Below are 56490 nucleotides of genomic sequence, written 5' to 3'. Positions count from 1 at the left end.
ACTCGTAGAGGGCCTCGGCCGAGGACAGCCCCTCGTAGCACTGCAGCCGGATCAGCGGGGTGTCCAGTACGGCGGCGAGCGCGCGGGCCGCCTCGGTCTTGCCGACGCCGGGCTCGCCCTCCAGCAGGATCGGCTGCCGCATGCGCACGGCCAGCAGCAACGCCGTGGCCAGGGCGTCGTCGGCCAGGTAGCCGACGGCGTCCAGACGTGAGCGCAGGGCGGGGACATCGGGCACGAGCAGGTCGGGGTCAGTCATGCGCGTAACGGGAGGGGTCGTCGGCGAAGGCGTGCTGGCATCCCGGCCCGCAGAAGTACACCCTGCTGCCGGCCCGGTCCAGTGAGAGGGTGGCGGGTGTGATCGCCACGGTCATGCCGCACACGGGATCCACGGCCTCGGTCACGGCCTGCGGGACGGCGGAACCGGCTCCGGGGCGCACGGTTCGCGCCGTCTCCGGCCGCAGCGCGATGATCTCGGCGTACACCGACAGCGCGATCTCCCCGGGGGTCCGTGCGCCGATGTCCAGGCCGGCCGGGGTGTGGACGTGAGCGCCTTGCTCCTCGGTGAGGTCCAGCCCGGCGAGGACCGCCGCGCCGCGCTTCGGGCTGGCCACCAGCCCGATGTACGGGATCCCGGCGCGTGCGGCCTCGGTCAGCACAGTCTCCTCGTCGCGGCCGTGCGTGGCGATGACGACGACGTCCAGATCGGGCGGCAGCGGCTGGCCGGGCGAGGCCGGCCGGGTGTCGAGGCCGAGCGCACGCCCGATGTCGAGCAGGGCGCGGGCGATGGGGGCGTGTCCGTAGACGTACGCCAGCGCCGGAGGGAGGTTGGCCTCCAGGAAGATGTCGAGCGTGCCGCCCGACAGACAGGGATTGGCCACCGTGAGCAGGCCTTCGCCCGCCTCCCGCGGGCCTTCGGTCTCGGTGCCCGCGGTGGGCGTGATCCTCAGCAGCAGCGACTCGCCGGTCTCCAGCACCCGAAGGCCCTGCAGTTGCACCGTGGTCTCGGCGCAGGTGCCGCCCACGAAGCCCTCGACGGTGCCGTCGGGCAGCACCAGCGCGCTGTCCCCGGGCTTGGCGCTCGTGGGCCGCTCCGCGTGGACGACGGTGGCCAGGACGAACGGCGTCCGGCCGTGCCGGAGCACATCCGCGCGGGTCAGCAGGTCGGTGTTCGTCATCGCCATGGCCTCAGGTGATCGCCAGGTCGGTGCGCAGCGGCCGGCCCTGGGCGGCCCGCCACACCGCGGCCGGCGTCAGCGGCATGTCGACATGGCGTACGCCGAGCGGTTTGAGCGCGTCGACGACGGCGTTGACCACCGCCGGGGGCGAGCCCACCGTGGCGGACTCGCCGACGCCCTTGGCGCCGATGGGGTGGTGCGGGGAGGGAGTGACGGTCTCGCCGAGCTCCCAGGAGGGGCATTCCATCGAGGTGGGCAGCAGATAGTCCATGAACGATCCGCCGAGACAGTTGCCGTCCTCGTCGAACGCGATCACCTGCATGAGCGCCATGCCGACGCCGTCGGCGAGTCCGCCGTGCACCTGACCCTCGACGATCGTGGGATTGATCCGGTTACCGCAGTCATCCACCGCGATGAACCGGCGGACCTTCACCTGACCGGTGTCGGCGTCCACGTCGGTGACGCAGATGTACGCGCCGAAGGGGAAGGTCAGATTGGGCGGGTTGTAGACGCAGCTCGCGTCCAGATGGCCCTCGACGCCCTCGGGGAGCTCCAGGGTGGAGTGCGCGGCGAGCGCGATCTCGGCCATGGTCCGGCCCTGGTCGGGGTCGCCGGTGACGAACCAGCGGCCCTTCTCCCACTCGAGGTCGTCCGGGCTCACTTCGAGCATCGCGGAGGCGACGATCTTCGCGCGTTCGCGCACCTTGCGGGCGACCATCGCGGCCGCCGCGCCGGACACGGGCGTCGAGCGCGACCCGTACGTGCCGAGCCCGAACGGCGTCTGGTCGGTGTCGCCGTGCACCACCTCGACGTCCTCGGGCGGAATGCCCAGCTCCTCGGCGACGATCTGCGCGAAGGTCGTCTCATGACCCTGCCCCTGGGACTGCACGGAGATCCGCAGGACGGCTTTGCCGGTCGGGTGGACGCGCAGTTCGGCACCGTCGGCCATGCCCAGTCCGAGGATGTCCATGTGCTTGCGGGGGCCCGCGCCGACCGCCTCGGTGAAGAAGCTGACCCCGATGCCCATCAGCTCGCCGCGCTCACGCTTCTCGGCCTGCTCCCGGCGCAGGTCCTCATAGTGGGCGATGTCCATCGCCAGTTGCAGGGCGCGCGGGTAGTCACCGGAGTCGTACTCCCAACCGGTCTGCGTCTGGTACGGGAACTGTCCGGGCCGCAGCAGATTGCGCATCCGCAACTCGGCCGGATCCAGGCCGAGTTCGGCGGCGAGCACGTCGACCATGCGCTCGACCAGATACACGGCCTCGGTGACGCGGAACGAACAGGCGTAGGCGACACCGCCGGGCGCCTTGTTGGTGTAGACGCCGGTCACGGTGCAGTGCGCGGCGGCCAGGTCGTACGAGCCGGTGAACACACCGAAGAAGCCGGCCGGGAACTGCGTGGGCTGCGCGGTCGCGTTGAACGCGCCGTGGTCGGCGATCACATGGACCCGCAGGCCCCGGATCCTGCCGTCCCGCGTCGCCGCGATCTCGCCGTGCATGTGGTAGTCGCGGGCGAAGGACGTGCTCATCAGGTTCTCCGAGCGGTCCTCCGTCCACTTGACCGGCTTTCCGGTGACGATCGAGCCGACGACCGCGCACACATAACCGGGGTAGATGCCGACCTTGTTGCCGAAGCCTCCGCCGATGTCGGGGGAGATGATCCGTATCTTGTGCTCCGGGATGCCGGCCACCATCGCGTAGAGGGTGCGGTGGGCGTGCGGGGCCTGGGTGGTGGACCACACCGTCAGCTTCCCGGTGATGGCGTCCATGTCCGCGACCGTGCCGCAGGTCTCCAGCGGCGCCGGGTGCACCCGCGGATACAGCATGTCCTGTGCCACCACGACGTCGGCGCCCGCGAAGACCTCGTCGGTGCGGTCCTTGTCACCGGCGGACCAGTCGAAGATGTGGTTGTCGCTCTGGTGCTCCTTGTCGTCGCGGATCACCGGGGCGTCCGGGTCGAGCGCCCGGCGGGCGTCGGGGACCGGCGGCAGCGGTTCGTATTCCACGTCGATCAGTTCGAGGGCGTCCCGCGCGGCGTAGCGGTCCTCGGCGACGACGAAGGCGACCTCCTGGCCCTGGAAGCGCACCTTGTCGGTGGCCAGCACCGCCTGGGTGTCGTACGAGATGGTGGGCATCCAGGCCAGCCCCAGACCGGCGAGGGTCTCACCGGTGATCACGGCCTTGACCTTCGGGTGCGCCTCGGCGGCGCTGGTGTCGATCGACACGATCCGGGCGTGCGCCAGCGGGCTGCGCAGCACGGCCCCGTGCAGCATCCCGGGCAGCCGTACGTCGTCGACGTAGGTCCCGTGCCCGCGGACGAACCGTGCGTCCTCCTTGCGGGTCATCCGTCCGAAGCCGACCGGCGGACCCTCGGCGGTGGTGGTCATGCCCGCACCTCCTCGCGGCCGGGCGCCGGCTCGGTGCCCGCGTCGGCGGTCCGCGCCCCGCCGCCGTGCTCGGCGGCCCAGCGGATGGCGCGGACGATGTTCTCGTATCCGGTGCACCGGCACACCTGGCCGGAGATGGCCTTGCGGATGTCCTCCTCGGACGGGTCCGCGTTGCGGTCGAGCAGCCAGCGGGCGGTCATCATCATCCCCGGCGTGCAGAAGCCGCACTGCAGCCCGTGGCAGGCGACGAAGCCCTGCTGCACCGGGTCGAGCTCGGCCCCCTGCGCCAAGCCCTCGACGGTCCGCACCTCATGGCCGTCGGCCATCGCCGCGAGCACGGTGCAGGACTTCACCGGCGTGCCGTCCAACCAGACCGCGCACACACCGCAGTTGGAGGTGTCGCAGCCCCAGTGGGTGCCGGTGAGTCCGAGCTCGTCGCGCAGGAAGTGCACGAGCAACAGCCTGGGCTCCACGTCCCTGGTGTACTGCTCGCCGTTCACGGTCACGGTGATCCGCATGTCACGCCTCCTGGCCCTCGGCGCGCGCGGCGGCGGCGCGCAGCGCCCGCGTGGTGAGCTCCGCGGCCAGATGCCGCTTGTAGTCGACCGGGCCGCGCTGGTCGGCCGTCGGCCGGCACTCCTGCGAGGCGATCCGGCCCGCCTCGGCGAAGCCCTCGTCGTCCGGCCGTCCGCCGCGCAGGAAGTCCTCGGCCCGCTCGGCCACGAACCGCCGGGCACCCACCGCGGTCAGCCCGATCCCGGCCTCGGTGACGACCCCGTCGGAGATCTCCAGCACCGCGCCCGCTGCCACGACCGCCCAGTCGCCGACCCGGCGCTCGACCTTGCGGTAGGCGCTGGCGTGGGACCGGATGGGCACCCGGATCTCCACCAGAAGCTCCGCCTCGTCCAGCACCGTCTCGTACGGCCCGAGGAAGAAATCCCTGATCCCGATGGTGCGCCTGCCGCCGGGGCCCTGGGCCACCAGAGTCGCCCGCAGTGCCGAGAACGCCGCGGACAGGTCCTCCGACGGATCGGCCTGGCACAGCGAGCCGCCCACCGTGCCGCGGTTGCGCACAAGCGGATCGGCGATGACCCGCTCCGCGTCCCGCAGGATGGGGAAGTGCTCGCCGACCACCGCCGAAGCGAGCAGGTCCGCGTGGCGGACCATCGCGCCGATGGCCAGTTCGTGCCCGTCCACCCTGATCAACGCCAGCTCACCGAGGCCGTTGATGTCGATCAACGCTTCGGGCTGCGCCAGCCGCAGCTTCATCATCGGCAGCAGGCTGTGCCCGCCCGCCACCACCCGCGCTTCGGGGCCGTACCGGGTGAGCAGCTCGATCGCCTGCTCGACGCTGGTGGCCCTCTCGTACTGGAATGCAGCCGGAACCTGCATCGGGCCCTCCTGAAACGCTCTGCGCCCGTCGTGCAGCGATGCTGCGCTCCTGCGCACCGGCCGGGCAATGGGTCGATAAGCATTCACTTATCTTGCTAAAAGGGGGAAAATCGGATAGTGACCGTCACGCAGCTCAGCACCTTCGTCCTGGTGGCCCGGCTCGGTTCGGTCGGCGCCGCGGCGCGGACCCTGGACGTGAGCGAATCCGCGGTGTCGCAGGCGCTCACCGCGCTGCGCACCCACTTCGGCGATCCACTGATCCGGCGCACCGGCGGGGGCGGGATGCGTCTGACGCCCGCGGGGGCTCGGCTGCTGCCGGTCGCGTCACGGATGGTCGCGCTGAGCGGGGATGCCGAGGCGGCGGTGCGGGCGGCGTGGGGCGCGCCCGACGAGCTGCGGGTCGTCGCCACGAGCACGCTGGCCGAGTTCGTGCTCCCCTCCCTCGTAGAAGCCTTCGCCCACCGCTCGGGACGCAGGACCGAGACCTCCTTCGGGGTGGCCGCCGGGAACGAGATCCGCGTGCTCGTGGAGAACCGGCTGGCCGACGTCGCCCTCGGGCCGTGTCTCGGCGCCGCCCGCGGGGGCGAACTGGTCAGCGAGCCGCTGTTCCGCACCCAGCTGGTCGTGGTGACCGGCGCCAGGGTGCCGCGGCCGCCCGGTCCGCCGCGGCGGTGGTCGTGGCTGGTCGACGCCTCCGGGACCGACCCGGACGCGGACTCCGGCCGGCTGCTGCGGCGGCTCGGAGTGGCCGAGGGGCACGTCTGGGTGTTCCCCAACCAGGCCGCGACCTGGGAGGCCGCGGCCGAGGGGGCCGGGGTGGCACCGGCGCCGGCCCATCTGGTGTCCCCCCGCATACGGCGTGACGAGCTGCGCGTACTGGAGACCCCGGCCACACCGTCGGACGCCACCTGGCACGCCACCGTCCTGCAACCCGAGCACCGCTCCCCGGCCACCGACGCGTTCCTTCACTTCCTGCGCACTCCCGCGGCGACCCGCATCATGCGCGAGCCCGGCGCGGGGGTTCCGCCCTCCCAGTTCCGGCCGCCGGTGTATGTGACGCTCTGGGGCGGGTGAGGGCGCCGGTTCCCTCGACCTCTGGATCTCGGTCTTTGGGTCTCGGGCTTGGATTCCGCCCGCCTGCGTGTGCGCGGCGCAGTCATGATCGGGCGTTTTACAGTGGATTGATGCGACTTGTGCCCAGGTGGGCCCTGTTCTCGTCGGGATGTGCACCCGTCCTGTTGGCCGGAGGCTGGGCGATCGCGGCGCGTTTCGAAGGACCCGCCTATGACCCTGCGACGCAGACGATCAGCGTCCTGGCAGCCTATGGATCTCCGGGATTCTGGGTGATGACCGGAGCACTGCTCGCGCTCGGTGCCTGCCACATACTCACCGCCTGGGGGCTGCGCCCGGCCGCACTCGCCGGACGCGTGGCGCTGGCCGGTGGGGGAGTGGCGGCGCTGGTGGTGGCGCTGCTGCCGGCGCCGAGCAGCGGGGGCTCCCTGCGTCACGGTTCCGTTGTCGTGGTCGGATTCACGCTCCTGGCGGTGTGGCCGGTTCTGGCCGCCGATCGCAGCGCCGCCGCGCCATGGGGACTGCGGCCCGCCCCCTCGATCATCGTGACCGCTCTGATAGGCCTCGGCGCGGCGTGGTTCGTGTTCGAAATGCAGCGTCATGGTTCGACTGGTGTCGCAGAACGCGTCCTGACATCCATTCAGTCGCTGTGGCCCTTTGTGGTCGTTGTCTCGTGCATCCGTCGCCTGGAGAAGGACGAGCGGGTGACTTGAGCAGGGCCGGGCTGCCGGCAAGGGATGTGATCGGGACGGTCGGGATCCTGCTGCTGCGAACGTGAAGGGGGCATGGACCGAGCCGGTCCATGCCCCCTCCTCAGGGCGACTACGACGCGTCCACCACCGTGCCCGTCACCACCGCGTGGTCGGGGAGCGGCCCGGCCTCGAAGTCGGTCAGCGCGAGACGTACCGACTCGGTCGGCTCGGCCAACTGGTCCTTCACCGTCGGTATGACGAAATCAGCGGTGGTGGACCCGGCCGGGATGTCCGTCCACACCCACAGCTCAGCCTTGGACAGCGTGCGCTCCGGGTCGGGGAGTTCACCGGCGTAATTCATCAGCCACTCCCGGTCCACGTCCTTTGTGGACAGTTCGGCGCCCTCAGTGACCGGAAGCACCCGGATCGGCTGCGAGATGTCCGCGTCGGCGGGCTCGGAGAGGGTGATCCGCCAGGTCAGCTTCTTTCCCTCGGTCACCCGGTCCGCGACCGGTGTCAGGGTGACCTTCGGCGCGGGGTCGTCGTTCTGCGCGGTGACCCCACCCCGGTACGAGCCGACGACGGCGCCCTCCACGGCCTTGGCGAGAAGGTCCTGCTGCTGGTCGTTGCCGAAGCGTGTGTTGCCCTTCACCTCCACGGGCACGTCGATGGGAGTGCTGCCGGGCCGCACGGTGACCAGCTTGTCCTTGGCCCGGCCGGTGTCCGGGTCGAGGATTGAGAAGCGGACCTTGCCGCGGCCCCGTCCGGAGACCTGGACCGGGATGTGGTATGTACGGGTGCCGGAGTCGCCCTCCTTGACCTTGAGCCGGCCGATGTCGACGCGCGGCAGCGCCGCCGCCCTGACCGCCGGGGTACCGGGGGCCCAGCCCCAGGCGTCCATCAGCCAGGCCTTGCCGGACCGCGAACGCGGAGTCAGCTGAAGGGACTTGACATGCTTGAGGTCGAGCCCGGCACGGGTGGCCGCGGTCAGCGGGACACGCACCTCACGAGCCCAGTACGAGGCCGTGCGCTCGCTGCCCGGCAGCCCGTCCACCTTCACCTGGCCGAGCCTGGCCCGGCGGCCGGCGGAGTCGGTGACGGCCACGTCCAGCTTGGCGCCGGTCGTGTTCGGCGGCACCATCACGCGCAGGGCCAGCTTCATGGCACCGGACAGAGACAGCGGCGCGTCAGGGCGGACCTTCGTCGCGGTGCCCGGTGCCGACCACTTCAGCGCGACCGCCCTGCGGCCCCTCTCCTGCGTCTCCCACAACGCGAAGTGCGGGGACGACCCCTTGGCACGGCCCAGACAGGCCACGGCCGGGTCGGGGGCGACCCCCGAGCACAGCCTGCCGCCGGTCACCTTGACCGGGGCGTCGGGCAGCAAACCGCCCGTGCGGCGGGCGCCGACCGCGTGGGTCAGCACACGGGCCGGATCGGCCGACGGGGCGCGCCTGCCCGAGCCGTCCAGCAGCGGGCGTACACGGTCGTCGCCGCCGACGAACAGCCGGGCCGCGGCGGCGATGTAGGTGGCGCCCGCCTTGTGCTGCTGGTCGGCGGTCAGCCGGGTGCGGGTCCCCGGAGAGCACACTCGGTCGCGTCGTTCAGGGTCGTCCCCGAAGTCGTCGAAGGAGGGCGCCTCGGACTTGCCCGGCGTCCACTCGGTGTTGAAGAAGTTGTGGTTGGCGCCGACCACATAGACGGCGCTGTGCAGAGCGGCGCCCCGACTGATCCCGCGCGTTCCGTCGACGTACACCTCGCCCTGCAGGTCGGAGACGTCTCCGTCGCAGCCCGGGAGGATCGTCGTGGACGGTACGTCGGCGACCGGATTCTGGCCGAAGATCGTCGGTCCGATGAGGACGGTTCCACGGATCTTCCAGCGGACCGCGCCGCCGTAGCCGTCCTGGGCGGCGGGCGGGGGATAGACGCTGTCCATGGCGGCCCGGTTGACACCCTCGCCGCCGCGCGAGTGGCCGACGAGCAGGACGCGGGACAGATCGGTCTTCGCCGCGCCGGGCACGGCCGCGGGGGCGGTGCCCGGGTGGGCGGCCCAGTCGGCCCACTTGGCGAGGTGCTGCCGTACCAGCGAGGAGCGCGCCTGCGCACCGCCGTCCTCGGCCTCCCAGTCCTGGCCGTTGATGCCGTTCGCCGAGATCGACACCGTCACATACCCCTGGGAGGCCAGCAGTTTCTGGTCCTGCAGATAGCCCTTGTGGCTCGGGATCGACTTCATGCCGGACGGGCAGGGCCACTCACCGGACGCGTCCTCCTCGGACCCACCCGGCTTGAAGCATGTGCCGTGACGGCCGTGCAGGAACAGGGCGAGCGGACGCTTGCCGGTGGCGCCGCCGGGTGCCACGACGACGGCCTGCATCTCGACCGGCTGGGCGAAGCCGGGCAGCTTCACCGGGTCGAGGTCGTACTCACCGGTGACGGTGCGGTACGACCCCGGCTTTCCGGGATCCACGGAATGCGCCGGGAGTTGGGCGGGAGGCTGAGCGGCCGCAAGGGAATTGTTCGCATCCTTGCCGGAGTTGCCGGTGCGCACATCCAACCGGCGCCCCGCTGCGAGAACTTGAAGGTCCTTGAGCGAGGTGGCTTCGTCGAGAGGGAGCCGGAACGTGCGACCGTCCTCGGCCGCCTTCGGCACGCCGAGCAGCCGTCCTTCCGCGTGGAACTCGACGCGGGCGTCGCCCATGGGCACGGCCCGGTCCGACCGCCAGACCAGCTCACGTGCGGCACCCTCTCCGGTGACGCGCCAGCCCGGCGGCAGCGCGCCGTCGGCTCTCTCCGTCAACGGCTTCGCATGGGGCGGCCGTTGAGCCTGGGCCAATCCCGGTGAGCCCGCCAGCGCCGCAAGTACGGCCACAGCGGCGACACTTATTCGCCGGGCATGGATCAAGGGTCCTCCTTGCACTTCGAGTGCGGGGGCGCCCCTTCCGTACCGGGCGCCCCTCACGACTCGAAGGAAGTGAATGAGGGCCTGTGGGTTGCCTGTGCCGGGGGAGTGTGGTCGTGCAGGGCACGAATCAAGTCACCAGGGCGGTCCGTCGAATCGGGCCGAGAGTTACGCCGTGCTGCGCAGGCGAGGCAGGACGCGTGGCTGACTCGCGCCGGCCCAGTGAGTAGCTGATCGTCGCCGCGCAGCGCGGTGACATCGATACGGCCGCAACGAAGTCCCGACTGCACCGAGCCCGAGCCGCGGTGCAGCACACGCTGCGGGAGTGCCCCGGCACCTGGCACGCGGCGCAGTGGGATTCGGCGCGCTGACCCCTTCGATCGCGCTCCTGCCTGCCTACGGTCCGGTCACCCTGCTTCTCGCACCGCTCGGGGTCCTCGCGCTGCGCGGCTGCCCGATGTGCTGGACGATCGGGCTGGTGCAGACGATCTCAGGGGCCGGCTTCAGCGCTCCTGCGTCGACGGCCTCTTGCCCCCGAAATCAGATGAGCGAACACGCGCCGTCTCATCTCACCGGTTCCACCAAGAATCGTTGGACTTACTTGGAATGCGGGTCCGTAATCGCAGGTCAAGCACGTACGGGCAAGGTTGCGGGAATGCAGGCGAGAGTTAATGTGGTCTCGTGGCTTCCGATCCATCCGCGGCAGCCGCCGCCGCAATCGATTCCGTGAGCGTCCTGGGCGAGGACTCGCGTCGCCGGATGTTCGCGTTCATACGGCGCGCCCGTCGCGCGGTCACCCGTGACGAGGCCGCAGCCAGTGTCGGAATCTCCCGCAAGCTTGCCGCCTTCCACCTCGACAAACTTGTCGAAGCCGGCCTCCTGCGCGCCCACTACGAAACGTCCGGCGGCATGCGCAGGGTCGGTCGCCGTCCCAAGGTCTACGAGCCCACCGACGCCCAGATCACCGTCAGCATCCCCGATCGGCACCACGCATTGCTGGCAGATCTGCTGCTGGACGCCATCCTCGATGAACGTGCCGGCGAACGCGCCGTCCAGGCGGCGGTGCGGATCGCCGGGCAGCGCGGCCGGCAGATGGGGGAGACCGAACGGGACCGGACACGTCCCGGTCGGCTCGGCGCCGAAAGGGGGCTCACCGCCTGCGAGCGCATGCTCGACCAGCACGGCTACGAACCCGTCCGGGAAACCCCCACCTGCGTACGGCTTCACAACTGCCCGTTCCACCCCCTGGCCGCCAAGGCCCCGGACCTCGTCTGCAGCATGAATCACACCTTCCTCACCGGCTATCTCGACGGACTGCAGGTCAGTGGTGTCGAGGCCGTCCTGGCGCCGAGCCCCGGCGAGTGCTGCGTCAAGCTCCGCCCCACCACGGAACGTGGGTGAAAGACGTGTCCGACGGCACCGACAGCCCACCCCAGCCTGGGCTCCCCACCAGGAGGGCGCCAGAGCAACCCCAGGTCACGAAGCGGCGAAGGGTCTTCCGATGAGCTATCCCCGTAGAAGCGTCGCCGCGCGTGACTGGTTCACGCGTGCGCGCGTCCGCATCCTGGAAGAGCACCGGTCCACCTCCGTGGAGCCCCTGGCCATCAGAATTTTCCGGCCCGGGGAGGAAGTGCAGATGGTGCAGTGGGGACCGGCCGGCCTCGAACCCGAGACGGACATGTGGCTGACGAGCACGGACATCAGCGCCGCTCACATCATCCCCGCGGACAAGGTGGACGTCCTGGAAGTCCTCGAAGCACAGTCACCCGAAGACGACGCTTGACCGACCGAGCCGGCGGCCCCGCCCCCTTGCGGCCACCCGGGTTCAGCGCTTCCACACCTCTGGCCCGCCTTCATGCCACTCGATCAGGCCGGAGTCGGCGACATCCAGTTCGTCCCAGCCGGTGAGGCCGGCGCCCTCCAGGAACACGGCGACATCGTGAAGGCTGTACGCGGTGCCGAGGATCCGGTCGTCGACCCCCACCTTGCGGCCACCGGCCTCCAAGGGCGGGTAGACGATCACGCGGCGCTCGGGCATGGCACCAGCGTCACCCGCGACGGGCAGTCACGCATCCCGGCGGCGCCGCGATGGCCGGCTCAGGGAAGCGCCGTGACGGAACCCGCGCCTGCCGCAGGGGTCACCCGTCTTCGCGTTCCAGGACACGGCGGGCCGCCTCGTGTTCTGCCGCCGGTGGGGACAACTCGTCCAGGGTGTCGAGTTCGGTGTCGGCCTCCAGCTCCCGTTCCCAGGCTGCCGCGAGCCGTTCCTGTTCCTCGCGTGGTGCGGCGCTGATGGCCTCCCGGTGTTCAGGGTCCAATGCTGCAAGGAATCGTCCGACCGGGTCTGTGGGCATGCCGTGCTCCTTGTCGCTGGGAAGAGGGCCGCTCCGGCTCAGCATGGCCACAGGGGCCTGGGACGGTCACCCGACACGGCCTGTGACCACCCTGATGGCCCCGCCACGCGGAGGGATCAGTTGGTCGCTAGGCCCGGGCGGCGCCCTGCCTCGTCGGCCCCGGACGTCAGGTCCTGGGTGCCGATGACCGACAGGAGCTCCAGCTGCGCGGCGCCTTCGGTGCCGGGAGCCGAGGTGAACCAGAGCAGGCGCTGGCGTCCGTCCTCGCTGAGCAGGTTGTGGCAGTCCAGTTCGATGACGCCTAGGGCAGGATGCACGATGCGTTTGTGATCGGTGCGCCGTACCGCGACGTCCCGGGTCTCCCACAGGGAGACGAACTCCTCGCTGCGGCGGCGCAGTGCCGCCACCATCCGGGTCACCTCCGGGTCCTGGCCGCGCCGGGCGGCGACCGCCTGCAGGTCGGCGACGAACACCCGGGAGTGGTGGGGGTGGTCCTCCACCGGGTAGAGGGCGCGGGAGCCGGGGTCGGTGAACCAGCGGTACACGAAGCTCGCCTCCGGTCCGTGCACCGCGGGCGGCAGGCCGATGAGCGCGGCGGCCAGAGGGTTCTGGACCAGGGTCTCGTGCAGGTCGGTGATGACCTGGGCGGGCGTCGTGGTGAGCCGGTCCAGCAGGCCGAGCAGGGCGGGCTGGACATGGGCGGTCGGCCCGTGTGCCGCAGGGGGCAACGGGCGGTCGGCGAGGCGGAAGAGGTGGTCGCGTTCATCGCCGTTGAGGCGCAGCGCGCGGGCGAGGGAGGCCAGGACCTGGGCCGAGGGCTGGGCGCCGCGGCCACGCTCCAACTCGGTGTAGTAGTCAGCGGACAGTCCGGCCAGCTGGGCGACCTCCTCGCGGCGCAGCCCGGGCACACGGCGCCGGGGACCCACGGGCAGGCCGACGTCGGCGGGGCGGATTCTGTTGCGCCGGGACTTCAGGAAGGCGGCGAGCTCCGAGTGGTTCACCCACCCATCGTCACTCGTGCCGGGCCGCCGAACCAGGGGGACGGCAACCCCAGGGTACGCAGAGCCATGGCTGCGCCGGTGACGGCGGCCCAGGCTGGAGGCGCAAGCAGGGCACCGCGGCCGTACCGCGGCACCCGGCGCCACGTCCACGAGCGGTGGCGCTCCTCGCACCGCACCTTCAGCAGGAGTCTTCATGTCCATCCAGGAATCCGCCCCGGCCGGCTCCGCCCGCCCCGACGGCCGGCCCCGCGTCGCCGTGGTGACCGGCGGTTCGCGCGGCATCGGCCGCGAGACGGTCGTCCGGCTCGCCGCCGACGGGCACGCCGTGGTCGTCGGGTACGCGGGCAACCGTGCCGCCGCCGAGGCCGTCGTCAAGGAGGTCACCGCCGCCGGCGGCCGTGCGGTCGCGGTGCAGGCCGATGTCGCGGAAGAGAATCAGGTGGCCGGGCTGTTCGCCACGGCAGAGTCCGAGTTCGGTGGGATCGACGTCGTCGTCCACGCGGCCGGCCGCCTGTACCTGGCCCCGGTCGCCGAACTGGACCTCACGGAGCTGGACGCGATGCACCGCACCAACATCCGCGGGACCTTCGTCGTCGCCCAGCAGGCGGCCCGGAGGCTGCGCAGCGGCGGCGCCTTCGTGGCCTTCTCCACGTCCGTGGTGGGGCTGTCCTTCCCCGGTTACGGCGCCTACAGCGCGAGCAAGGGCGCGGTCGAGGCGCTGACCATGATCCTGGCGCGCGAGCTGCGCGGGCGGGACATCAACGTCAACGCCGTCGCCCCCGGGCCCACCGCCACCGATCTGTTCCTCGAGGGCAAGGACGAGGAGACCATCGCGCGGCTGGCGGCGCAGCCGCCGCTGGAGCGCCTGGGCACGCCGGCCGACATCGCCGAGGTGGTGGCCTTCCTCGCCTCCCCGGCCGGGCACTGGGTCAATGGCCAGGTGGTCCGTGCGAACGGCGGCATCGTCTGACGGCCGTGGTCCCTCTTTTCCGCCTCAGCCCACCCACATGAGGTCCCGTATGCCTTCCGACACACCCCAAGTCGTCCTGGTCACCGGCGCGTCCAGCGGCTTCGGCGCGCTGACCGTCCGCGCACTCGCCCGTGCCGGGCACACCGTCCACGCCGGCATCCGGCAGACGACCACCCGCAACGCGCCCGCGGTGGCCGAACTGAACCGCCACGCCGCCGAGCACTCCGTGTCCCTGCACGCGGTCGAACTCGACGTCACCTCCCAGGAGTCCGCCGACGCCGCCGTCGACCGCGTCCTTGCCGCCGAGGGACGGCTGGACATGGTCGTCCACAACGCGGGCCACATGGTCACCGGCCCGGCCGAGGCCTTCACCCCGGAACAGCTGGCGCAGCTGTACGACGTGAACGTGCTCGGCGCCCAGCGGGTCAACCGTGCCGCCCTGCCGCATCTGCGGGCCCGGGGCGAGGGACTGCTCGTGTGGATCGGCAGCTCCAGCACCCGCGGCGGCTGCCCACCGTTCCTGGCGCCGTACTTCGCCGCGAAGGCCGCCATGGACGCCCTGGCCGTCAGCTACGCCGCCGAGGTGATCCGGTTCGGCATCGACACGGCGATCGTCGTCCCGGGCGCGTTCACCTCCGGCACGAACCACTTCCTGAACGCGGGCACGCCCGCCGACACCGAGCGGGCCGCCGCGTACGACGAGCGGTACGGCGCGCTGCTGGGCGGCCTCGACAAGAGGCTGGCGGCGCTCATACCGCCGGACGTCGACGCGGCGCAGGTCGCCGAGGCCGTCGTACGCCTTGCGGCCCTGCCGTCCGGCACCCGGCCGCTGCGCACCCATGTGGACCCCGCCCGGGACGGCAGCGAGGTCGTCTCCGCGGTCGCCGACCGCGTCCGGGCCGAGTTCTTCCACCGCGTCGGACTGGACGACCTGCTCACCGCGGGCAGCTCGCTCTGACCCCTCGATCCCCCACTCCCTCCCCCCTCCCTCCCCCCACGTCCCCTGTCTCGGATATCTCAGAAGGAGAACCACCATGCCGTTCGCGAACTTCAAGGTTCCCGCGGGAAGCCTCGACGAGAAGCAGAAGGAGAAGATCGTCACCCGCACCACCGAGCTGTACGTCGAGATCTACGGCGAGCGCGCCCGCGCCAATACGATGGTCCTCGTCGAGGAAGTCACCGACGGCGGCTGGGGCATCGGCGGCAACGTCCTGACCCTCGCCATGCTCCAGGGGCCGCCCGAGTAACCGTGAGTCGGCCCTTCCGCGCGGCAGCGGGCCGCATCGCGGTGCAATTGGCCGTCGCCCATGGCATCACCTGAGCGGAAACGGCCGGCGAGCATGACCTCGAGCGCGTCAACGGGCTCGGAGCCGGTGCGGTCCGCTACGGCGACGGATGGGTGGAGCGGGTGAAGGCAGCGGCTTCCCAGGGAGTGGACTTCGTCTTCTGGGGCAGGCGTGCTCGCCGATTCCGTAGTCCTGAGCGGTGACCGTGCACGCGTCATCACGATCGCCGACATGTCCGCCGCGCAGCACGGCGTCCGCATCAGCGCCGGTATGGGCGACCGGGTCGGAGAATCCTTGCCGCAGCTGGTGCAGTTGGCCGCCGCCGGCAGGCTCACGGTTCCGGTCTGGCGTGCCTTCCTCCTGGCGGAGGCGGCGCAGGCTCACACCGACCTGGAGGCCCACCGCAAACACGGCAAGGTCGTCCTGCTGCCCTGACCCCACTCCGCAACAGGCCAGCGTTGCCGCACGGCGGTGCGCGTCGGTTGGTCGGCGCGCCTGACACGTGAATCGGCCCGGACCGCACGGTTCATCTGGACTCCTCCGTGTCTGTGCTCTACACCGGCATGCTGTGGGGTTCCTGCACTAGGAGCTGGGCTTCGGGCGTGTGCGGGAGCTTCAGCGATCCACTCGCCGACCGCCGACAGCGAGGTCGCTCCGGCCAATACGGCGCATGCGGTGAGGGTGAGTACGGCGAGAGCGTGGCGCACACCGCGAGGGTCACGCGGGTCCGGGACCTTGGCCAGGCGTTCCAGCAGGCCCGGGACCTCCCCAGGGGCGACCGCGGGCTGCTGCCGGAGTTGGTCAAGGGCAGGCGGGATCAGGGATGATGCGTCGGCAGGCACGGTCTTCCACTAGGAGCACAGGGCGGAGAGTCGCAGGGTTGGCGGTCGTCGCGAGTCTGGTGACGACATTGCTCTCCCTGCGCGCACAGCGGGAGAACACGCGCGACACGCTCGACACGCAAAAGCGACTGTTCGCCGCCCAAGAACGCGCGCTTCACGAGCGATCACATGCGCAGGACCTGCGCGACAAGCGAGCCGAGCCGTATCTCGCCTTGATCAAGTGGGCCGACCAACTGCTCGAAGCGCTCGACGAACTGGACGAAGTCGCCAAGCCCTATTTGTCAGTCGAGGAATGGAACATCAGCCCAGACGTCGACAACCTCCTCGACCTCTTGCGTCCGACGTCATCCACGTGCGGTACGCGGCGCTCCGCGGCAAGCTCATCGGGCTCGTCGCCACAGACGGCCCGCGGCTTCCACAGCTGGTGACCTGGACGGAGTCGGAAGGCGAGGTCGACAACGTCGATATCGAAACCGGGTCGCCAGGGAGCGCCTGGCCCGAACGGCGGCAGCCCGTGCCCAGCTGACGGACGATGCCATAGATCTCATCGCGCAAGTCCGGGCCGAAGAAGACAGACCGAGAGCCAACGTAGGTCACGGACTGACGCGCTCGGCGTGCTCCGATGAAGCCCAGAACCGGGGGCTGAGCGACTCCATGACCCTCGCCGCACGCCCGCGGTCAGTAGGAGTCCTTAGCGGTCCCGATCCGCGACTGTTCACGCACGGCAACCATGCACAAATACGCCGACCCGGAAAAGTATTGCCAATTCCATTCTTTCGCCGACAAGGTGCATATGTGTGCAGGTGTACGCCGTATGCATGGTCCAACAACCGTTCCGTGCAGGAGAGTTGTGGCCTATGTCGGGGAAGACGGTCGGGCTGATCACGGCAATCGTGATTCCGCCTTCGGTCGCAGCCGGGCTGTGGCGGACGTTGGTGGTGGAGCACCCTGTGGTGGCTGTGCTGCTTCTCCTGACGTACGAGGCCGCGGTTGCGTTGATGGCGTTCGCCGGGAAGATCATCGAACAACTGGCGAAGCGTTGGCAGCAACGGATTGTCGATCATATCGATCAGACACTGGGGCTGCGGTTCTCGCGCTTCCCCGGGCGCTACCGTGCCGCCCTGCTCGGAAATCTGCGGTATATCGATCTCAAAGGGCTTGAGACGATCGGCTTCTACACGCCTGAGTTGGACGAGGTGTTCATCCAGGTGAGTCTTGCCTACCACGCGCCGGACGACGCCGAGACGAGCCTGCTCGCCCACCTTCCCCGTGACGTGACCGACCGCCATGTGCTGGGCGACATCCTCGATCGTCGCCAACCCGTGGTGCTTGCGATCGTCGGCGCTCCTGGAAGTGGCAAGACGACGCTGCTACGGCGTACCGCACGGCAGATCTGCCAGGAGCACCGGGGCCGTCGCCGAGCCATCCCCGTTCTGCTGTTCTTCCGCGATCACGTGGGCACCGTACTCGATGCGCCCGATGTGACCCTGGCCGATCTGGTGCGGGAGACCCTGGAACGCGGCATCAGCGAACCGGCGGGCTGGTTCGAGCAGAAACTGCGGGGCGGTGACTGTGTGGTCATGCTCGATGGACTTGACGAAGTGGCGAGACAGGACGACCGGAAGGCGCTGGCTGCTTGGGTGGAGCGCCAGATCGCGTTGTACCCCTTGAATGACTATGTCCTTACCTCTCGTCCCCAGGGATATCTGTCGGCGCGCGTCAATGGCGCGGCCGTACTCCAGGTTCGAAGCCTCACCGACGAGCAGGTGGTTTCCTTCGTGCACGGCTGGTATCTCGCGGTCGAGAGACACATCGCGGGCACGGAGAACGCGGAAGTCCGCCACAAGGCCGAGACGGCCACCGGCGATCTCCTGGAGCGGCTCAACCACGCTCCGGCGCTGCTCGACCTGACGTTCAACCCCATGCTGCTCACAATGATCGCGAACGTCCATCGCCATCGCGGTGCGCTGCCCGGCAGCCGGACACGACTGTACGGCGAGATCTGTCAGGTCATCCTCTGGCGAAGGCAGGAGGAGAAGGGAATCCCCAGCCAACTGGGGGGTGACGGGAAGGAGATTCTGCTGCGCGGTTTGGCCTTCTCCATGATGGAACAGCGGGTCAGGGATCTGTCGCGGTCGGCGGTTCTGTCCGTGATCGAGCCGATGCTGCGGCGGATGCCCACGATCTTGACCGCCGAGGAATTCCTGGCCGACGTGGGCTCGAACGGACTGCTCATCGAACGTGAAAGCGGCCTGTACTCCTTCGCCCATCACACCTTTCAGGAGTATCTGGCCGCCGCACACATCCGCGACACTGGGCAGTCCCAGCTGCTCGCTGCCGGCGTCGACGACGTCTGGTGGCGCGAGTCCACTCTGCTGTACGTGGTCGGCTCCGACGCCGACACCATCGTCGAGGCCGGTCTCGACTCAGGAACCGTCACTGCGTTGTCGCTGGCCTTCGACTGCGCCGAACAAGGCAGCCACCTCGCCCCGGAGTTGCGCACCCGAATGGACAACTTACTCGGTTCGGCATTTGGTTCGGACACGGATCGGGACCGGCTGCGGCTGATGGCCAGTGTCATGGCCACTCGCCAGCTGCGCCACCTCGTTCGGACCGAAGGTGGTGGCCGTGTCTGCACACGCCCGGTTACCAGGGGCCTCTACTGGCTGTTCCGGCAGGACACCGGAGCGCTGCCCCCCGACTGCCCTGACACACCCGATGGCAGAGCCGAGTCCGCCCCTGACAGATCCGATGCGGAACTACCGGTCACCGGTGTCCGTGCACCGGCCGCGGCAGCCTTCGTCCGGTGGGCCAACGGCATCACGGGCAACAGCCCCGGCTACCGGCTGCCCAACTGCTCGGAGATCGAGGACCCGGCCGTCCAGCGCGTCAGGAGGTTCACCCGGAGCGACACCCCGTCCGAGAGCCTGTGGCTCGCACCGGACAGCGAACCGGGCCGGCCTCAGCTGTGGACTCCTCCAGAGGGCCCTCATCCGTACGCGATGAATTCCGCCGACCTGGGCCAGCTCGTCACATGGGACCTGCGGCTCGCCGAGCCGACCCTCCTACGCCTGCTGTTGCTCCGGGCGCTCGTTTCCGTACGACTCCTGCCGCGAACCCTGGCCTTGACACCTACCCTGGACGTGGGTGTCGGCGATGTCCTCGACCACCTCCACGATCTTGCCCAGACGCTTCGGCACGTGATCGCGCTCGATGTCGCCGATGGGAGTCAGTACGCCGGCCCGCTCGCCATGGTCGACCTGCTCACCGTCGAGGTCCGCCGAGGCCAGCGATTCGTGCATACAGACCAGATCGACTCCGAGCTGCTGGGTCCGCTGATTGACGGTCTGGAGGACCGGCGCAGCAGCGAACCGGCCGATGCGGTCGACTTGGTGCTCCCCACGAGCACGGTCATGACCCAGGAGCTGGCCTCCGAGTACACCTTCGAGCGCGCGCTCGAACGGGCCCTGGGGACCGCACTGTCGTCCACGGTGACGCACATGCTTCGCGTCAACGCCCAGCCAGGTTCCTGGCTCACCGATTTCTCGCGTAAATTCATTGACGGAACGTTGGGTGAATGCGTCCATTCCAGTTTGTCGCCGGACGACCTGGCAGACCTGACAGGGGAAACGAGCAGGGCTTTTAGCGAGTTGTTCGAGCCGCCGAGTGGGGCCGTGTCGCCTTCCTGGGCAAACAAAACGATCCAGGAGTTTCACCGGGCCGCGATTCCCCTGTTCGAGGGCAAGCGCAGGATCACTTCCCGGGTCGCGAGTGAGCTACGGCTTTCGGCCCTGTGTCTGGCCGTCGAGGCCGAAGCCTGTCGGGCACCAGATCTTGGTGCGTCCTTTCGTCGCATCGTGAGCGGCGTGACTCTGCTGCAGGAACGGGCAGCCGGGCACCGGGTTCCGGACGAAGTGATAGTACTCGCAACTCTGTGACCAAGTTGAAACAGCTGAAGAAGATGAGCGAAGCGATCCGGGGCCAGGAGGTCGCGTGTCACGCAGCAACGGCTCGGTCGGACTTAACGTTCCGTATGACGGCCGGTATCGCCCATTGTCGCGTCGCGGTCTTGCTGCCGCATCCATCGGGCATGCCATGGAATGGTTCGACTGGAACTCGTACGTGATTTTCTCTGTATTCTTTGCTCCTCATTTCTTTCCCGCGGGGAACTCAGACACCGCGCAGCTCAAGACGTTGATGATTTTCGCGATCGGCTTCCTCTTCAGACCGCTCGGCGGGATCGTGCTGGGTGGCTTCGCCGACCGGCATGGTCGCCGGAGCGGGCTCACCCTGTCCATGTGGCTCATGGCGGGCGGCAGCATGCTCATCGCGATCTGTCCGACGTACGACCAGATCGGGCTGCTGGCTCCGATGACGCTGCTCGTCGCGCGTATGGCCCAGGGGCTGTCCACCGGCGGCGAGATGGCAGCCTCCGCGGCCTATCTCGCCGAGGTCGCTCCACCAGGCCGCCGCGGCTTCTACTCCAGTTTTTCCTATGTGACCGGAACGCTCGGCAGTCTGGCCGCGACGCTCCTCGGCCAGTCGATTCTCATATGGCTCGGCGAGACGGGCATGAGTGACTGGGGCTGGCGTATTCCATTCGCCTTGGGAAGCGTGATCGGTCTCTGCGCGCTGTATCTGCGCCGCACACTGGAAGAATCCGGACCTTATCTCATGGGTCAGGATCTGCGAGTGCGTCGCCCCACCTGGGAAGTGCTCCGCAGGCACCCGGCAAGCGGATTGCGAGTGATCGGCTTCACCGTCGGCGCGACAACGGTCTACTACACGTTCCTTGCTTATCTTCCCGGATACGCGCAGCACACGTATGGTGTGTCCGCCAGGTCCGCCCTGTGGGCCTCGATCGTCGCCCAGACCGCGATGGTCGTGACACTTCCACTCCTGGGAATTCTCTCGGACAGGATCGGCCGCAAGCCGCTGCTCAGCGTCTTCGCCGGCGGTTATCTGGTACTGATCGTGCCGCTGTTCTCCCTACTCTCTTCCTCCGTGTGGTCGCTTCTCGCGGTCATGACCACAGGGCTGCTGTTGTTCGGGTGCTACGCCGCGATCGCACCCACCGCGATGGCGGAACTCTTTCCCACGCAAGTGCGTTCGGTCGGACTGGGTATGCCCTATTCACTCGTGGTTGCGATCTTCGGCGGAACCGCTCCCTACGTGGTCCAGGGATTGACCGAGCGTGGGCATGCCCACTGGTTTCCCTGGTACGTAGCCGCGCTGTGCCTGGTGTCTCTGCTGGTCTATGTGACCACACCGGAGACCAAAGATGTGGACCTGGACCGATGAACCCTGGATCACCGAGCTGCGAAGGCGAGCGCCCCGCCGCTGTCCGAACAGTTGCCCCAACCGTCAGGCCGCTTGGGGTGACCTGTACGGCGGTCGCCATCGACGTCGGCCTTGACGACCTGCTCACGCTCTCGACCGGAGAGAAGATCGCCAATCCCGGCACGAGCGACGCGACCGCGGTCGCGGATGTTCGTGGGCGCAGTTCCGGAACCTGCTGGAGTACAAGGCCACCTGGCACGGGCGGGAAGTGATCGCGGTAGACCGCTTCTTCCCCTCTTCCCAGTTGTGTCTGCAGCACGGCCGATGCCGGATCGGCGACGGAGCAGCATCAGACCGGTGACCGACCGTTTCGCGGGACTGCCCGGCTGCCTCGCGGGTGTTGGGGCCGCCAGGCAGCCGGGCGTAGGGGGGTCAGCGTCGGACGACGAAGGCCTCTGCCTTATGGGCGCTGCTGGAGCACGACCGCTTCTCCTCGGCCGTCATCTTCCGGGACTTGACGACCACCGCGTTGCTCTGGCCGTCCGTTCCGTTCGGGGCGGGGCCCGTGACGACGTCCGGGACGAACCAGTAGTAGTGGCCCCACTTCGGGTCGTCGTAGTGGGTCTGCCAGGTGCCGGAGACGGTCTGCATCACCTGCGCACGGGAGATCCAGCCCACTTCACCGGGCTGCACCGTCATGTTCACGGAGCTGGTCTCCGAGTGTGTGCTCGACCACGTGTGGCTGTACGTCGCCGTCACGCTGAGATCGATGATGCCCGCGATCTTGCCGCCGGCCGTCACGGAAACGCCCGCCGAGTCGGTGGAACCGACCGTGTCGGCCCAGGTCATCGACTGCGTGGCAGGTGAAGTGCTGCAGTTGTAGAGCGAGTCGGAGACCGGGTGGAAGGATCCGAGATACGCCTTGCCCAACTGGGGTTCGTTGAACGTGCACTTCCCTTCACCCGAGTCGCAGTCGGCTATGAGCTGTGCCCGGGTGGGCTCGTCCGCGGCCATCGCCGGTGCGGCCGTGGCCGCGACCGTGCCGAGGACGACCGCTGAGAGCGCCAGCACCCGTCCGCCGTACCGCATCCTGCGGTTGTTCGCCATTCATGTGCCTTTCGCTGTGCGTGAGGGGATCGGCGATCGTGGTGGAGCGACTCAGGAGTCACCGCGATCACCGCCTGTTGCGATCAAGCGATGCAACAACTGACACATCTACACCAGGAGTTGGCGAAGTGACAGCCGTCAGGCTGGACTTGGTGCTGACGGATGGTCAAAGGCGTGGCGGTACGGGCCATGTCCGCAGCAGAAGTGCGAGGTCACCCCAGGGGCGGGCCGACGAACTGACCGCTGGTCAGCGTTTACCTCTTGAGGAGCTCCTCGGCCGTGTGCAGTGCCGTCGTGCGGTCCTCGGGGACGAGTCCGATGCGGGTGCGGCGGTCGAGGAGGTCGGACGTGTCGAGGGCGCCCTCGTGCTGGATGGCCCACAGGAGTTCGGCGCGTGTGACGGGATGGCCGTCCAGGACTGGTTCGGCCAGCTGGGGGTCCTGTTGGCTGAGGGCATGGACGGCCGGCGCTTCCGTGCCGTAGCGGTGGATCAGGTGGCGGGGGGCGCGCAGGGAGGTGAGGGCGTGCGGTGCCGCGGCACCGACCAGGGGGAGGGCCGCGGTGGGCGAGGGCGTCGCGGACAGGCCGTGGGTGGCGGCGGCGGTGTCGACGGCGTCCTCGGCCATCCGCCGGTACGTGGTCAGCTTGCCGCCGACCACGGTGATCACGCCTTCCGGTGAGGTGAGAACCGCGTGCTTGCGGGAGATGTCCGCGGTGCGGGCCTCCGCTCCGGACCCCGCTGCCGGTGTGGTGTCCAGCAGGGGCCGCAGGCCCGCGAAGGCGCCCACCACGTCATGGCGGTGGACGGGGACGTCCAGGGCCGAGCCCAGGACGTCGAGCAGGAAGCCGATGTCCGTCTCGGGCACTTCGGGCACGTCCGGGATGTCCTCGTCGACGGGTTCGTCGGTGAGTCCGACGTAGGTCCGGCCGTCGCCCTGGGGCAGAACGAGGACGAAGCGGTTGGTCTCCCCGGGGATCGGGACGTGCAGTCCCGCCGGGAGGGCGCCGAGGTGGTCCGAGCGCAGGACGAGGTGGGTTCCCCGCGAGGGCCGGATGCGGACGCCGTCCACCAGGCCACCCGCCCACACGCCGGACGCGTTGATCACGGCACGGGCCCTGATCTCGCCCTCCTCGCCGGTGAGTTCGTCCCGTATCCGGGCACCGGAGCGGGTGAGTTCCAGCGCTCGTACCCGCGTGAGGATCCGGGCGCCGTGGGCCGCGGCGGTGCGGGCGATCGCGGTGACCAGACGGGCGTCGTCGGTGACGCGGCCGTCCCACGACAGCAGGCCTCCGCGCAGGCCCGCGCCGCGCAGGGCGGGAGCGAGATGACGCGTCTCCGCGGCGGACAGCCTGCGCGGTGCCGGCAGGGTCGCCCGCGCCGTGCGCGCCGCCAGGCGCAGAGCGTCCCCGGCGCGGAAGCCGGCCCAGGCCAGGGCGGCCTGGCCGCGGGAGACCAGCGGGGTGAGGGGCAGGATGAACGGCTGGGCGCGCACCAGATGGGGTGCGGTGCGCTCCATGAGGACTCCGCGTTCGCGTGCGCTTTCATGGGCGACGTCGAGCTGCGCGGAGGCGAGGTAGCGCAGTCCGCCATGGATGAGCTTGGAGCTCCAGCGCGAGGTGCCGAACGCCAGGTCGTGGGCGTCGATGGCGACGACGGTCAGTCCGCGGGCGGCGGCGTCCAGCGCGGCTCCGGCACCCGTCGCGCCGAGACCGACGACCAGGACGTCCACCGCCGGGCCGCCGACGCTCCGGGTCAGTTCGCGCAGACGCCGGGCGGCGGTCAGGGACGAGCCCGGAGCCGGGTGGGCGGGGGAGGCCGTGCTGCTGGGGCTCATCGAGGTTCTCCTTTGTGGATACCCCGGCCTTCAGGCCGGGAGGAAACGAAGCTCCCGCGGAGCAGGGCAGGAACAGCCGAAGCGCCGTCAGGGCGATTCGGCGTCCACCGTCCACCGGCCGACACCCTTGGCTCACACGGAATCTGATAGAGAGTGAGGCATGACGCGGCAGGTCAAGCGGGCTTTCAAGTACCGCTTCTACCCCACCGGCGAGCAGGCGGCCGAGCTGTCCCGCACGTTCGGCTGCGTCCGCCTCGTCTACAACAAGGCGCTGGAGCAGCGCACACGAGCCTGGTACGGCGAGCAGCGACGGATCTCGTACGTGCAGTCGTCCGCAGCGCTGACGCAGTGGAAGAAGACCGGGGAACTCGCCTTCCTCTCGGAGGTGTCCTCCGTCCCGCTCCAGCAGGCGCTGCGCCGTCTTCAGACGGCGTTCGCCAACTTCTTCGCCAAGCGGGCCAAATACCCCCGGTACAAATCGCGGAAGAAGTCCCGCGCGTCGGCCGAGTACACCCGCAGCGCCTTCACCTGGCGCGACGGGAAACTGACGCTGGCCAAGATGACGGACCCCCTGGACATCCGCTGGTCGCGTCCCCTGCCCGAGGGCGCGGAGCCGACCACGGCGACCGTGTCCCGTGACAGTGTGGGCCGCTGGTTCGTGTCCCTGCTGTGCCAGGAAAGCATCGCCCCGGCCCCCGCCACCGATGCGGCCGTCGGCCTGGACGCCGGGATCACCTCTCTCGTGACCCTGTCCACCGGGGAGAAGGTCGCCAACCCCAAGCACGAGCGCCGTGACCGCGCCCGGCTGGCCCGCGCGCAGCGGGATCTGTCGCGCAAGGCGAAGGGCTCGGCGAACCGGGAGAAGGCCCGGCGTCGCGTCGCCGGGGTCCACGCGCGGATCGCCGACCGGCGCCGCGACTTCCTGCACAAGCTGTCGACTCGACTGGTCCGTGAGAACCAAACGGTCGTGATCGAGGACCTCACCGTCCGCAACCTGCTGAAGAACGGCACGCTCGCGCGAGCCGTCTCGGATGCGGCCTGGACGGACCTGCGCATGATGCTGGAGTACAAGTGCGCCTGGTACGGGCGCACACTCGTCGTGATCGACCGCTGGTTCCCCTCCAGCAAGCTGTGCGGGGCCTGCGGCACGGTCCGCGGGAAGCTGCCGCTGAACGTCCCCGCGTGGACGTGTGACTGCGGCACCGTGCACGACCGCGACGTGAACGCGGCACGCAACATCCTGGCCGCCGGGCTGGCGGCGTCTGCCTGTGGAGACGGTGCAAGACCTCAACGGGAGTCCTCCCGGACGGGGCAGTCGTCGGTGAAGCAGGAAACCCAGCGGGCGACCGCTGGAATCCCCCGCCCTTAGGCGGGAGAGGAAGTCAAGGGGTGAGTGTCCTCTCGAGGATGGTCCGCAGTTCTGCGTAGAAGGCCTCGGCGGTCAGGTCGGGGTCGTCCTCGTCGGTCATGGTGCGCAGCGACAGGGTGAAGGACTGGGCGACCAGGAGCAGGGACCGGGCCTGGCGTTCGGGGTGGCCGGGCTGGACGGATCCGTCGGCGTGTCCCCCTCGTAGGGCGTCGGTGAGCAGGTCGAGCAGGGCTTCCTGGCTCGCGCCGCGCCGGTCGAGTACGTAGGGGAGGAGCAGCTCGGGGTCGACGTCGATGATCTTGCGGAAGAGCGGATGGGCGCGGAAGGCGTCCACGCCCCTCACCAGGCCGTCGACGATCAGGGTGCGTGCGGGGATCCCCGGTGCGGGTTGGGGCATCGCCCGGGTGGCCGCCTCGATCCATTCCCGGGTCATCAGGTCGCCCACCAGGGAGCGCACATCGGGCCAGCGGCGGTAGAGCGTCATCCGGGAGACGCCCGCACGGCGGGCCACGTCGGTGAGGGTGGTGCGCCGGACACCGACGGCCAGGACGCAGTCGCGTACGGCGTCGAGCACCGGATCGCTGTCCGAAGCGTTGTGACGAATAGGCGTCATGTGTCACAGTGTAACGCCCTGCGCGGCAGCGCAGGAGACGGCACCCTTTTTCGCAACGACCGGTGAGGAATGAGCGCATGGACATGCTGTGGAGCGGCTGGGGCGACCCGGCCCGGGCGACCCGGCTGCCCGACACGGTGATCGGGCTGCTGCGCGACCTGCTCGGGGTCCAGCCCCGCAGTACCGAGCCGGTCGCCCTGGACGAGATCGCTGTGCCCGACACTCCGCTGGACGCGACCGTACGCCGGGCCCTGGCCGAGGCCGTCGGCGGCGAGGCGTACGTGCGCACCGGTGCCGAGGCCCGTATCCGGCACACCCGCGGGAAGTCGACCCCCGATCTGCTGCGGATCCGCTCCGGCGACGTGGACGGCATTCCGGCCGCCGTCGTCCTCCCGTCGAGCCACGACGAGGTGTGCGCCGTGCTGCGGGTGTGTGCCGAGCACCGCCTGGCCGTCGTCCCGTTCGGCGGCGGCACCTCCGTCGTCGGCGGCCTCGCCCCCGAGCTGCGACGCCCGTTCGTCGCCCTCGACCTGGCCCGGATGAACGGGCTGCAGGACCTGGACACCGTCTCCCGTACCGTCACCCTGCAGCCGGGACTGCGGGCGCCGCACGCCGAGGCGCTGCTGGCCGAACAGGGCTTCACCCTCGGCCACTTCCCCCAGTCCTACGAGTGGGCCACCATCGGCGGATTCGCCGCCGCACGCTCCAGCGGCCAGGCCTCCGCCGGCTACGGCCGGTTCGACGAGATGGTCCTCGGCCTCACCCTGGCCACCCCGGCCGGCACCCTCGAGGTCGGCCGCGCGCCGCGCTCGGCCGCCGGCCCCGACCTGCGTCAGCTCGTCCTCGGCTCCGAGGGAGCCTTCGGTGTCATCACCTCGGTGACCGTACGCATCCGGCCCCTGCCGACGACCCGTATCTACGAAGGATGGCGCTTCTCCTCCTTCGAGGAAGGCGCCGCCGCCCTGCGCCGTCTGGCCCAGGACGGGCCGCGTCCGACGGTGCTGCGCCTGTCGGACGAGACCGAGACGCTGATCGGTCTCGCCCAGCCCGACGCCATCGGCTCCTCCGGCCTCCCCGAGGCCGCCGGCTGCATGGCGATCGCAGGCTATGAGGGCACGAAGGAGGACACGGCCCACCGCCGGGAGCGGGCCACCGCCGTGCTGCGCGATAGCGGCGGTACCTGTCTGGGCGAGGAGCCGGGCCGGCGGTGGGCCCACGGCCGCTACTCGGCCCCGTACCTGCGGGACGCGCTGCTGGACGCGGGGGCGTTCGCCGAGACGCTGGAGACCGCCACCTTCTGGTCCCGCCTGCCCGAGCTGTACGACGCCGTCCGTGGGGCGCTCACCACGACACTCAGCCAGGCGGGCACGCCGCCCCTGGTGATGTGTCACATCTCCCACGTGTACGAGAACGGCGCCTCGCTGTACTTCACCGTCGTGTCGGCGCAGGGCGACGACCCCGTGGCGCACTGGGAACCCGCCAAGCAGGCCGCGAACGAGGCGATCCTGGCCGCGGGCGGCACGATCAGCCACCACCACGGCGTGGGCAGCGACCATCGCGACTGGTACGTCCGGGAAGCCGGACCGCTCGGCATCGATGCCCTGAAGGCGGTCAAACGACGGCTGGATCCCGCCGGGCTGCTCAACCCGGGCATCCTCCTGCCCACCACCGACTGACCCCGCCCGACCCCACGCCCACTCCCGCCCCAGTCCGCTGCCCGACCCGCCAGCCGCCTTCGAAAGGCACCACCGATGCGACAGTTCACCGCCATCGTCAACCCCACAGCAGGCGCCTCCACCGGGGTCGCGGCCCTCCTGAGGGTGGCCCGGCTGCTGCGGGAGGCCGGCGCCGAGTTGGAGACCGAATACACCCGCAGCCTGGAGCACGCGCAGGACCTCGCCCGTGAGGCGGGGGCCAGGAAGCGGGTCGTGCTCGCCGTCGGCGGCGACGGCATCACCGGCGCCGTCGGAGGAGCCCTCAGCGAAACCGGCACACCTTTCGGACTCGTCCCGGCCGGCCGCGGCAACGACTTCGCCCGCGCACTCGGGCTGCCCACCGAACCGGACGCGCTCGCCCCCATCCTCCTCGAGGGCAGCCCCCGTCTCGTGGACACCATCGAGGTGGACTCCGCCCACGGCCGCACCGTCGCCCTCGGCAGCGTCTACGCGGGCGTCGACGCCCTCGCCAACCGCCACGCCAACCACACCAGACTGCTGCGGGGAGCGGCCTCCTACTACTTCGGCGGACTGCGCGCCGTGGCCACCTGGCGCCCGGCCGCCTACCGGGTCACCGTCGACGGCGAGGAGCACACACACCGCGGCTACACCGTCGTCGCCGCGAACTCCGCCTACTACGGCTCCGGCCGCATCATCGCCCCCGACGCACGTCTCGACGACGGGCTGCTGGAGGTGGTGATGATCCGTCACGCGCCGCGGCTTCTCTTCTTCTCCCTGATGAACGAGCTGAAGACGGGCACCCACGTCAACCGGCCCGAGGTGGAGATCCTTCGGGGCCGGGAGATCCGTATCGAGGCCGACCGGCCCGTCCCGTACGGCACCGACGGCGAGGTCGACGCCAACCTCCCGGTCACGGCACGGGTGCTGCCCGGTTCACTTGCCGTGCTGTGCTGAACACCCGGCCGTCGGCCGCAGAGCGCGTGCCTACGGCCGGATCGTCAGCTCCGGGTGGTGGCGGCGCATGGCTGTCACCACCTCGTTGACGTCGACGGGGAGGGTGGTCGCGGAGATGTTCGCCGGGCTGAAGCCGAGGCGCCGGTTCGCCTTGCCGGTGATCCGCGCCATGCGTGGGGCGCGTGCCAGGTAGGCGGCCGGGTCGTGCAGGACCAGCTCGATCACCCGCTGGGTGCTGGACTGGCTCTTGATCTCCCGGATGCCGACCGCGGCGATCTCCGTCCAGCTGATCGACCCCAGCATCACATGGGTCAGGCCCTCACTGTCGAGGACCAGTTCGGGCCGCCGCCCGGGCAAGGCGTCCGATGGCCACGCCGGCGGTGAGGCCGAAGAAGGCCACGGCGAGCGCGCCGAAGAGGATGTTCTTGACGGACGTGGCGTGGTAGATCAGCATCCAGCCGCCCAGCACCACGAACGCGACCGAACCGGCGGCGACGAGTCCGGTGCGACGTATGGAGGAACGGTAGACGGTGCCTGGTCCGTCTGCGGGTTCGGTGCTCACGCGATCACACCTTAGTGCTGCCGCTGCATGATCAAGCGGTCACTCCGGCACGACGTCCGCGCCTGCACGACGTCCGCGCCTGCACGACGTCCGCGTCGGCACGACGGTGCGGCCCGGGCCGCCCGCGCCCCCGTGGCGGACGGACCCGGGCCGTGCCGTGTGGGTCAGTACTTGTACGTGCGCAGCGTCTTCCAGGTCTGCTTGCCGACCTTGCCGTCCACCAGGATGTGGGCCTTGCTCTGGTGGTACTTGACGGCTCGCTCGGTGTTGGGTCCGAAGATGCCGTCGACCTTGTAGCCGTGGTTCTTCCAGAACTTGCCGGTCTGCTGGGACAGCTTCAGCAGGCACTGGACCTCGATGACCCGCTTTCCGGTGTGGCCACGGACGGTCAGGGCCGTGCCGGAATACCAGATCTTCGAGCAGCTGTACTCCTTCGCCGGAGCGTCGGCCCGGGCGGTGACCGCTCCGGCCGAGGCGGCGGGGGCGATCGCGAGCCCGCCTCCGAGAACCGCGGTGGCGGATGCCAGCGCGAGATGCCTGCGCATGTTCATGGCTGAGTTCCTTTCAGTGAAGGGTGAGTTGGGGGCGGCGCGAGTCGGGCTGTGCCGCCCGGGTGTCGTCGAGCTTTCCGCGCCGATTCGGCCAACGGCGAGAGCGGCCCCGGCTTTTGGGCAAGTGCGGAACGCTCCCACCTCCGACCTGGGAGAAGGCCGCACCGGAAGGCGCACCGCTGGAACACCCGGACCGCTCGCGGGGGGTCGGTAAGACGCCAATCGCGGCCGGAACCGCCGGAGCACCGAGGTACGCGCGTCATGATGAGCTCGTCGCGAGGTGTACTCCCGAGGAGAGAACGCAGGCGCGAACGAGGTGGATCATGCCGCGTTGGAAGGAGCTTCCCGGATCACTCGACGACCGCGCTCGGCAACTCGTGGTGCAGATGCGACTCCTGAAGGACCGGAGCGGGCTGAGTACGACCTCCCTGGCGGCGAAGACGGCCTACAGCCGCTCCTCCTGGGCGCGCTATCTGAACGGCACGGCGCTGCCACCACGCCGCGCGGTCGCGGAACTCGCACGCCTCGGCGGAGCTGACGCCACACGCCTGCTCGTCCTCCACGAGCTCGCGGAGGCCACCTGGGCGCGGACCGAGCCGGCCGGCGGTGACGGCGGCTCACCCGCCGATCGCGACTGCGCACCCGCATCGACCGAGGAACCGAGGCGCACCTCCCGGCGCTTCCCCTGGGCGGCTGCCGTCGGCGCAACGGCCGTCACGGTACTGCTCGTCGGCCTCGTCGTCGCCGCGCCCTGGGAGGAGGGACACGGCGGGGCCTCGCGGACCAGCCGGACCTCCGTGCGGCCGACGGGCACCGGCGTCTATTCGTACCAGCCCGGACGGACGTACGACTGCGCGGTGCGGCGCGAGCGGGGGCTGCTGCGCGCCGGACACAGTGACAGCAGGGTTGCCGTGCTGCAGAGCGGTTCGACGAGCTGGGACGTGGTCGAGGCCCAGTGCCTGCTGCGCCACCACGGGTTCTCGCCGGGTCCCGTCGACGGGATCTTCGGCGAGCTCACCGAACGGGCCGTGCAACGGTTCCAGGAGAAGCGCGGGCTGGTCGTCGACGGCAAGGTCGGCCCGCACACCTGGGGGGCGCTGCGCCGATGACGGCGCCGGCGCGTGGCCGGCTGGCGGCCGAACTGCGGGCACTGCGGCAGCGCACCGGCCTGAGCCTGGCCGGACTCGCCCACCGCACGCCGTACAGCAAGTCCTCCTGGTCGCGCTATCTGAACGGCAGTGTCCCGGTGCCCCGGCAGGCCGTCGAGGAGCTGTGCCGGCTCGCGGGCGAGCGCTCACGGCGGCCGGTCGCCCTGTGGGAACTGGCCGACGCGGAGTGGAGCGGCCGTACGGGCGAGGCGAGTTCCGGCGAGGCGTCGGCGCGTACGGACCGGGAGCGGACCGAACCGGTGGCGGCCGGGCGGCGGGAGAAGGCGTCGGCCAAGTCCGGCCGAGCGACACAGCGGGTCACGGCCCTCGGGGTTTCCGCGGCCGTTGTCCTCGCGGTCGGGGTGGCGCTGGTGATGATCCGCGTTCAGGGTGGGGAGGTGTCACCCGGTCACGCCGCGACCGTGTCCCTTCCGCCCCCGGGGTGCCGTGGTCGGGCCTGTGCGGGAGGGGATCCGCAGAGCATGGCCTGCGGGCTCGACGCGCGCACGCTGTCTGGCCGGCGGACCCCGGCGGGCGCCGGGCTGGAGATCAGGTTCAGTGCGCGCTGTGGTGCCGCCTGGGCGCGGATCTGGCAGACCCGGGTCGGCGACCGCGTCGAGATCACCCCATCCGGAGGCCGGTCCCAACGGGCCTCCGTCGCCGACAGGTTCGACGCCGAGGGATACCTGTTCACGCGGATGGTCCCGGCGCCGAACCCCTCGGCACTGCGCGCCTGCCTCGTCCCCGCGTCCGGAAGGGCACGTGTGTGCGTGGCGCCGTAGCGGCGCCGCTCAGCGGCTGGCGGCGAGTGCCGCGAGGACGGCGCGGGTGAGGCGGGCGATGTAGGCGTCGTCGGTGGGGCCGCCCACGGCGAGCATCCTGAAGTACAGCGGGGCGCCGAACAGGTCGACGGCCAGGCCCATGTCGATGTCGGCCGGGAGCTCGCCGCGGTCGATCGCCTGGTGCAGGAGTGCCGCCACGGCCGCGCGCCGGGGCGCGAGGACCGCCTCGTGGAGGGCGGCACTCAGGGAGGGGTTGCGGGCCGACTCGGCCACCAGGTCGGGGATGATCCGGCCGACGAGCGGATGGCGGAGGTCGGCCATGGTGTCCCGGACGAACCGTTCGACATCGTCGTGCAGCGACCCGGAGTCGGCGGTCACGGGGAGGTGTTCGGCGGCGGCCTCGGAGACCAGTTCCACCACCATCGCCTCCTTGGAGGGCCAGCGACGGTAGAGCGCCGCCTTGCCGACCCGGGCCCGGCGGGTCACGGCCTCCATCGACATCCGGGCGAACCCGGTCCCGGCCAGCTCCTCGAACACCGCCCGCCTGATCGTCTCGGTCACGGATTCCCGCAGTGCCGCGGCGCCCGTGGCTCTGCGGTCGACATCGTTCCGGCTGGTCGATTCCACTGCGGGAGATTAGCACCGGACGGAACGGTTGCGTTCCGTTCGGTCCGGGTGTACGTTCCGCGCGACGGAACGGACCTGTTCCGTTCCGTCTCGGGAAAGGGGTCCCGATGAAGTTCCTCTTCGACGACGCGGCGTTTTCCTTCCAGGCGCTGCGCACGGCCGGGCACGCCGCCTACGCCGGCGCGGATCTCGGCGAGGTCCTGGTCACCTGCCGGAACATCCCCGAAGGCGACGAGGCGGCCTGGTACCGGGAGTGGACCGCGGTCGCCGAACGCCTCCGGCACATCGGTGCCGAGGCACTCGCGGCCGGCCACCGGGTCAGCGCCCGCGAGGCCTTCCTCAGGGCCTCGAACTACTACCGCACCGCCGACTTCTTCCGCGTCGAGGACCGGGACGGCGACCCCGAGTCCGCCCGGCTCGCCCGGTGCTCGCGGCAGACGTTCGCAGAGGCAGCAGAGCTGTTCGACACCCCCGTGGTGCCCCTGCGGATCCCCTACGGGGACACCACCCTGCCGGGATATCTGTTCCTCGCGGACGACACGGGCCGCCGCCGGCCCACCCTGATCCACCACGGCGGCTACGACTCCACCCTGGAGGAGCTGTACTTCATGGTGGCCGGCGGGGCGCTGCGCCGCGGCTACCATGTGCTCGCCTTCGAAGGACCAGGCCAGCAGTCCGTCCGGCGGGAGCAGGGACTGCTCTTCCGGCCGGACTGGGAACACGTGGTCACACCCGTCGTGGACCACGCCCTGACCCGCCCGGAGACGGACCCCGGAAGCCTCGTGCTGTTCGGCACCAGCTTCGGCGGACTGCTGGCCGCCCGCGCCGCCGCCTTCGAGAACCGCTTCGCCGCATGCGTCCTGCACAACGGGATCTACGACTTCTACGAGGTCCCCCTCCGCGGCATTCCGCCCTACCTCGGCGAGTGGGTGACGGACGGCCGGGACGACGTGGCCGGGCCCGCGCTGGCCGTCAGCATGGCCCAGAGCACCCGGGTGCGCTGGTTCCTGCAGCACGGCATGTGGGTCTTCGGGGCCAAGACGCCCCCCGAGGCGCTGCGCGCCTGCGCGCCGTGCAACCTCGACGCCACGGTCGAACACCTCACCTGCCCCACGCTCGTCCTCGACGCGGAGAACGACCTCGTCTTCCAGGGCGAGGCGCAGCGGGTGCACCAAGCGCTGCGCTGCCAGAAGGACCTGATGGTGTTCACCGCCGCCGAAGGGGCCGGTGAACACTGCCAGGAGGGCGCGGCATTCCGCTTCCACCAGCGAGTCTTCGACTGGCTCGACGAACGGCTGGCCCGCGCATGACCGTCGAGGCGGGCACCGTGCCGACCACGGCAGCCGGCAACCGGCGCCGGGCGCGCACCGTCCTCGCCCTGCTGGCGCTGTTCATCGTCGTCAACGCCGCCGACAAGGCCGTCCTCGGCCTGACCGCGGACCCCATCAGGGACGACCTCGGGCTCTCCGCCACCGAGTTCGGCACCATCGCCAGCAGCTTCTACCTCCTGTTCAGCCTCTCGGCCGTCTCGGTCGGCTTCCTCGGCGACCGCATCCACCCCCGGCCCCTGCTCGCCGTGCTCGCCCTGGTCTGGGCAGCGGCGCAAATGCCGATCCTCCTCCCCGCCTCAGGGTTCGGCGCGCTCGTCGCGACCCGGATCGTGCTCGGTGCGGGCGAGGGGCCGGGCTTCCCGCTGGCCAACTACACCGCGTTCACCTGGTTTCCGGCCAAGCGGCGCGCCCTGCCCTCCGCCGTCGTGGTCGCGGGCGGCGCGGGCGGCACCGTCCTGGCCGCCCCGCTGGTCCTCCTGGTCAGCAACACCCTCGGCTGGCGGGCCGCGTTCGGCCTGCTCGGGGTCGTCGGCGTGGTGTGGACCCTCGTCTGGATGCGGGTCGGAGGTGGTGGGCCGTACAGCGCACACCTGGGTCCGGGACCTGCGGATGACGAACCGTCGTCAGGGGACACCCCGTCGGCACCGGATGCCCCGTCAGTACCGGATGCCCCGTCGATGGAGGACGCCCGGTCGGCACAGGCCGCCGGGCAGCGTCCCGCCGCCCCCTTTCGACGCATCGTCACCACGGGCACCTGGCTCGGGGCGACCTTCTCCACCTTCGCGGTCATGTGGACGCTCTCCCTGGGGTTCGCCTGGCTGCCCCTCTTCCTTGAGGAGCAGGCGGGCTTCAGCGACACGGAGATCAGCGGGATCATCGGACTGCCCGCCCTGTCCATGGCCGTCCTGGTCCTCACCGGAGGAGCCGTCGCGCACGGGCTGCTGCGCAGAGGGGTGACCGCCCGGGTCGCACAGGGACTGGTCGGCGCGCTGCTGCCGCTCATCGCCGGCGTATGTCTGCTGCTCGCGACCCGGGTCGGTCCCGCCGCCCTGCTGCTGCCGCTGCTGGTCCTGGCGTTCTCCGCGGGCAACGGCCAGACCCCGCTGACCAATGCGGCGATCGCGGACATCTGCCCGGCCGGCCGGCGCAGCGCCGCCCTGGGACTGTCATACGCCCTCGCCGCTCTCTCCAGCCTGCTCGCCCCCTATGTCACCGGGCGGATCATCGACGCGGCGCCCACGGAGGCCGTCGGCTACGGCCGTGCCTTCGACCTGGCCGCCTGCCTGCTGATCGCCGGTGCCGTGCTCTCGGCGCTCCTGATCCGACCCGACCGGGACGCCCTCACCCTGCTCGCCGCACACCCCGCCACGCCCACAGCCAGTGACTCCACGACGGCCAGTGCGTCCAGCGCGTCCGGCCCGGACACGGAGCCCTCAGCGAAGGAGTGACCCCCGATGCCCGTAGACATCGCCGTCGTCCACGGGGCGCGTACCCCGATCGGCCGGTACAAGGGCGCACTGAGCTCGGCTCCCGCGCACCGGCTGGGCGCACTCGTGATCCACGAGGCGGTCGCCCGCGGCGGGCTGGACCTCGGCGCCGTGGACGAGGTCGTCCTGGGCTGTGTGGGCCAGGTGGGCCCCGACGCCTTCAACGCCCGGCGTGCGTGCCTGGCCGCCGGACTGCCCGTGACGACCACCGCGTACAACGTCAACAGACTGTGCGGGTCCGGGCTCCAGGCCGTCTGGTCGGCCGCGCAGAGCCTCACCCTCGGCGAGGCCGACGTCGTCGTGGCGGGCGGCAACGAGTCGATGACCCGTCAACCCCTGCTGGACTACCGCGAACGAGCCCGTGACGAGGTACCGGGTGAACCGATCGTCGACGGCACGATCTCCCTGGTCACCGACCCCTTCGGGGGCTACCCGATGGGCATGACGGGGGAGGTGGTGGCGGACCGGTACCACATCTCGAGGCAGCGCCAGGACCGGTGGGCGGCCGAGAGCCAGCGCCGGGTCGCGGTCGCCGTCGACGAAGGACGCTTCGACGAGCAGATCGTGCCCGTGGCCACCCGGGACGGGGTCGTCGAGCGGGACGAGCACCCCCGGCCCGGCACCACGGTGGAGAAGCTCACGAGCCTGGCTCCCGTCTTCTCGGAGAACGGCACGATCACCGCAGGGAACTCCGCCGGCATCAACGACGGTGCCGCCGCCGTGCTGTTGATGCGCTCGGCCGACCTCGTCCCCGGCGCGGCACCGCTGTGCCGGCTGCGTGACGCGGTCGTCACCGCGCTGGAGCCGGAGATCATGGGCGTCGCTCCGGCCGAGGCGATCCGCACCCTGCTGCGCCGTAACGGCCTCACCCCCGACGCGATCGACGTGATCGAACTCAACGAGGCGTTCGCGGCCCAGGTCCTGGCCGTCATGGACGGACTCAAGCTCGATCCGGACCGTGTCAATCCCAACGGCGGGGCGATCGCCCTGGGCCATCCCGTCGGCGCCACGGGAACCGTCCTGTTGCTCAAGGCGGCGTACGAACTGCGGCGCACCGGCGGCCGGTTGGGCGTCGTCGCCCTATGCATCGGCGGCGGGCAGGGCATCGCCGCACTGATCGAGAACCCGGGCGGGACCCGATGAGTGCCTACGTCTGGCATCCGACACCGGAGTTCACCGAGCACGGCAACATCGCGGCCTTCTGCCGCAGCCACGGCGTCGCCGGCGGGTACCGGGAACTGCAGGCCAGGTCAGCCGCCGACCCCGAGTGGTTCTGGGACCGGGCCGCGGCGGACATCGGCATCGTCTGGCACACGCGTCCCACGCGCGTGTGCGAAGACACCGGGGGCATCGCCTTCACCCGCTGGTTCCCCGGTGGACGCACCAACCTCGTCGACTCCTGTCTCGACCGCCATCTGCGGCAGGGCAGCGGACCGGCGCCCGCACTGCGCTGGGAACGCGAGGACGGCACCGGGGGAGTCCTCACCTACGACGACGTCGCCGCCCTCAGTGCCCGGGTGGCGGGCGGACTGCTCGGCCTCGGGGTGAGGGAGGGCGACCGGGTGGCCGGGTATCTGCCGCCCGGTCCCGAGGCCTTCGTCCTGCTCTTCGCCTGCGCCCGCATCGGTGCCGTCCTGGTGCCGCTGTTCTCCGGCTTCGGCGCCGAGGCGATCGCGATACGCCTCGTCGACGCCGGCGCGCGGGTCCTGGTCACCGCCGCGGCCACCACCCGGCACGGCCGGAGGCACGACATGGAAACGGTGGCCCGTACGGCTCTTCGGAAAGCCAGGTGCGTACGTCATCTCGTCGTCGTGTCCGAAGAGTCGGGCAGCAGGGTTCTCCAGGAGCCGGGCAGCGGGCCCGCGCCCACGGAGCCCGCCACGACGACCTGGCACCGGCTCGCCGACACCGAGCCCGCAGCAACCGTCTCGCGCCCCGCACAAGCCCCCTTCCTCCTCCTGCACACCTCCGGCACCACCGGCCGCCCCAAGGGTGCGATCCACACCCACGGCGGCTTCCCCGTCCAGGTCGGCAGCGAGACCCGGTACAACCTCGACCTGCGGCCGGACGACGTGGCCTTCTGGGTCACCGACCCGGGCTGGATCATGTTCCCGCTCGTCGCCGTGGGCGCCACCCTTGCCGGCGCCTGCGTGCTGGCGTACGAAGGCGCGATCGACCACCCGGACGCCACCCGTCTGTGGCGGCTGCTGGACGAGCACCGGGTCACCGTCTTCGGCAGCTCGCCCAGCCTGTCCCGCATGCTGATGGGCCGTGACCTGAAGCAGCCGGCCGCACCCCCTTGGCTGCGGGTCCTCGCCTCCACCGGCGAGCCATGGACCGAGGACGCGTGGCGCTGGTACTTCGCCGACTTCGGCGGCAAACGCTGCCCCGTGATCAACATCTGCGGCGGCACCGAGGTCGGCGGCTCCCTGCTCGCCAGCGCGCCCACCCTGCCCCAGTCACCGTGCAGTTTCTCGGGGCCCTGCCTGGGCATCGACGCGGCCATCGAGGACGACGACGGCGCCGAGCCGCCCGAAGGACGGATCGGCGAACTCGTCGTGCGGCGCTCCTGGCCCGGCATGACCCGGGGGCTGTGGCGGGCCCGCGAACGCTTCGTCCACACCTACTTCGGCAGCAGGCCCGGCCGCTGGTCCCACGGCGACCTCGTCTCCCGGACGGGCGAGGAGTGGTTCGTCCACGGCCGCCTCGACGACGTCATCAAGGTGGCGGGCAAACGCCTGGGGCCCGCCGAGGTCGAGGACGCCGTCGTCGGCGACCCGGACGTGGCCGAGACGGCGGCCGTGGGGATACCGCACCCCGTCAAGGGCCAGGCCCTGTGGTGCTTCGTGGTCCCCGAGGCCGGGCGGACCCTCGGCCCACCGGAACTCGAGCGGATCCGCGGGCGGGTGGCCGACGCGCTCGGCCCGGCGTTCCGGCCCGGCCGCGTGATCGCCGTACCGGAGCTGCCCAGGACCCGTAACGGCAAGGTGATGCGGCGGCTCGTCCGCAGCCTCGTCACCGGCGAGACGCCCGGCGACCTGTCCACCCTCGTCAATCCGGCCTGCCTCGACGCGATCCGTACCGCCCTGCACGGCCAGTGACAGCGGGCAACCCGCCCATGGACCAAGGGAGTTCCATGCCGACGATCGACATCCTCCTGCCCGGTTTCGCCCTCGACACCGACCAGGGTTATCCCGCCTTCTGCGGAGTGTTCCTCGTCCGCGGCCCCGACACGGCCGGACGGCACCGGAACATCCTCGTCGACGCCGCCCACGTCGGCCGCCGCCCTTTCCTGTGGAACGCGCTCGCCGCACACGGCCTCGACGCCCAGGACATCGACACCGTGGTCCTCACCCACGCCCACTGGGACCACGTCCAGAACATCGACCTGTTCCCGAACGCCACCCTGGTCCTCCACCCCGACGAGCGCCGCTACGCGCACACCCCGCACGCCAACGACTGGGCCACGCCCGCCTGGACGGGCCTGCTCCTGGAGCAACTCCCCGTCCGCGAGGTCAAGGACGGGGAGGAGATCATCCCCGGAGTGGACATCATCGGCCTGCCGGGACACTCGCCCGGCAGCATCGGCGTGATCGTGCAGACCGACCGGGGAAGCGCCACCATCACCGGCGACGCCCTGCACTTCGCGTACGTCGCCCGCACCAAACGCAACCCCCTGGTGTTCTGGGACGCCGACCTGGCCGCCCGCAGCATCGAGCGGGTCCTCACCGTCTCCGACGTGGTCTACCCGGGCCACGACCGGCCCTTCCGGCTCACCTCGGAGGGCGGCATCGACTACCTGGAGCCCTTCGCGCTCACCCTGACCGGTGTGCGCCCGCACACCCGGGGACTGCGCTTCGCCGACGCCTCGTCACGGCCGGAATGGGTCATGCCCGGCGTTCAGGAACAGCGCTCGCTGTACGCGAAGAACGCCGACGACATCCAGCGGCGGATCAGCCGGGTGCCGCGGGTGGTGCGCCCGGTGCCGCGAGAAGCCGGGCCAGCGCAGGGCTGAGATGACCGAAGAACGGGTCGGGCGCCTGGCGGGGAAAGAAGTGACCGCCCGGGACGGTCGTCATACGGAAACTGTGCACATACCGCCCCCAGGCCCGCACCGCGTCCGGGCGCACCAGCGGGTCGTCGGCGCCGGCGAAGGCCTCGACGTGCAGCGGCAGCCGGGCCCACTCGTCGTCCGGGTCCGGCAGCCCCGCCCGATGGTGGCTCGCGCAGATCCGCAGATCGTCGCGGAGGATCGGCAGCAGCACCCGCAGCCAGTCGTCCCGCCCGAGGAACTGCGGACTCAGGCCGCCGAAGTCCACCAGCAGACGGGCCAGTTCGCGGTCGTCGTAGCGGTCGGGCGGCGGCAGCGTCGGCGCCGCCACCGGGGCCGCGTACGCCCCGAGGAACAGAGCCTCGGGAGGACGGCCGCCCTCGCGCAGCCGGGCCGCCGTCAGCGCGAAGGCCACCATCGCGCCCATGCTGTGCCCGTACGCGGCCCAGGGCCCCTCGTCGAGCCGGGGCGCCAGCTCGCGCCCCAGGGCCCCGACCACCTCCCCCGCGTCCTGGAAGCGGGGCTCGCGATAGCGCGCCTCACGGCCCGGCAACTGCACCGGCAGCACGTCGACACCGGGCGGCAGGCGCCCGGCCCACGAGCTGAAGAAGGAGGCGCCGCCGCCCGCGTGGTGGAAGCAGAACAGCCGCAGCCGGGCGTCCTCGAGGGGCTCCCGGCCGAGGCAGGACACCGCGGCCGTGGTCGTCATGCCGGAGCCCCGGCCGACGTACCGGCGAGACGGCGACGCGCGCGCAGGACCCGGGCCCGGGCCGAGGCCGCCCGGCGCACGGCACTCGCGGTACCCACCATGCGCAGCGCCTGCGACAGCAGCCACAGCCGGGTCTCGGCCGCCTGCTCGGGCCGGCCGCCGAGGGAGCCGGTCTCGACCAGGCGCAGATGCGGCACGCTCCGCTCCAGCAACCGGACGTCGGACGGCGGCGCGATCTCGTCGTCGCGGCCCGCCGCGTACGCCACCGTGGTGCGCAGCCGGGAGAGCCGCTCCTCCTCCACGGCCCAGTCGGCGAGGGAGGCCGGCAGCAGGTCCACCGGCGTCCGCGTCAGATGGGAGAGGGTCAGCGTCATCAGGCGGGGCAGCGGCACGTGGTGCGCGGCGCGGATGAAGAAGTCGCGTACCGGCGCCCCCGCGCTGACCAGTCCCTGCACACGGTTGTCCGCCAGCGCATGCCGCAGGGCCAGATGCCCGCCGAAGCTCAGCCCCACGACGCAGGTGCGGGAGGCGTCGGCGGCACGGCCGAGCAGGTCCACGAGATACGTGAGCATGCCTGTGCTGTCCGTTCCGTAGGTGAGGGTGTTCTCGCCGACGCCGGGCAGTTCGGTGACCACGACGGCCGCGCCGAGCCGGCCGGCGTCGGCGAGCAGTGGGGCCCACTGTTCCTTCGTGCTGGTGATGCCGCCCAGGACGAGGATCAGCGGGAGCCGGTTGCGCTGGGACAGACCGGCCGCCCAGCAGGCGAATCCCGCCCCGTCGAAGGGCAGGTCCAGCCGGGAGATGCCGCGGACCCGCTTGCGCCAGCGGTCGAAGGCCTCCACACCGGCCCGCTGCGCCGCCTCCCGGTCAGGGCCGTCGACGTACGGAAAGCGGGCCATGGTGTAGTAGCGGACCGCCTCCAGATCGCGGCCGCGTGCCTCGGCCGCGAGCGCGAGCGACGACCACTCGTGGGTCCAGCGCCCGGGATTGTCGTCCTGGGTGTCCTCACCGAGGTTCCCCATCACCCGGTGGACGACATCCGCGGGGATGCCCTGGGCGTAGGCGTGCGGGAGGCCGAACCTGCGCAACTCGGCTGCCGGGATCACCGGGTTGTTCCTTTCTCTTCGGGGACACGTGTCTGTCCCTCCTCTTCGGGGACATGTGCCTGCTCCGGGACACATGCGGTGACCCCGCACCCGCCCTGGACGCTCGGCCCGTCCCCGTCCCCGCCCCCGGTGACGAGCCGGGCGAAGGCAGCCCGCATCCGCCTGCCGAGGCCGGGGGAGAGGACCAGGTCCAGCTGGGTGTCCAGGAACAGGGCGTGGAAGTGCAGAAGGGCCGCGGGTTCGGAGGCGGCGGCCGGATCGGCCTGGTGCGTGGTCACCGGCCCACCACCACCTCGTACATCTGCCGGAACGTCCTCGTCTCCAGCAGGTCGACCACCGGGATGCGCCGGCCGACGAGACTCTCCACCACGGTCACCAGCCGCAACAGCAGCACGGAGTCCCATTCGGGGAAGTCGTCCAAGGGCCGGTCGAGGTCCTCGGCCCGGATGTCCAGGCCCAGTTCGTCCTCCAGCAGGATGCGGAACTCTTCGGTGTCGGCGAGGGCGGTGGTCATACGGGGACTCCGTCGAACGGCCCGAACGCGGCCTGCAGCCGCAGATGGGCGGGGGCGGGGGCGATGTCGCCCAGGGCGTGCCGGAAGACCACGGTGTCGGGGTCGTCCGGGTCGGTGCCGGTGACGGCGAAGCCGTGCTCGGCGTAGAAGGAGGCGAAGGCGGTGTTGCGGGGCGTGGGCTGGTAGCGGCCCGTCACGGCGCGGGCGCCGGTGTCCCGGGCGAACTCCAGCACCGCCGACACACAGGCGCTCTCGATGCCCCGGGAGAACACCCGGCAGCTCAGCACGAAGTTGTCGATGCGCAGTATTTCTGCGTCGCGCCGCAGGAACAGGGCGCCGACCAGGCCGTGGTCGCCGAACCGGTCGCGCGCCCGCACCGCGAGGACGTACTGTCCCGGGCGCTCCATCCGCGCCGACACCTGTGGAATCTGCAGGCGTTCGGTGGCCAGGTGGAACTGGTTGGTGCGCAGCGTCAGCTGGGAGACCCGGCCGATCTCCGCGTCGTCCGGCGGCCGCAGGACGACCTCCAGCCCGAGTCCCTCCAGATAGTCCTGGTAGGAGCCGATGTCCTCGCGGAACTCCTGCCGCAGCGCCTCGGTGCGGTAGCGGCCGGCCCGTTCCAGGTCGGCCTCGGTGAGCTCGAACAGATCGAACCAGCCGTCGGCCAGCAGCGCCGCGGGGTGCAGGGCGGGCTCCTCGTCGACCCGCACGACGGCGACTTCAGGCAGCTGCTCGGCGACGAGCCCGCACTCGAAGAGGCTGTCGTCGACGAAGACGAAGCTGTCCAGACCGAGCCCGAGCCGGTCGGCGATGTCGCGGAGATTGTCGTGCTTGGCCTTCCAGTTGGCGTTGACCCGGACGAAGTCCTCCGCGCGCAGCACCATGGCCGGATGGGTGCGCAGCGCCTCCTGCACCGCGTCGGTGTCGTTCTTGCTGCTGACCGCCAGCAGCACGCCCTGGGCACCGAGTTGCCCGAGCACCCGCTGGAACTCCTGGAAGGCCTCGCCCCGCAGCCCGCTGCCGAGTTCGACGCCGCCGGGCCCGTTCTCGCCCAGCACCCCGCCCCACAGCGTGCCGTCCAGATCCAGCACCAGGCACTTGCGGGTGCGGCCCAGACGGGCGCGGACGACATGGGCGGCCTCCCGGGCGTAGGCGGCGAGCAGCGCGTCGGACAGCCGGGCCCGGGCGTACTGCGCGGTGCGGGGATCGCAGGCCGGAACGCCCTCGGCCACCAGCGGATCGAGGTCCACCGTGACCACCCCGGGGTGCTGCTCGGCCAGCGCCAGCAGCCCGCGGTTGAACTCCCGCCACACCGCCCCGAGCCGGGCACGGGAGCGCAGGTCGATCAGCTGCTGGGTGTAACGCCGGTGCAGGGGGACGGTGTTGAGCACGAGCAGGCCCCGCTCGGCCTCCTGGTGGGTGCGCACGGCGCCGGCGAGGAGCGAGAGCCGGGCGCGTGCGGCGGCCTCGACGTCCTCGACCCGCCAGGGCACGGTGACGTCGTCGAAGACGGTGTGCGCGTCGAGCAGGCAGAGCGTGAGCTGCGGCTGGTCCTCGCCGACCGCCGCGGGCCGCATCAGATCCTGCAGATACGAGCCGTACGGTGCGACCTTGGCCTCCAACAGCAGCCCGTGCCGCGCCAGTTCGGCGGTGAGGGGGGCCACCAGCGGGGCCACGGTGGAGTGGCCGGTGACAGCGACGGTCACCACCGGCACATCGGCGTGCCGGCACACCTCCTTGGGGTCGAGCCGGGCCAGCAGCTGCCCGGCGGCCGGCAGATCGGTCGCGGGCATACGTGCCAGCAGGGCCTGCACCCGCGCGTACTGAACGGCGAGGGCGCCCGACCGGTGCAGGGCGCGCAGGGTGGCGAGGGCCTGTGGGTCGTGCCAGGTACCCAAGGCGTCCCGGCTGCGGTTCTCGGTCTCGTTCATGAACGCTCCAGCGCGATACCGGACTTGATCCACTTGCTGGACTCGATGGCGACCGCGACCGCACGCCCTGGCTCCTCCCACCGCCGCAGCAACTCGTCGAGCTGCAGGAACGGCAGGGCGTTGCCGTTGTTGCCGACGGTGCGCACCACGTTGATGCGCCGGGCGTCCGGGGCGGGCATGCCTGCGGAGATGCGGTCGCTCATCCGGCCGGAGAGCTGGGGCGGCAGCAGGAAGTCCAGCCCGTCGGCACCCCAGCCGAGGTCGTCGAGGAGTTCCCAGAACATCTGCCGGGCCATCACCGGCACCGCTTCCTCGATCGCCTTGTAGTCCTCCATGACGGCCGTGCGGTCGCTGTGCCGGTCACCGAGCCCGAACCAGTCGATGACCTGGCCGGGCTCGCGGCCGAGGCCCACCAGCCGGTTGAGCACCTGACGGATCGCGATGCCCTGGCCCATGGCCTCGGTGCTGAGGACGGCCGCGCCGGCCCCGTCGCCGAACAGGACGTAGTTGACGAGTTCGGCGGAGGTACGGCTGCCCGGGTCGAAGTCCGTCTCCAGATGTTTGGCGCACACGTCGCCGCCGATGACCAGCACGGTTTCGCAGCGCCGGGCCAGCAGCAGGGTGCGGGCCACGTCCAGGGCCTGTACGGCGCCGGCGCAGCCGGACTGGAGCTGGTAGGTCGGGACGTTGTCGATGCCGAGCCGGTCCGCGACCAGGTTCACCGTGGCGGGCATCAGATGGTCGGGGGTGGCCGTGCCCATGACGACGCAGTCGATGTCGCCCGGCTCCAGGGCCGCCTCCGCCAGCGCCCGGTCGGCGGCGGTCGTCGCGATGTCGGCCAGGGTGTGCCGTACCTGGCCGGTCGCCAGGTCGACGGCGAAGTACCGGCTGGTGTTGCCGATGAACATCTCGGCCCATGTCTCGTCGACGCCGACGAGTTTGGCCAGGGTCGCGTTGTCCACCGGGTCCCCGGGCAGGCAGGTGCCGACCGAGGCCAGGTACGCGGTGGGCGGGGCCATCAGCGTGTTCCTTCCGAAGTCGCGGGTGCGGCGGGGGCGGCGCCGTCGGCGAGCCGGCCGCGCAGATGGCCGACGAGGTCGGCCACGGTGCGCAGGTTGGCCAGGAGGTCCTCGATCGGGAGCGGCCCGAGCTGCGGCAGCGCGTCCTCGATCCGGGTCTTGAGTTCCATGACGCGGATCGAGTCGAAGCCCAGGTCCTCGTGGAGCCGGTCGTGGTCGTGCACCCGCTGCGGGTCGTGCCCGCCGACCCGGCACACCAATTGGTGTGTCAGTGCGGCGACGGAGTCGGGCAGGCCGGCCGCGGGGGCCGGCGGGCACGATTCCCCGCGGTCCGCGCCACTCGGTACCGCGGGGGAGTCCGCGCCTGGGGGGACGGTCGGCGCGGACGCTTCCGCACGCTCCGGCGCGCCGCCGGAGCGCCAGGAGCGGAACGAGTCGTCGAACAGATACGGCGGCAGCCGGCGGGGCACCCGGTCCGCCTCGGCGTAGAGCAGGCTCCAGTCCGGTGTGAGACCGGCGCACCACAGCTCCCCGAACAGCTGCTGGGGGCGGTGGGCGGGGGCGTGCTCGCCCGGGTGTGCGCTGTGCAGGCTCACGGTGTGGTCCCCGTCCGCGCGCAGCCGTGCGAGCAGCGGGGTGAGCACCGCGCGCGGGCCGATCTCCACCACATGGGTGACGCCGTCGGCGAGGAGAGCGCCCGCGGCCTCGGCGAACCGGACGGGCTCGGTGATCTGCCGCGCCCAGTAGGCGGCGTCCAGGGTCTCCTCGCCGGTCAGCGCCCGGCCGTACACCGTCGAGTAGACCTGGAGCGCGGGCCGCCGGTCGGACACGTCGGCGCACTCGCGGCGGAACTCCTCGACCACGGGCCGCATCAACGGCGAGTGGAAGGCGTGGGAGACGGACAGTCGCCGTAGGGACACTTCGCGTTCGGCCAACTCCTTCTCCACCGCGGCCAGTTGGTCGGCGTCTCCGGCGATCACGGTGGCGTGCGGGCCGTTGACCGCGGCGACACCGAGCCGCTCCCGCCCCGAAAGCAGCGGTTCGACCTCCGTGGCGGCCAGGCCCACCGCCAGCATCCCGCCGTCCTCGGGCAGCTTGTCCATCAGTGCCCCGCGCCGGGCGACCAGCCGCGCCGCGTCCGCCGCGTCCAGTGCCCCGGCGGTGCATGCGGCGGCGAACTCGCCGATGCTGTGCCCGATCACGGACGACGGGCTGATCCCGGCCTCGTCCAGGGCGGCGGCCATCGCGTACTGCACGGCGAACAGTGCGGGCTGGGCCAGCCGTGCACGGTCGGCCTCCGCGTCGCCGTCGAGCACCAGGTCGCGCACGGACACCCCGGTGTGCGGGGCGAGCAGCTGGTCGATCTCGTCGAGGTGGCGGGCGTAGGAGGGGCACGACCGGTACCAGGACGCGGTCATACGAGGGTGCTGGGCGCCCTGCCCGGTGAAGGCGAACGCCACCGACGGTGCCCCGCGCCGCCCGCCGTCCACCTTGCGGGACGCCCCGGCGCGTTCGGCGGCCGCGCGCAACTCGGCGACCAGCGTGGGCAGATCGGCCGCGGCCACGGCCGCCCGGTGCGGCAGCCGGGACTTGACGCGGTTGCTGGTCCAGCACAGCTGCGCCAGCTGGTTCTCTGGACGCCGGGACAGGGCGTCGGCCTGCGCCAGCAGATTCGCGCGCAGCCGCTCCGGGGTGCGGGCGGAGACGGTGAACACGCCCGGTGCCGTGTGCCGGCTGCGGTGGACGGCGCGCGGCGCGGTGGCCAGCACCGCGTGCGCGTTGCTGCCACCCATCCCGAAACTGCTCACCGCGGCATGCACGGTGCCCGACGGCAGCCTGAGCGGCGACTTCAGCAGGGACAGCCGCCGCCCGGCCAGGTCCAGTTTCGGGTTCTCGTCGTCGGCGAACCGGCTCGGCGGCACCGTGCGGTGGTGCAGTGCGAGGACGGCCTTGACGAGCCCGGCGATCCCGGCCGCGCCCTCGGCGTGCCCGAAGTTGCTCTTGACCGAGCCCAGCGCGACGCTGCCGCCGCTGCGGCCGCCGGTCAGCTCGCCGAGCGCCTGGGCCTCGATGAAGTCGCCGAGCAGGGTCCCGGTGCCGTGCGCCTCCACGAAACGGATGTCGTCGGCGGTCAGGCCCGCCCGCCGCCACACGGACTCGATCAGCTGCTGCTGCGCCCATCGGTTGGGCGCCGTGATGCCGTTGCTGCGGCCGTCCTGGTTGATCCCGGTCTCCTGCAGTACGGCGTACACCGGCTGACGGTCCGCCAGGGCGTCGCTCAGCCTGCGCAGCACCAGGACCGCCACGCCCTCGGCCCGTCCGATCCCGTCGGCTGCGGCGCTGAACGGCTTGCAGCGGCCGTCCGGCGCCGAGAGACCCGCCTGGGCGTAGAAGATGTTGATGACCGGCGTCATGATCAGGTTGGTGCCGGCCGCGAGGGCGTGGTCGCACTCACGGGCGCGCAGCGAGTTCACCGCGAGGTGGACCGCGACGAGCGAGGAGGAGCAGGCCGTGTCCACCGCCAGACTGGGGCCCCTGAGGTCGAGGTGGTACGAGACCCGGTTCGCGCCCATGAAGTAGCCGTTGCCGGAGCCGTAGCGGGCGGTGATCCGGTCGTAGTCGGTCAGGTGCAGATACGCCCACTCGTTGGCCATCACGCCGACGAACACACCGGTCTCGGTGCCGGCCAGCTCCTGCGGGGCGAGCGTGGCGTCCTCGATGGCCCGCCAGGAGCACTGCAGCAGCAGCCGCTGCTGCGGGTCCATGGCGGCGGCCTCCCGCGGTGCGATCCCGAAGAAGGCGGGGTCGAAGGCGTCGGGGTCGGCGATGAAGCCACCGCGCACGGTGTTGGTGCGGCCCGGCGGCCGGGCCTCGTGGGTGCTCTGCGGGGAGGCGGGCGGTGGGGCGTGGTACCGGTCGGCGTCCCAGCGCTGCTCGGGCACGCGCTCGGTGCCGTCACGTCCGTCCATGAGGAGCGACCAGTACTCCTGGGCGTCGCGGGCGCCGGGGAAGCGGCAGTCGAGACCGACGACCGCGATGGGTTCACGCTCGGTCATGTCGAGACCTCGTCGGGCTTCGCCCTGTCGGCCAGGCGTTCGGCGAGGTGACCGGCGATCTCGTGGACGGTCGGGAAGTCGTAGGCGATGGTGGGGGCAACCGCGAGCCGGTGGTGCTCCTCGATCTCGCCGCAGATGCTGATCGCCGCGACGGAGTCGATGCCGTAGTCGGCGAGCGGGGTGTCGGGGTCGATCTCGTCGGGTGTGCGGTGCAGATGGAAGGCCACCCGTTCGGTCAGCCACACTTCGAGGTCGCAGGCGTTTCCGTGCGGCAACGGACGGTCCAGGGCTCGGGGGGCGGTACGCGTTTCGGGGGCGATGCTCATGACCTACTTCTCTCTCGGGATCGCGGACTCGGATCTCAGCGGCGGGGTGACCCGGCGGTGGTGGGCTCGGGTGCCGGGTCCGTGGCGGGCGGCCGGGCGGCGACGGCGGGCGCCAGGCGCTGGTGCAGCACGGGAAGGGCGCCGTCGGCGAAGAGCCGCCGCATGAGTGTGCGCTGCGTCTTGCCGCTGGTGGTCTTGCGGATCACCCCGGGCCGTACGAGCACCACGCTCACGGCGGGCAGTTGGAACTGGCGGCTGAGCAGCGCCTGTACGGAGGCGGCGAGATGGGCCAGGGACTCCTCGTTGACGTTCGCGCGGGCCCTGAGTTCCTGCACCACGACCACATGGGCGCGGTCGGACGCCTCGTCGGTGACGCTGAACACCGCGCCGCCGCCGCGCCGGAAGGACTCCCCGGACTCCTGGACGGCCTGCTCGATGTCCTGCGGATAGAGGTTGCGGCCGTGCTGGATGAGCATCTCCTTGATCCGCCCGGTGACATAGAGCTCCTCGTCGAGCAGCGACCCGAGATCGCCGGTGCGGAAGTAGCCGGTCCGGCCGTCCGCCGTCACCGCCCGGAAGGTCTCGGCGGTGAGCTCGCTCCGGTTCCAGTAGCCGGCGGCCACGGACGGTCCGCGCAGCCAGATCTCGCCGACCTGCCCGGCGGGCAGCACCCGCCGGGTCATCGGGTCCACGATCAGCACCTCGGTGTCCGTGGCGCGGCCGCAGCCGACCAGGGTGCGGCTGGGGCGGTCGGTGCGGGCGGGCCGCAGCTCGTCCCGCTCCAACGCCTGGGCATCGACGGTGAGTTCCAGGTGCGGCGCGTCGGGGTCGCTCGCGGAGACCAGCAGGGTGTTCTCGGCCAGGCCGTAGCAGGGGAGCAGGGCCTCGGGGCGCAGACCCGTGTCGGCGAAGCGGCGGACGAAGGCGCGCAGGGTGTCGGCGCGGACCGGCTCGGCCCCGTTGAGCGCCACCCGCAGGCAGGACAGGTCCAGCCCTGCCGACTGCTCCTCGGAGACCCGGCGGACGCACAGTTCGTAGCCGAAGTTGGGCGAGGCGGTGCCCTCCACCCGGTAGTCGTGGATCATGCGCAGCCAGCGGGCCGGCTGTTTGATGAACGAGATCGGTGACATCTGCACGCTGGTGCCGCCCACCCACAGCGGCTGCAGTGTCATGCCGATGAGCCCCATGTCGTGGTAGAGCGGCAGCCAGCTGCCCGCCACGACGCCCTGGGGTGTCTTCATGGCGGAGCGGATGGCCTCCTGGTTGGCGGCGAGGTTGGCGTGGGTGACCATCACGCCCTTGGGCTCGCTGGTGGAACCGGAGCTGTACTGGAGGAAGGCCGTGTCGGTGCCGCGCAGCCGGGGCGCGGTCCACAGGTCGGCATCGGCGCCGTCGTCCTCGTCCGCGCCGGTCGACAGACAGACCACGTCCTGCTCCCCGGAGGCGACCAGCCAGGCGCCGATGGCCTGCCGGTACTGGGGCAGCGTCAGGACCGCTCCCACGTCGGCGTCCCGCAGGATGCCGCTGACCCGGGCCAGCCGTTCGCCGGGCTCGTCGGGCAGCGGCGCCGGAATGGCCGTACGGCCGGCGTAGAAGCAGCCCAGGAAGGCCGTGACGAAGTCCAGGGTCGGCGGGTAGAGCAGCAGGACCGGGCGAGTGGCGTCGCCCTTGGACGCGTGGCGCAGCCGGGTGGCCACGGCGCGGGCCCGCAGGTCCAGTTCCGCGTAACTGAGCTCCTCGGCCCGCATCCCCAGGCCGTCCTCGTGCAGGTATACGAAGGCGGCGCGGTCGGGATGGCGGTCCGCGCCGTTTCGTACGGCGTCCGTCAAGGTTCGGGGGTCAGGCTGGTGCGGCACAGGTTTTCCTTTCCGCGGTCGGTGACCGGTGCGGCATGGAACCTTTGGGAGGCACCGAGTGCCATCCGAGAACTCAGCCTTGAGGTGCCGTGAAAAGGAGACGTAAAGCGAAAATTGGTGCGCACGTCACGGGTTCGGGGTTCTCCGGACGGCCGTCGTCCGAGCGGATACAACGGTGGGTACGCGGATCGGCACAATCAGTGCTGGCACGCGGTGCCGGTCGAAGCGGCGGAGGAGGAGTGGTGATGTCGCCGGACGCAGCACCCGAAGGAGGGCCGGCCCTCGAGGGTTCCTTGCCGATCGGGAGTCCCGTCGGTCCCCTGCCCGCAGCGGGCTGGCACGCTGTCCGTCGGGCCGTGCGGCGGCACGGCTTCGCGGTCTGCCACGGCCGGCTGGACGACTGGGGAGGGCGCGCAGAGGCAGGGGTGCCCGTACGGGACGTGCTCGGACCCGAGTGGCCGCGCTATCGCACGGCGCGCGAACCCCTCGTACGAGCGCGGCTGCTGGGCTCCCGGCTGCTGCTGCGGCACGCCGTGGCCGTCGTGGCCGGCACCGACCCGGGCCGGGTGGCCGTGGGCCGCGACGGGTACGGGCGGCCGGTCCTGCACCGGCCCGCCGGGCTGGACGTGGGCATCAGCCACACGGCCGGGATGCTGGTGGTCGGGGTCGCCCGCGGCCGCCGGATCGGGGTGGACGTCGAGGCGGCGGACCGCTCCCTGCTGGCTCCCGGGCTCGCCGAGAAGTTCTGCCATCCGGACGAACTGGCGGAACTGCGCGGGCTGCCGCTGGCCGAGCGGAACCTGCGGCTGGTGCGCCTGTGGACGCTGAAGGAGGCCTACAGCAAGGCCCTCGGTCTGGGCCTGGCCCTCGACTTCTCCCGCTTGCGTCCCCGTCCCGAACCCCGGGGCGGGAGCTGGCGGTTGGGCCGGACCGCACAAGGCTGGAGCCTGCACTGCGCCGACGTGGGCGGCTTTCTGGTCGCCGCCGCCTTGGGTCCGGTGGACGGGTAGGCGTCTACGGCACGGGAGTTGGCCGAGGTAGCCGGGCCCCGGGCCTTTGCGGGGCCGCTTGTCAACACATCTACGTTCAGGACCCGTTGGGCGAACAATCGAGTCAACGATGTTTCGATACACCATTGACTCGATTGCTCGGCCGGGTCTAGCGTCGACAGGACACGGCACGAATACGGCACTTGGCTCACGCACCCCTCTTCCTTCCGAGGAGCGGAATCCGTGACAACTCAGCCCCGCCTCAAGATCGCCGAGCGGACTTCGGGGACCGCCCACCCGCACCGGTGGCGCGTTCTCGCGGTCCTGCTGGTGAGCCTCCTTCTCGTCGTCCTGGACACGTCGATCCTGAACGTGGCACTGAAGACCCTCGCCGAGCCGGCACCCGTCGGCCTCGGGGCCACGCAGAGCGAGCTGCAGTGGTCGATCGACTCCTACACCCTCGTCTTCGCCGCCCTGCTCTTCACCACCGGCGTCCTGGCCGACCGCTGGGGCCGCAAACGCACCCTGCTGGCCGGCCTCCTCGTCTTCGGCGGCTGCTCGCTGTGGTCCGCCTACGCCGACAGCGCCGGCGAACTGATCGTCGCGCGGGCGGGGCTGGGCGTGGGCGGCGCCCTCGTGCTGCCCGCCACGCTCGCCATCATCATGGCCGTCTTCCCGCCCGCCGAACGCGCCAAGGCCATCGGCATCTGGGCGGGCGCCGCCGGACTCGCCGTGGCGCTGGGACCCATCACCGGCGGCGCCCTGCTCGAACGGTTCTGGTGGGGCTCGGTGTTCCTGATCAACCTGCCCATCGTCGTCATCGGGGTGATCGCCGCCCTCCTCGTCGTCCCGGAGTCCCGCGACCCCGGGCGGACCGGCTTCGACCCGCTCGGCGTCGCCCTCTCCATCGCAGGCCTGACCCTCCTGGTGTACGGCGTGATCAAGGGCGGCGAGTCGGACGACTGGACGGCCGCCGCGGTCTGGGGGCCCATGCTCGGCGGCCTCGCGGTCCTCGCCCTCTTCATTGTCTGGGAGCGCCGCAGCCTCCGCCCCGCACTGGACCTCGCCCTGTTCCGCAACCGCCGCTTCTCCGCCGCCGTGACGGTGATCGGCCTGGTGTTCTTCGCCCTGCTCGGCGCCACCTTCTTCCTGGTCTTCTACCTGCAGAGCGTGCGGGGCTGGACCCCGCTGGAGGCCGGCTGCCTGCTGCTGCCCCTGGCCGTGGCCCAGCTGGCGTTCTCGCCTCCGGCCACGCTGGCCGCCAAGCGCATCGGCGTGGGGCCGGTGTGCACCTGCGGAATGATGCTCACCTCGCTCGCGTTCCTCGCCGTGGCCACCGTCGACGAACACACCGAGATCTGGGTCATCGAGTCCGTCCTGTTCCTCATGGGCCTCGGTATCGCCTGTGTGATGCCCCCGGCGACCTCCGCCGCGATGTCCGCCGTGGCCCAGGACCGGGCCGGCACCGGAGCGGCCGTCAACACCACCTTCCGTCAGGTGGGCGGCGCCCTCGGAGTCGCCGTCCTCGGCTCGGTGCTCTCCGTCGCCTACCGCTCCCGGATCGAGGACCACCTGACGCCGCTGCCCGCCCCGGTCCGCGACAGCGCGCAGGAGTCCGTCGCCGCCACCCTCACCGTCGCGGAGAAGCTGGGGGCGCCCGGCACCGCGCTCGCGGCCCGCGCCGTCGACGCGTTCGTCACCGCCATGCACGTCACCGCCCTCGTCGCGGCCGGCGTCACGTTCCTCGGCGCCCTCGTCTGCCTGCTGCTCCTGCCTTCCCGTACGGCCGCCGAGACACCCGGCGCCGAGGAAGTGCCCGCCACCAAACAGGTCCACACCACGGAGGTCTGAACCGCATGCCGCCCTCTGCCGACCGTCCGGCCGCCGCACCGGGACACACTCCCCGGGGCGGCCGCCAGCGCGACCCCGCCGCCGACCGGGCGATCCTCGACAGCACGCTCGCCCTGCTCAGCGACGGATGCAGCTTCGGCGACCTGTCCATGGACCTGGTCGCCCAGCGCGCCGGTGTCGCCCGCGCCACCATCTACCGACGCTGGCGCAACAAGGAGGAGCTGGTCCTCGCCGCGCTCAGCGCCCTCGACCTGCCGGTGCCGCCGCTCGACGGACTCGGCCTGCGGGACCGGCTGGTGACCCTCGTGGACCAACTGCGCCACCGCGGCCAGGACACCAACCTGCACCGGCTGATCGGCAGCCTGCTCGGCGAGGCGGTCCGGCGCCCCCAACTGGTTCAGCGGTTCGAGGAGACCGTCGTCGCCGCACGGCACGAAGCGATGCTGCGGGCTCTGCGGGACGGCGTCGCCGACGGCGAGTTGCGCGCCGACCTCGACCTGGACGACGCGGTCGAACTGCTCACGGGGCCGATGGCCGCCCGGCTGATCCTTCGTCAACGCCCCGTGGAATCCGTGGCGTTCGCCGAGTCGATCGTCGACACGTTCCTGAACGGAACCCGCACCACCCGTGCCGGGAGACGCCCCGGCACGGCACCGGAGCACGTCCCACCACCACAGGAGCCGCCGCTATGAAGTTCCTCTTCGACGACCCCGCCTTCGACTACCAGGCACTGCGCACCGCCGGCTACGCCGATGACGGCGGTGCGCAGCTCGGCGAGGTCGTCGCGGTCGCCGCGCAGATCCCCGACGGCGACACCGAGGCCTGGCGGCACGCGTGGGCCACGCTCGCCGAACGCGTCCACCTGCTGGGCACCGCGGCCCGCGCGGAGGGCCGCACCGTCGACGCCCGCTCCGCGCTGCTGCGGGCGCACAACTACTACCGGACCGCCGAGTTCTTCCAGCGCGAACAGCAGCGGGACCCGGAGGCACTGCGGTTGATGCGGCTGTCGCGGGAGACCTTCGCCGACGCCGCCGAACTCATGGACCGGCCACCGGAGTTCGTCCGCATCCCCTACGAGGACACCTCGCTGCCCGCCTACTTCTACCGGGTGGACGACTCGGCCGAACCCAGGCCGACGATCATTCACCACGGCGGCCTGGACTCCACCGTCGAGGAGGGCTGGTTCTTCGTGGCAGCGGCGGCCCTCGCCCGCGGCTACAACTGTCTGTGCTTCGAGGGGCCCGGGCAGGGCTCGGTCCTGCGCGAGCAGGGGCTGGTCTTCCGCGCCGACTGGGAGACGGTGGTCACGCCGGTCGTGGACTTCGCGCTGTCCCTGCCCGGTGTGGACCCCGGCCGGCTCATGCTGGTCGGCACCAGCCTCGGCGGCCTGCTGGCGGTGCGGGCCGCGGCGTTCGAGCACCGGCTGGCCAGCTGCGTCGCCCATGACGCGGTCTGGCAGCTGGGCGATGTCGTGTGGCTGCCGCCGTTCGTCATGGAATGGGTCGAGCGGGGCTGCGACGATTTCGCCAACCCCGTGATGTGGGGGATCGCCGCCCAGCAGACCTTCACCCGCTGGCTGCTGCGGCAGACCCTGTGGACCTTCGGCGCCGATACCCCGGCCCAACTCCTGCGCCTGCTGCCCGCCTTCGGCCTGTCGGAAGTCATCGGCCAGGTGCGCTGCCCCATGCTCGTCCTCGACGCGGAGGAAGATCTCTTCTTCGCCGGTCTGGAGCACGCGAAGAAGGTGTACACGGGGCTCAACTCGCCCAAGACGCTGCATGTCTTTACCGCCGATGAGGGCGGCGGAGCGCACTGCCACTCGGGTGCGATGCGGCTGTTCCACGACCGGCTCTTCTCATGGCTGCAGGAATCACTGGGGGCGGACCAGGCGCAGGCGGCCTGACCGGCGGCGCGGCCGCGGCACGTTCTCGGCCCGGACAGCCCGGCCCGCTCACCGGCGGGCCGGGCTCCTGGCTGAACATCATTCGGTGGTCCGGCTCATGGCGGCCGATTTCCTTCGGACGCCCTGATCCGGGCTGCCGGATTTTCATTCTCCTTAATAGGTGCGTAACGAAACGGACTGGCATCATGCAATGACGTCGCATAAGCTTCACGGCAGAGGAGTGAACTGCTGTTTGTGTGGCGCCCCAGACCTGGGGTCGGACGGGGGAACCGTAAATTAGTTGAATGCGTTCAGCGCATTCGGGGGGTTGTCGTGTCCCTGCCCTACTTACAGGCTGACCATCCGCTTCGCTACGAGCTGCTGGGCCGGCTGCGGGTGACCCGCGCCGGAGCCGACCAGACGCCTGACCAGCCCAAGCTCGCCAAACTGCTCGCCCTGCTGCTGATCAGGGCGGGCGAGACCATCCCGGGGGAGAAACTCGTGGCGGAACTCTGGGAGCAGGGTCCGCCGCGCTGCGCGTTCGCGAGCCTGCGCGTGTACGTGTCACAGCTGCGGAAAATCCTGAACGGATCCAGAGGAACGTCGCCGATCGCCACGACATCGCCGGGGTACATCCTCGATGTGAGCGGTGCCACAACCGATTTCCATGACTTCGAGGAGTTCTACACCCGTGGCCGAGAACGATATGGCGCGGGCGATTTCCAGCGGGCATCCGAACTGCTCCGCAGGGCGCTGTCACTGTGGCGGGGCCCTGTCCTGGAGGGAATTCAAGGATCGTTGGACATTGAATCGTTCGTTGCCGTCCAGGAGGAAAAACGGCTGAACTGCACCGAACTGAGCATCGACGCCACGCTGGCACTCGGCCGCCACCACGAAGTGATCGAGGACCTGAAGGGCCTCCTCGTCCGCCACCCCCTGCGCGAGCCCTTCTACCGCCAACTGATGGTCGCCCTGTACCGGGCCGGCCGTCAGGGGGACGCGCTGGGGACATACCGCAACGCCCGCCGCGTGATCAGAGAGGAACTGGGCGTCGAGCCGGGCCCGACACTGCGCGTCGCCCACGAGGCCATCCTCCGGGCCGACCCGGCCCGCCTGGAGGCCGCCGGCGTGGTCCCCGCCATCCGCTGACCGCGGGGCCGGTGCACCCCGGCGCGCTTTATACGGCATTTGCGGCCGCTTAACCGCCCCCGCATACGGTGCAGTTGACCCCCGCACCAGGCGGGGGGAGCTGAGATGCCGTGCTCAGCCGTGTATGCCGGGCACCGGCCACGGTGCCGTGACCGTGGCCCGGGTGCGGGCGCGGAAGACGGCCGAACCCGTGCCGAGGAGCCCGCCTGTGCCACGCGCACGTTGCCTGACCGGACCTCCGCCGCCGCACCGGCGGAGGTCTGCGTACCGCGACCTCTCAGTCCGACTGAGTTTCGCGTCCGGTTCCGTCGACGCTGCTCGCCAGACCCGGACAGCCCGCGCTCAGCAGTCGTTCGAACCAATCCCCCCGGGTACCCGGTGCTGCGAAGTCGCGCTTGGGGCTAGCGAACCTGTCGGTCTTCTTTGTCGGCTGGGCCTTGCCGGACTTGCGATGGCCTCCACGGGGGAGGAAACGGACACGGCGGAGCAGGACAGGGAAAGCCGAGTCGCCCTTTGGGGGATGGGCGTCACGGGGCGCTAGTGCTGCTCCGCGCAAGTTCGTGGAGGGGTGTTGGGGCATCAGGAAGTTTTGAGCGGGGTGCCGTCGTAGGTCCAGCGGTAGGGCTTGGCGGTGGTGTTGTGGTTGATCACGTAGGTGTCCAGT

The 56490-nt window shown here is 71.0% G+C and carries 52 protein-coding genes and 1 pseudogene (1 of these 53 only partly in view); 27 read left to right on the top strand and 26 right to left on the bottom strand.

From position 1 onward, the window contains the following. The 5 genes in view from F7R91_RS35185 to F7R91_RS35165 are tightly spaced (at most 4 nt apart) and all read right to left on the bottom strand, a layout consistent with a single transcriptional unit that may run on beyond the window. Positions 1-256 carry the beginning of an AAA family ATPase gene (locus F7R91_RS35185; protein WP_150956628.1) on the bottom strand. 653 nt of this gene lie to the left of the window's left edge, so the window shows 256 of its 909 coding nt (coding positions 1-256); it begins with the start codon at positions 254-256; its stop codon lies beyond the left edge, outside the window. Next, entirely contained in the window at positions 249-1181 is a 933-nt protein-coding gene (locus tag F7R91_RS35180; RefSeq protein ID WP_225320973.1) for an XdhC family protein, read from the bottom strand. Before F7R91_RS35180 ends, F7R91_RS35185 begins: the two co-directional genes overlap by 8 nt. 4 nt (positions 1182-1185) lie before the next feature. Next, the gene (locus tag F7R91_RS35175; RefSeq protein WP_150956623.1) at positions 1186-3561 is read right to left on the bottom strand and encodes an aerobic carbon-monoxide dehydrogenase large subunit; all 2376 of its coding nucleotides are present in this window, start codon (positions 3559-3561) and stop codon (positions 1186-1188) included. Continuing rightward, positions 3558-4079 carry a (2Fe-2S)-binding protein gene (locus F7R91_RS35170; RefSeq protein WP_150956620.1) on the bottom strand — a complete coding sequence of 174 codons (522 nt, stop codon included), beginning with the start codon at positions 4077-4079 and terminating at the stop codon, positions 3558-3560. The genes F7R91_RS35175 and F7R91_RS35170 overlap by 4 nt, the downstream gene beginning before the upstream one ends. A 1-nt stretch (position 4080) precedes the next feature. Next, positions 4081-4953: an FAD binding domain-containing protein gene (locus tag F7R91_RS35165; protein ID WP_150956617.1), complete on the bottom strand. Its 873-nt coding sequence runs from the start codon at positions 4951-4953 to the stop codon at positions 4081-4083. Between the two features lie 117 nt (positions 4954-5070). Here F7R91_RS35165 and F7R91_RS35160 point away from each other — a divergent pair, with 117 nt between their 5' ends. Together F7R91_RS35160 and F7R91_RS35155 are read left to right on the top strand one after the other, a co-directional pair. Beyond that, positions 5071-6027, top strand: a complete 957-nt coding sequence (locus F7R91_RS35160; protein ID WP_150956614.1) for a LysR family transcriptional regulator — start codon at positions 5071-5073, stop codon at positions 6025-6027. A gap of 110 nt (positions 6028-6137) precedes the next feature. Then, positions 6138-6737 (top strand): DUF998 domain-containing protein, encoded by a 600-nt coding sequence (locus tag F7R91_RS35155; protein WP_150956611.1) that lies wholly within the window; start codon positions 6138-6140, stop codon positions 6735-6737. Positions 6738-6846: 109 nt separating this feature from the next. Here the strand turns inward: F7R91_RS35155 and F7R91_RS35150 are convergent, their stop codons facing one another. Beyond that, positions 6847-9615: an alpha/beta hydrolase gene (locus F7R91_RS35150; protein WP_150956608.1), complete on the bottom strand. Its 2769-nt coding sequence runs from the start codon at positions 9613-9615 to the stop codon at positions 6847-6849. Between the two features lie 678 nt (positions 9616-10293). Here F7R91_RS35150 and F7R91_RS35140 point away from each other — a divergent pair. Continuing rightward, on the top strand, positions 10294-11013 hold the full coding sequence (locus F7R91_RS35140; protein WP_150956605.1) for a helix-turn-helix transcriptional regulator: 720 nt from the start codon (positions 10294-10296) through the stop codon (positions 11011-11013). A gap of 100 nt (positions 11014-11113) precedes the next feature. Beyond that, entirely contained in the window at positions 11114-11395 is a 282-nt protein-coding gene (locus tag F7R91_RS35135; RefSeq protein ID WP_150956602.1) for a hypothetical protein, read from the top strand. Positions 11396-11437: 42 nt separating this feature from the next. On the opposite strand, the gene F7R91_RS35130 is transcribed toward F7R91_RS35135, so the two are convergent. The 3 genes from F7R91_RS35130 to F7R91_RS35120 all read right to left on the bottom strand — a co-directional run bounded on the left by F7R91_RS35130 (position 11438) and on the right by F7R91_RS35120 (position 12967). Further along, the gene (locus F7R91_RS35130) at positions 11438-11650 is read right to left on the bottom strand and encodes a hypothetical protein (RefSeq protein WP_150956600.1); all 213 of its coding nucleotides are present in this window, start codon (positions 11648-11650) and stop codon (positions 11438-11440) included. Positions 11651-11750: 100 nt separating this feature from the next. Then, positions 11751-11966, bottom strand: a complete 216-nt coding sequence (locus tag F7R91_RS35125) for a hypothetical protein (protein WP_150956597.1) — start codon at positions 11964-11966, stop codon at positions 11751-11753. Positions 11967-12082: 116 nt separating this feature from the next. After that, a complete protein-coding gene (locus F7R91_RS35120; protein WP_150956593.1) occupies positions 12083-12967 on the bottom strand; it encodes a helix-turn-helix transcriptional regulator in 885 nt (294 codons plus the stop codon). 193 nt (positions 12968-13160) lie between these two features. On the opposite strand from F7R91_RS35120, the gene F7R91_RS35115 reads away from it, so the two are divergent. The 4 genes from F7R91_RS35115 to F7R91_RS43275 all read left to right on the top strand — a co-directional run bounded on the left by F7R91_RS35115 (position 13161) and on the right by F7R91_RS43275 (position 15658). Then, positions 13161-13937 carry an SDR family oxidoreductase gene (locus F7R91_RS35115; protein ID WP_150956590.1) on the top strand — a complete coding sequence of 259 codons (777 nt, stop codon included), beginning with the start codon at positions 13161-13163 and terminating at the stop codon, positions 13935-13937. A 49-nt stretch (positions 13938-13986) separates the two neighbouring features. Then, positions 13987-14895, top strand: coding sequence for an SDR family oxidoreductase (locus F7R91_RS35110; protein ID WP_150956587.1), 909 nt, complete (start codon positions 13987-13989; stop codon positions 14893-14895). A 76-nt stretch (positions 14896-14971) separates the two neighbouring features. Beyond that, on the top strand, positions 14972-15184 hold the full coding sequence (locus F7R91_RS35105) for a tautomerase family protein (RefSeq protein WP_150956584.1): 213 nt from the start codon (positions 14972-14974) through the stop codon (positions 15182-15184). A 270-nt stretch (positions 15185-15454) separates the two neighbouring features. Beyond that, positions 15455-15658 (top strand): zinc-binding dehydrogenase, encoded by a 204-nt coding sequence (locus tag F7R91_RS43275; RefSeq protein ID WP_225320976.1) that lies wholly within the window; start codon positions 15455-15457, stop codon positions 15656-15658. Here the strand turns inward: F7R91_RS43275 and F7R91_RS43270 are convergent. Next, complete coding sequence (locus F7R91_RS43270) at positions 15604-15930, bottom strand: transposase family protein (protein ID WP_230989829.1); 327 nt, start codon at positions 15928-15930, stop codon at positions 15604-15606. The genes F7R91_RS43275 and F7R91_RS43270 overlap by 55 nt on opposite strands. Before the next feature lie 173 nt (positions 15931-16103). On the opposite strand from F7R91_RS43270, the gene F7R91_RS35090 reads away from it, so the two are divergent. The 4 genes and pseudogenes from F7R91_RS35090 to F7R91_RS35075 all read left to right on the top strand — a co-directional run. Further along, entirely contained in the window at positions 16104-16493 is a 390-nt protein-coding gene (locus tag F7R91_RS35090) for a hypothetical protein (RefSeq protein WP_150956581.1), read from the top strand. Positions 16494-16922: 429 nt separating this feature from the next. Further along, positions 16923-20003, top strand: a complete 3081-nt coding sequence (locus F7R91_RS35085; protein ID WP_191971781.1) for an NACHT domain-containing protein — start codon at positions 16923-16925, stop codon at positions 20001-20003. 55 nt (positions 20004-20058) lie between these two features. Next, complete coding sequence (locus tag F7R91_RS35080) at positions 20059-21366, top strand: MFS transporter (RefSeq protein ID WP_150956575.1); 1308 nt, start codon at positions 20059-20061, stop codon at positions 21364-21366. A 56-nt stretch (positions 21367-21422) separates the two neighbouring features. Beyond that, a pseudogene (locus F7R91_RS35075) lies at positions 21423-21667 on the top strand (zinc ribbon domain-containing protein); the annotation flags it as partial. A gap of 110 nt (positions 21668-21777) precedes the next feature. Here the strand turns inward: F7R91_RS35075 and F7R91_RS35070 are convergent. Continuing rightward, complete coding sequence (locus F7R91_RS35070; RefSeq protein ID WP_150956572.1) at positions 21778-22452, bottom strand: hypothetical protein; 675 nt, start codon at positions 22450-22452, stop codon at positions 21778-21780. Between the two features lie 254 nt (positions 22453-22706). After that, positions 22707-24287 carry a glycerol-3-phosphate dehydrogenase/oxidase gene (locus F7R91_RS35065; protein ID WP_150956569.1) on the bottom strand — a complete coding sequence of 527 codons (1581 nt, stop codon included), beginning with the start codon at positions 24285-24287 and terminating at the stop codon, positions 22707-22709. Positions 24288-24447: 160 nt separating this feature from the next. Here F7R91_RS35065 and F7R91_RS35060 point away from each other — a divergent pair, with 160 nt between their 5' ends. Then, positions 24448-25656: an RNA-guided endonuclease InsQ/TnpB family protein gene (locus F7R91_RS35060; protein ID WP_150956566.1), complete on the top strand. Its 1209-nt coding sequence runs from the start codon at positions 24448-24450 to the stop codon at positions 25654-25656. 13 nt (positions 25657-25669) lie between these two features. On the opposite strand, the gene F7R91_RS35055 is transcribed toward F7R91_RS35060, so the two are convergent. Next, positions 25670-26269, bottom strand: coding sequence for a TetR/AcrR family transcriptional regulator (locus F7R91_RS35055; protein ID WP_150956562.1), 600 nt, complete (start codon positions 26267-26269; stop codon positions 25670-25672). 77 nt (positions 26270-26346) lie between these two features. Between F7R91_RS35055 and F7R91_RS35050 the strand changes: the two genes are divergently transcribed. Continuing rightward, positions 26347-27945, top strand: a complete 1599-nt coding sequence (locus F7R91_RS35050; RefSeq protein ID WP_150956559.1) for an FAD-binding oxidoreductase — start codon at positions 26347-26349, stop codon at positions 27943-27945. A gap of 75 nt (positions 27946-28020) precedes the next feature. Continuing rightward, positions 28021-28899 carry a diacylglycerol/lipid kinase family protein gene (locus F7R91_RS35045; protein ID WP_150956556.1) on the top strand — a complete coding sequence of 293 codons (879 nt, stop codon included), beginning with the start codon at positions 28021-28023 and terminating at the stop codon, positions 28897-28899. Between the two features lie 30 nt (positions 28900-28929). Here the strand turns inward: F7R91_RS35045 and F7R91_RS35040 are convergent, their stop codons facing one another. From F7R91_RS35040 to F7R91_RS35035, 3 genes are all read right to left on the bottom strand, one after another. Beyond that, positions 28930-29256: an STM3941 family protein gene (locus F7R91_RS35040; RefSeq protein WP_225320971.1), complete on the bottom strand. Its 327-nt coding sequence runs from the start codon at positions 29254-29256 to the stop codon at positions 28930-28932. Beyond that, positions 29219-29461: a hypothetical protein gene (locus F7R91_RS43265; protein WP_225320970.1), complete on the bottom strand. Its 243-nt coding sequence runs from the start codon at positions 29459-29461 to the stop codon at positions 29219-29221. Before F7R91_RS43265 ends, F7R91_RS35040 begins: the two co-directional genes overlap by 38 nt. Before the next feature lie 164 nt (positions 29462-29625). Beyond that, positions 29626-30012, bottom strand: a complete 387-nt coding sequence (locus F7R91_RS35035) for a peptidoglycan-binding domain-containing protein (RefSeq protein WP_150956553.1) — start codon at positions 30010-30012, stop codon at positions 29626-29628. A gap of 323 nt (positions 30013-30335) precedes the next feature. Here F7R91_RS35035 and F7R91_RS35030 point away from each other — a divergent pair, with 323 nt between their 5' ends. Beyond that, positions 30336-31121, top strand: a complete 786-nt coding sequence (locus F7R91_RS35030; protein ID WP_150956550.1) for a peptidoglycan-binding protein — start codon at positions 30336-30338, stop codon at positions 31119-31121. Continuing rightward, positions 31118-31942, top strand: coding sequence for a helix-turn-helix domain-containing protein (locus F7R91_RS35025; protein ID WP_150956548.1), 825 nt, complete (start codon positions 31118-31120; stop codon positions 31940-31942). Before F7R91_RS35030 ends, F7R91_RS35025 begins: the two co-directional genes overlap by 4 nt. Before the next feature lie 9 nt (positions 31943-31951). Here the strand turns inward: F7R91_RS35025 and F7R91_RS35020 are convergent, their stop codons facing one another. Then, entirely contained in the window at positions 31952-32569 is a 618-nt protein-coding gene (locus F7R91_RS35020; protein WP_225320969.1) for a TetR/AcrR family transcriptional regulator, read from the bottom strand. Between the two features lie 107 nt (positions 32570-32676). Here F7R91_RS35020 and F7R91_RS35015 point away from each other — a divergent pair, with 107 nt between their 5' ends. The 5 genes from F7R91_RS35015 to F7R91_RS34995 are packed head-to-tail and all read left to right on the top strand — an operon-like array spanning position 32677 to position 39402. Beyond that, on the top strand, positions 32677-33879 hold the full coding sequence (locus F7R91_RS35015) for an alpha/beta hydrolase family protein (protein ID WP_150956545.1): 1203 nt from the start codon (positions 32677-32679) through the stop codon (positions 33877-33879). Next, positions 33876-35348 (top strand): MFS transporter, encoded by a 1473-nt coding sequence (locus tag F7R91_RS35010; RefSeq protein ID WP_150956542.1) that lies wholly within the window; start codon positions 33876-33878, stop codon positions 35346-35348. The genes F7R91_RS35015 and F7R91_RS35010 overlap by 4 nt, the downstream gene beginning before the upstream one ends. Before the next feature lie 6 nt (positions 35349-35354). Next, on the top strand, positions 35355-36530 hold the full coding sequence (locus F7R91_RS35005; protein WP_150956539.1) for a thiolase family protein: 1176 nt from the start codon (positions 35355-35357) through the stop codon (positions 36528-36530). Further along, a complete protein-coding gene (locus F7R91_RS35000; RefSeq protein WP_191971780.1) occupies positions 36527-38488 on the top strand; it encodes an AMP-binding protein in 1962 nt (653 codons plus the stop codon). The genes F7R91_RS35005 and F7R91_RS35000 overlap by 4 nt, the downstream gene beginning before the upstream one ends. Positions 38489-38523: 35 nt before the next feature. Further along, entirely contained in the window at positions 38524-39402 is an 879-nt protein-coding gene (locus F7R91_RS34995) for an MBL fold metallo-hydrolase (protein ID WP_191971779.1), read from the top strand. Here F7R91_RS34995 and F7R91_RS34990 read toward each other — a convergent pair. From F7R91_RS34990 to F7R91_RS34950, 9 genes are read right to left on the bottom strand one after another with little or no spacing between them, the layout of a single operon-like run. Further along, complete coding sequence (locus F7R91_RS34990) at positions 39341-40147, bottom strand: thioesterase II family protein (protein WP_150956529.1); 807 nt, start codon at positions 40145-40147, stop codon at positions 39341-39343. The genes F7R91_RS34995 and F7R91_RS34990 overlap by 62 nt on opposite strands. Next, positions 40144-41253: an alpha/beta fold hydrolase gene (locus tag F7R91_RS34985; protein ID WP_191971778.1), complete on the bottom strand. Its 1110-nt coding sequence runs from the start codon at positions 41251-41253 to the stop codon at positions 40144-40146. Before F7R91_RS34985 ends, F7R91_RS34990 begins: the two co-directional genes overlap by 4 nt. Then, the gene (locus F7R91_RS34980; RefSeq protein WP_150956523.1) at positions 41250-41531 is read right to left on the bottom strand and encodes a hypothetical protein; all 282 of its coding nucleotides are present in this window, start codon (positions 41529-41531) and stop codon (positions 41250-41252) included. Before F7R91_RS34980 ends, F7R91_RS34985 begins: the two co-directional genes overlap by 4 nt. Then, positions 41528-41767 carry a phosphopantetheine-binding protein gene (locus F7R91_RS34975; protein ID WP_150956520.1) on the bottom strand — a complete coding sequence of 80 codons (240 nt, stop codon included), beginning with the start codon at positions 41765-41767 and terminating at the stop codon, positions 41528-41530. Before F7R91_RS34975 ends, F7R91_RS34980 begins: the two co-directional genes overlap by 4 nt. Then, a complete protein-coding gene (locus F7R91_RS34970) occupies positions 41764-43698 on the bottom strand; it encodes an HAD-IIIC family phosphatase (protein ID WP_150956517.1) in 1935 nt (644 codons plus the stop codon). The genes F7R91_RS34975 and F7R91_RS34970 overlap by 4 nt, the downstream gene beginning before the upstream one ends. After that, the gene (locus tag F7R91_RS34965; protein ID WP_150956514.1) at positions 43695-44717 is read right to left on the bottom strand and encodes a 3-oxoacyl-ACP synthase III family protein; all 1023 of its coding nucleotides are present in this window, start codon (positions 44715-44717) and stop codon (positions 43695-43697) included. Before F7R91_RS34965 ends, F7R91_RS34970 begins: the two co-directional genes overlap by 4 nt. Continuing rightward, the gene (locus F7R91_RS34960; RefSeq protein ID WP_150956512.1) at positions 44717-47773 is read right to left on the bottom strand and encodes a type I polyketide synthase; all 3057 of its coding nucleotides are present in this window, start codon (positions 47771-47773) and stop codon (positions 44717-44719) included. The genes F7R91_RS34965 and F7R91_RS34960 overlap by 1 nt, the downstream gene beginning before the upstream one ends. Then, positions 47770-48099 (bottom strand): acyl carrier protein, encoded by a 330-nt coding sequence (locus F7R91_RS34955; protein WP_150956509.1) that lies wholly within the window; start codon positions 48097-48099, stop codon positions 47770-47772. The genes F7R91_RS34960 and F7R91_RS34955 overlap by 4 nt, the downstream gene beginning before the upstream one ends. A 35-nt stretch (positions 48100-48134) precedes the next feature. Next, positions 48135-49955, bottom strand: coding sequence for a fatty acyl-AMP ligase (locus tag F7R91_RS34950; protein ID WP_225320968.1), 1821 nt, complete (start codon positions 49953-49955; stop codon positions 48135-48137). A 356-nt stretch (positions 49956-50311) separates the two neighbouring features. Between F7R91_RS34950 and F7R91_RS34945 the strand changes: the two genes are divergently transcribed. The 5 genes from F7R91_RS34945 (at position 50312) to F7R91_RS34925 (ending at position 55826) form a co-directional block, all read left to right on the top strand. Then, positions 50312-50965, top strand: a complete 654-nt coding sequence (locus tag F7R91_RS34945) for a 4'-phosphopantetheinyl transferase family protein (protein WP_191971777.1) — start codon at positions 50312-50314, stop codon at positions 50963-50965. 222 nt (positions 50966-51187) lie between these two features. Beyond that, the gene (locus F7R91_RS34940; protein ID WP_150956504.1) at positions 51188-52795 is read left to right on the top strand and encodes a DHA2 family efflux MFS transporter permease subunit; all 1608 of its coding nucleotides are present in this window, start codon (positions 51188-51190) and stop codon (positions 52793-52795) included. Between the two features lie 5 nt (positions 52796-52800). Next, positions 52801-53487 carry a TetR/AcrR family transcriptional regulator gene (locus F7R91_RS34935; protein ID WP_150956499.1) on the top strand — a complete coding sequence of 229 codons (687 nt, stop codon included), beginning with the start codon at positions 52801-52803 and terminating at the stop codon, positions 53485-53487. Continuing rightward, a complete protein-coding gene (locus F7R91_RS34930; RefSeq protein ID WP_150956497.1) occupies positions 53484-54698 on the top strand; it encodes an alpha/beta hydrolase family protein in 1215 nt (404 codons plus the stop codon). The genes F7R91_RS34935 and F7R91_RS34930 overlap by 4 nt, the downstream gene beginning before the upstream one ends. 312 nt (positions 54699-55010) lie before the next feature. Then, the gene (locus F7R91_RS34925) at positions 55011-55826 is read left to right on the top strand and encodes an AfsR/SARP family transcriptional regulator (RefSeq protein WP_225320967.1); all 816 of its coding nucleotides are present in this window, start codon (positions 55011-55013) and stop codon (positions 55824-55826) included. The last annotated feature ends 664 nt before the right edge of the window (positions 55827-56490 follow it).

This window comes from Streptomyces luteolifulvus, from assembly GCF_008806595.1.
GTDB classification, from domain to species: Bacteria; Actinomycetota; Actinomycetes; order Streptomycetales; family Streptomycetaceae; genus Streptomyces; species Streptomyces luteolifulvus.
The sequence above is the reverse complement of the archived record's forward strand: the minus strand, read 5'-3'. Positions and strand labels throughout refer to the sequence as shown.

Bases quoted from the DNA above. Each gene is read 5' to 3' on its own strand.
- F7R91_RS35180 (WP_225320973.1), bottom strand. From the start codon at position 1,181: ATGGCGATGACGAACACCGACCTGCTGACCCGCGCGGATGTGCTCCGG.
- F7R91_RS35175 (WP_150956623.1), bottom strand. From the start codon at position 3,561: ATGACCACCACCGCCGAGGGTCCGCCGGTCGGCTTCGGACGGATGACC.
- F7R91_RS35170 (WP_150956620.1), bottom strand. From the start codon at position 4,079: ATGCGGATCACCGTGACCGTGAACGGCGAGCAGTACACCAGGGACGTG.
- F7R91_RS35165 (WP_150956617.1), bottom strand. From the start codon at position 4,953: ATGCAGGTTCCGGCTGCATTCCAGTACGAGAGGGCCACCAGCGTCGAG.
- F7R91_RS35155 (WP_150956611.1), top strand. From the start codon at position 6,138: ATGCGACTTGTGCCCAGGTGGGCCCTGTTCTCGTCGGGATGTGCACCC.
- F7R91_RS35135 (WP_150956602.1), top strand. From the start codon at position 11,114: ATGAGCTATCCCCGTAGAAGCGTCGCCGCGCGTGACTGGTTCACGCGT.
- F7R91_RS35130 (WP_150956600.1), bottom strand. From the start codon at position 11,650: ATGCCCGAGCGCCGCGTGATCGTCTACCCGCCCTTGGAGGCCGGTGGC.
- F7R91_RS35125 (WP_150956597.1), bottom strand. From the start codon at position 11,966: ATGCCCACAGACCCGGTCGGACGATTCCTTGCAGCATTGGACCCTGAA.
- F7R91_RS35115 (WP_150956590.1), top strand. From the start codon at position 13,161: ATGTCCATCCAGGAATCCGCCCCGGCCGGCTCCGCCCGCCCCGACGGC.
- F7R91_RS35110 (WP_150956587.1), top strand. From the start codon at position 13,987: ATGCCTTCCGACACACCCCAAGTCGTCCTGGTCACCGGCGCGTCCAGC.
- F7R91_RS35105 (WP_150956584.1), top strand. From the start codon at position 14,972: ATGCCGTTCGCGAACTTCAAGGTTCCCGCGGGAAGCCTCGACGAGAAG.
- F7R91_RS43275 (WP_225320976.1), top strand. From the start codon at position 15,455: ATGTCCGCCGCGCAGCACGGCGTCCGCATCAGCGCCGGTATGGGCGAC.
- F7R91_RS35085 (WP_191971781.1), top strand. From the start codon at position 16,923: ATGTCGGGGAAGACGGTCGGGCTGATCACGGCAATCGTGATTCCGCCT.
- F7R91_RS35070 (WP_150956572.1), bottom strand. From the start codon at position 22,452: ATGGCGAACAACCGCAGGATGCGGTACGGCGGACGGGTGCTGGCGCTC.
- F7R91_RS35065 (WP_150956569.1), bottom strand. From the start codon at position 24,287: ATGAGCCCCAGCAGCACGGCCTCCCCCGCCCACCCGGCTCCGGGCTCG.
- F7R91_RS35060 (WP_150956566.1), top strand. From the start codon at position 24,448: ATGACGCGGCAGGTCAAGCGGGCTTTCAAGTACCGCTTCTACCCCACC.
- F7R91_RS35055 (WP_150956562.1), bottom strand. From the start codon at position 26,269: ATGACGCCTATTCGTCACAACGCTTCGGACAGCGATCCGGTGCTCGAC.
- F7R91_RS35050 (WP_150956559.1), top strand. From the start codon at position 26,347: ATGGACATGCTGTGGAGCGGCTGGGGCGACCCGGCCCGGGCGACCCGG.
- F7R91_RS35045 (WP_150956556.1), top strand. From the start codon at position 28,021: ATGCGACAGTTCACCGCCATCGTCAACCCCACAGCAGGCGCCTCCACC.
- F7R91_RS35035 (WP_150956553.1), bottom strand. From the start codon at position 30,012: ATGAACATGCGCAGGCATCTCGCGCTGGCATCCGCCACCGCGGTTCTC.
- F7R91_RS35030 (WP_150956550.1), top strand. From the start codon at position 30,336: ATGCCGCGTTGGAAGGAGCTTCCCGGATCACTCGACGACCGCGCTCGG.
- F7R91_RS35025 (WP_150956548.1), top strand. From the start codon at position 31,118: ATGACGGCGCCGGCGCGTGGCCGGCTGGCGGCCGAACTGCGGGCACTG.
- F7R91_RS35015 (WP_150956545.1), top strand. From the start codon at position 32,677: ATGAAGTTCCTCTTCGACGACGCGGCGTTTTCCTTCCAGGCGCTGCGC.
- F7R91_RS35010 (WP_150956542.1), top strand. From the start codon at position 33,876: ATGACCGTCGAGGCGGGCACCGTGCCGACCACGGCAGCCGGCAACCGG.
- F7R91_RS35005 (WP_150956539.1), top strand. From the start codon at position 35,355: ATGCCCGTAGACATCGCCGTCGTCCACGGGGCGCGTACCCCGATCGGC.
- F7R91_RS35000 (WP_191971780.1), top strand. From the start codon at position 36,527: ATGAGTGCCTACGTCTGGCATCCGACACCGGAGTTCACCGAGCACGGC.
- F7R91_RS34995 (WP_191971779.1), top strand. From the start codon at position 38,524: ATGCCGACGATCGACATCCTCCTGCCCGGTTTCGCCCTCGACACCGAC.
- F7R91_RS34990 (WP_150956529.1), bottom strand. From the start codon at position 40,147: ATGACGACCACGGCCGCGGTGTCCTGCCTCGGCCGGGAGCCCCTCGAG.
- F7R91_RS34975 (WP_150956520.1), bottom strand. From the start codon at position 41,767: ATGACCACCGCCCTCGCCGACACCGAAGAGTTCCGCATCCTGCTGGAG.
- F7R91_RS34970 (WP_150956517.1), bottom strand. From the start codon at position 43,698: ATGAACGAGACCGAGAACCGCAGCCGGGACGCCTTGGGTACCTGGCAC.
- F7R91_RS34965 (WP_150956514.1), bottom strand. From the start codon at position 44,717: ATGGCCCCGCCCACCGCGTACCTGGCCTCGGTCGGCACCTGCCTGCCC.
- F7R91_RS34960 (WP_150956512.1), bottom strand. From the start codon at position 47,773: ATGACCGAGCGTGAACCCATCGCGGTCGTCGGTCTCGACTGCCGCTTC.
- F7R91_RS34955 (WP_150956509.1), bottom strand. From the start codon at position 48,099: ATGAGCATCGCCCCCGAAACGCGTACCGCCCCCCGAGCCCTGGACCGT.
- F7R91_RS34935 (WP_150956499.1), top strand. From the start codon at position 52,801: ATGCCGCCCTCTGCCGACCGTCCGGCCGCCGCACCGGGACACACTCCC.
- F7R91_RS34930 (WP_150956497.1), top strand. From the start codon at position 53,484: ATGAAGTTCCTCTTCGACGACCCCGCCTTCGACTACCAGGCACTGCGC.